Annotated in this window: 61 protein-coding genes and 1 pseudogene (1 of these 62 running past the window's edge); 8 read left to right on the forward strand and 54 right to left on the reverse strand. The window is 45.0% G+C overall.

What is annotated here, in order from left to right; genetic code table 11:
* The 6 genes from ACFQV5_RS09660 to ACFQV5_RS09685 form a co-directional block, all read right to left on the reverse strand.
* Window positions 1-979, reverse strand: partial view of a PdaC/SigV domain-containing protein gene (locus ACFQV5_RS09660; RefSeq protein ID WP_379246078.1) — the 5' portion only. 104 nt of this gene lie to the left of the window's left edge; only the first 979 of its 1083 coding nucleotides appear in the window; it begins with the start codon at window positions 977-979; its stop codon lies beyond the left edge, outside the window.
* Between the two features lie 306 nt (window positions 980-1285).
* Window positions 1286-2341, reverse strand: a complete 1056-nt coding sequence (locus ACFQV5_RS09665) for a polyamine ABC transporter substrate-binding protein (protein ID WP_379246080.1) — start codon at window positions 2339-2341, stop codon at window positions 1286-1288.
* A 65-nt stretch (window positions 2342-2406) separates the two neighbouring features.
* Window positions 2407-3213 (reverse strand): ABC transporter permease, encoded by an 807-nt coding sequence (locus ACFQV5_RS09670; protein WP_379246083.1) that lies wholly within the window; start codon window positions 3211-3213, stop codon window positions 2407-2409.
* A complete protein-coding gene (locus ACFQV5_RS09675; protein ID WP_379246085.1) occupies window positions 3213-4064 on the reverse strand; it encodes an ABC transporter permease in 852 nt (283 codons plus the stop codon). The genes ACFQV5_RS09670 and ACFQV5_RS09675 overlap by 1 nt, the downstream gene beginning before the upstream one ends.
* Complete coding sequence (locus tag ACFQV5_RS09680) at window positions 4061-5032, reverse strand: ABC transporter ATP-binding protein (protein ID WP_379246207.1); 972 nt, start codon at window positions 5030-5032, stop codon at window positions 4061-4063. Before ACFQV5_RS09680 ends, ACFQV5_RS09675 begins: the two co-directional genes overlap by 4 nt.
* A gap of 501 nt (window positions 5033-5533) precedes the next feature.
* Window positions 5534-6298, reverse strand: a complete 765-nt coding sequence (locus ACFQV5_RS09685; protein WP_379246087.1) for an SIMPL domain-containing protein — start codon at window positions 6296-6298, stop codon at window positions 5534-5536.
* Between the two features lie 373 nt (window positions 6299-6671).
* Between ACFQV5_RS09685 and ACFQV5_RS09690 the strand changes: the two are divergent.
* Both ACFQV5_RS09690 and ACFQV5_RS09695 read left to right on the forward strand, forming a co-directional pair.
* A pseudogene (locus tag ACFQV5_RS09690) lies at window positions 6672-8024 on the forward strand (amino acid ABC transporter substrate-binding protein/permease); the annotation flags it as partial.
* Window positions 8017-8745, forward strand: a complete 729-nt coding sequence (locus ACFQV5_RS09695; RefSeq protein ID WP_379246089.1) for an amino acid ABC transporter ATP-binding protein — start codon at window positions 8017-8019, stop codon at window positions 8743-8745. The pseudogene ACFQV5_RS09690 and the gene ACFQV5_RS09695, both read left to right, overlap by 8 nt.
* Window positions 8746-8883: 138 nt before the next feature.
* Here ACFQV5_RS09695 and ACFQV5_RS09700 read toward each other — a convergent pair whose 3' ends face one another.
* The 10 genes from ACFQV5_RS09700 to ACFQV5_RS09745 all read right to left on the reverse strand — a co-directional run bounded on the left by ACFQV5_RS09700 (window position 8884) and on the right by ACFQV5_RS09745 (window position 19781).
* Window positions 8884-9954 (reverse strand): sensor histidine kinase, encoded by a 1071-nt coding sequence (locus ACFQV5_RS09700; RefSeq protein ID WP_379246091.1) that lies wholly within the window; start codon window positions 9952-9954, stop codon window positions 8884-8886.
* A 4-nt stretch (window positions 9955-9958) separates the two neighbouring features.
* Complete coding sequence (locus tag ACFQV5_RS09705; protein ID WP_379246093.1) at window positions 9959-10633, reverse strand: response regulator transcription factor; 675 nt, start codon at window positions 10631-10633, stop codon at window positions 9959-9961.
* 37 nt (window positions 10634-10670) lie between these two features.
* The gene (locus ACFQV5_RS09710) at window positions 10671-12377 is read right to left on the reverse strand and encodes an ABC transporter ATP-binding protein (RefSeq protein ID WP_379246209.1); all 1707 of its coding nucleotides are present in this window, start codon (window positions 12375-12377) and stop codon (window positions 10671-10673) included.
* A 267-nt stretch (window positions 12378-12644) separates the two neighbouring features.
* The gene (locus ACFQV5_RS09715) at window positions 12645-12914 is read right to left on the reverse strand and encodes an HPr family phosphocarrier protein (RefSeq protein WP_006207570.1); all 270 of its coding nucleotides are present in this window, start codon (window positions 12912-12914) and stop codon (window positions 12645-12647) included.
* A 101-nt stretch (window positions 12915-13015) separates the two neighbouring features.
* Window positions 13016-13945 (reverse strand): DNA-binding protein WhiA, encoded by a 930-nt coding sequence (gene whiA, locus ACFQV5_RS09720; protein WP_379246096.1) that lies wholly within the window; start codon window positions 13943-13945, stop codon window positions 13016-13018.
* Window positions 13946-13950: 5 nt separating this feature from the next.
* A complete protein-coding gene (locus tag ACFQV5_RS09725) occupies window positions 13951-14892 on the reverse strand; it encodes a gluconeogenesis factor YvcK family protein (RefSeq protein ID WP_379246211.1) in 942 nt (313 codons plus the stop codon).
* 57 nt (window positions 14893-14949) lie between these two features.
* Complete coding sequence (gene rapZ, locus ACFQV5_RS09730; RefSeq protein ID WP_379246098.1) at window positions 14950-15855, reverse strand: RNase adapter RapZ; 906 nt, start codon at window positions 15853-15855, stop codon at window positions 14950-14952.
* A 46-nt stretch (window positions 15856-15901) separates the two neighbouring features.
* Entirely contained in the window at window positions 15902-16852 is a 951-nt protein-coding gene (locus ACFQV5_RS09735; protein ID WP_379246100.1) for an ROK family glucokinase, read from the reverse strand.
* A gap of 397 nt (window positions 16853-17249) precedes the next feature.
* Window positions 17250-18953, reverse strand: coding sequence for a glycoside hydrolase family 13 protein (locus ACFQV5_RS09740; RefSeq protein WP_379246102.1), 1704 nt, complete (start codon window positions 18951-18953; stop codon window positions 17250-17252).
* 42 nt (window positions 18954-18995) lie between these two features.
* Entirely contained in the window at window positions 18996-19781 is a 786-nt protein-coding gene (locus ACFQV5_RS09745) for a glucose-1-dehydrogenase (RefSeq protein ID WP_379246104.1), read from the reverse strand.
* Window positions 19782-20059: 278 nt separating this feature from the next.
* Between ACFQV5_RS09745 and ACFQV5_RS09750 the strand changes: the two genes are divergently transcribed.
* The 4 genes from ACFQV5_RS09750 to ACFQV5_RS09765 are packed head-to-tail and all read left to right on the forward strand — an operon-like array spanning window position 20060 to window position 23489.
* Window positions 20060-20983, forward strand: coding sequence for an ABC transporter ATP-binding protein (locus ACFQV5_RS09750; protein WP_379246106.1), 924 nt, complete (start codon window positions 20060-20062; stop codon window positions 20981-20983).
* A 2-nt stretch (window positions 20984-20985) separates the two neighbouring features.
* Window positions 20986-21729: an ABC transporter permease gene (locus ACFQV5_RS09755; protein WP_379246108.1), complete on the forward strand. Its 744-nt coding sequence runs from the start codon at window positions 20986-20988 to the stop codon at window positions 21727-21729.
* Between the two features lie 12 nt (window positions 21730-21741).
* Window positions 21742-22887, forward strand: a complete 1146-nt coding sequence (locus ACFQV5_RS09760) for a sensor histidine kinase (protein WP_379246110.1) — start codon at window positions 21742-21744, stop codon at window positions 22885-22887.
* Window positions 22888-22919: 32 nt separating this feature from the next.
* The gene (locus ACFQV5_RS09765) at window positions 22920-23489 is read left to right on the forward strand and encodes a response regulator (RefSeq protein ID WP_379246213.1); all 570 of its coding nucleotides are present in this window, start codon (window positions 22920-22922) and stop codon (window positions 23487-23489) included.
* A gap of 74 nt (window positions 23490-23563) precedes the next feature.
* Here the strand turns inward: ACFQV5_RS09765 and ACFQV5_RS09770 are convergent, their stop codons facing one another.
* The 14 genes from ACFQV5_RS09770 to ACFQV5_RS09835 all read right to left on the reverse strand — a co-directional run bounded on the left by ACFQV5_RS09770 (window position 23564) and on the right by ACFQV5_RS09835 (window position 34299).
* Entirely contained in the window at window positions 23564-24796 is a 1233-nt protein-coding gene (locus tag ACFQV5_RS09770) for a 3'-5' exonuclease (protein WP_379246112.1), read from the reverse strand.
* A 112-nt stretch (window positions 24797-24908) separates the two neighbouring features.
* Window positions 24909-25679: a class I SAM-dependent DNA methyltransferase gene (locus ACFQV5_RS09775; protein ID WP_379246114.1), complete on the reverse strand. Its 771-nt coding sequence runs from the start codon at window positions 25677-25679 to the stop codon at window positions 24909-24911.
* Between the two features lie 40 nt (window positions 25680-25719).
* On the reverse strand, window positions 25720-26481 hold the full coding sequence (locus tag ACFQV5_RS09780; RefSeq protein WP_379246116.1) for a DUF3891 family protein: 762 nt from the start codon (window positions 26479-26481) through the stop codon (window positions 25720-25722).
* 27 nt (window positions 26482-26508) lie between these two features.
* Window positions 26509-26715 carry a DUF4177 domain-containing protein gene (locus ACFQV5_RS09785; RefSeq protein ID WP_379246118.1) on the reverse strand — a complete coding sequence of 69 codons (207 nt, stop codon included), beginning with the start codon at window positions 26713-26715 and terminating at the stop codon, window positions 26509-26511.
* Between the two features lie 105 nt (window positions 26716-26820).
* A complete protein-coding gene (locus ACFQV5_RS09790) occupies window positions 26821-27285 on the reverse strand; it encodes a hypothetical protein (RefSeq protein WP_379246120.1) in 465 nt (154 codons plus the stop codon).
* Window positions 27286-27344: 59 nt separating this feature from the next.
* Entirely contained in the window at window positions 27345-27800 is a 456-nt protein-coding gene (locus tag ACFQV5_RS09795; protein WP_379246122.1) for a hypothetical protein, read from the reverse strand.
* A 5-nt stretch (window positions 27801-27805) separates the two neighbouring features.
* Window positions 27806-28234 (reverse strand): hypothetical protein, encoded by a 429-nt coding sequence (locus tag ACFQV5_RS09800; protein ID WP_379246124.1) that lies wholly within the window; start codon window positions 28232-28234, stop codon window positions 27806-27808.
* A gap of 10 nt (window positions 28235-28244) precedes the next feature.
* On the reverse strand, window positions 28245-28892 hold the full coding sequence (locus ACFQV5_RS09805; protein WP_379246126.1) for a hypothetical protein: 648 nt from the start codon (window positions 28890-28892) through the stop codon (window positions 28245-28247).
* Window positions 28893-29074: 182 nt separating this feature from the next.
* Window positions 29075-30046, reverse strand: coding sequence for an NAD-dependent epimerase/dehydratase family protein (locus tag ACFQV5_RS09810; protein ID WP_379246129.1), 972 nt, complete (start codon window positions 30044-30046; stop codon window positions 29075-29077).
* A 219-nt stretch (window positions 30047-30265) separates the two neighbouring features.
* Window positions 30266-31237: an NAD-dependent epimerase/dehydratase family protein gene (locus tag ACFQV5_RS09815; protein ID WP_379246132.1), complete on the reverse strand. Its 972-nt coding sequence runs from the start codon at window positions 31235-31237 to the stop codon at window positions 30266-30268.
* 133 nt (window positions 31238-31370) lie between these two features.
* Window positions 31371-32795 carry an erythromycin esterase family protein gene (locus tag ACFQV5_RS09820; protein ID WP_379246215.1) on the reverse strand — a complete coding sequence of 475 codons (1425 nt, stop codon included), beginning with the start codon at window positions 32793-32795 and terminating at the stop codon, window positions 31371-31373.
* 52 nt (window positions 32796-32847) lie between these two features.
* The gene (locus tag ACFQV5_RS09825; protein WP_379246134.1) at window positions 32848-33045 is read right to left on the reverse strand and encodes a helix-turn-helix transcriptional regulator; all 198 of its coding nucleotides are present in this window, start codon (window positions 33043-33045) and stop codon (window positions 32848-32850) included.
* A 21-nt stretch (window positions 33046-33066) separates the two neighbouring features.
* On the reverse strand, window positions 33067-33576 hold the full coding sequence (locus ACFQV5_RS09830) for a DUF6773 family protein (RefSeq protein WP_379246136.1): 510 nt from the start codon (window positions 33574-33576) through the stop codon (window positions 33067-33069).
* Window positions 33577-33795: 219 nt separating this feature from the next.
* A complete protein-coding gene (locus ACFQV5_RS09835) occupies window positions 33796-34299 on the reverse strand; it encodes a YcxB family protein (RefSeq protein ID WP_379246138.1) in 504 nt (167 codons plus the stop codon).
* 193 nt (window positions 34300-34492) lie between these two features.
* Between ACFQV5_RS09835 and ACFQV5_RS09840 the strand changes: the two genes are divergently transcribed.
* Complete coding sequence (locus tag ACFQV5_RS09840) at window positions 34493-35728, forward strand: RNA polymerase sigma factor (protein ID WP_379246140.1); 1236 nt, start codon at window positions 34493-34495, stop codon at window positions 35726-35728.
* 39 nt (window positions 35729-35767) lie between these two features.
* Here the strand turns inward: ACFQV5_RS09840 and ACFQV5_RS09845 are convergent, their stop codons facing one another.
* The 4 genes from ACFQV5_RS09845 to ACFQV5_RS09860 form a co-directional block, all read right to left on the reverse strand.
* Window positions 35768-36601 (reverse strand): creatininase family protein, encoded by an 834-nt coding sequence (locus tag ACFQV5_RS09845; protein WP_379246142.1) that lies wholly within the window; start codon window positions 36599-36601, stop codon window positions 35768-35770.
* 112 nt (window positions 36602-36713) lie between these two features.
* On the reverse strand, window positions 36714-37259 hold the full coding sequence (locus tag ACFQV5_RS09850) for a hypothetical protein (protein ID WP_379246144.1): 546 nt from the start codon (window positions 37257-37259) through the stop codon (window positions 36714-36716).
* A 75-nt stretch (window positions 37260-37334) separates the two neighbouring features.
* Window positions 37335-38384 carry a CotH kinase family protein gene (locus ACFQV5_RS09855; RefSeq protein ID WP_379246146.1) on the reverse strand — a complete coding sequence of 350 codons (1050 nt, stop codon included), beginning with the start codon at window positions 38382-38384 and terminating at the stop codon, window positions 37335-37337.
* Between the two features lie 249 nt (window positions 38385-38633).
* A complete protein-coding gene (locus ACFQV5_RS09860; protein WP_379246148.1) occupies window positions 38634-38783 on the reverse strand; it encodes a hypothetical protein in 150 nt (49 codons plus the stop codon).
* A 311-nt stretch (window positions 38784-39094) separates the two neighbouring features.
* Between ACFQV5_RS09860 and ACFQV5_RS09865 the strand changes: the two genes are divergently transcribed.
* Window positions 39095-39547 carry a GNAT family N-acetyltransferase gene (locus ACFQV5_RS09865; RefSeq protein ID WP_379246217.1) on the forward strand — a complete coding sequence of 151 codons (453 nt, stop codon included), beginning with the start codon at window positions 39095-39097 and terminating at the stop codon, window positions 39545-39547.
* An 84-nt stretch (window positions 39548-39631) separates the two neighbouring features.
* Here ACFQV5_RS09865 and ACFQV5_RS09870 read toward each other — a convergent pair whose 3' ends face one another.
* The 20 genes from ACFQV5_RS09870 to hprK form a co-directional block, all read right to left on the reverse strand.
* Window positions 39632-40090, reverse strand: coding sequence for a hypothetical protein (locus ACFQV5_RS09870; RefSeq protein ID WP_379246150.1), 459 nt, complete (start codon window positions 40088-40090; stop codon window positions 39632-39634).
* Window positions 40091-40192: 102 nt separating this feature from the next.
* Window positions 40193-40636 (reverse strand): GNAT family N-acetyltransferase, encoded by a 444-nt coding sequence (locus ACFQV5_RS09875; protein ID WP_379246152.1) that lies wholly within the window; start codon window positions 40634-40636, stop codon window positions 40193-40195.
* Window positions 40633-40851, reverse strand: coding sequence for a hypothetical protein (locus tag ACFQV5_RS09880; RefSeq protein ID WP_379246154.1), 219 nt, complete (start codon window positions 40849-40851; stop codon window positions 40633-40635). Before ACFQV5_RS09880 ends, ACFQV5_RS09875 begins: the two co-directional genes overlap by 4 nt.
* Before the next feature lie 150 nt (window positions 40852-41001).
* Window positions 41002-41955 (reverse strand): thioredoxin-disulfide reductase, encoded by a 954-nt coding sequence (gene trxB, locus ACFQV5_RS09885; RefSeq protein WP_379246156.1) that lies wholly within the window; start codon window positions 41953-41955, stop codon window positions 41002-41004.
* Between the two features lie 55 nt (window positions 41956-42010).
* Window positions 42011-43675, reverse strand: coding sequence for a tetratricopeptide repeat protein (locus ACFQV5_RS09890; RefSeq protein ID WP_379246219.1), 1665 nt, complete (start codon window positions 43673-43675; stop codon window positions 42011-42013).
* 140 nt (window positions 43676-43815) lie between these two features.
* Window positions 43816-44763, reverse strand: coding sequence for a ribose-phosphate diphosphokinase (locus tag ACFQV5_RS09895; RefSeq protein WP_379246221.1), 948 nt, complete (start codon window positions 44761-44763; stop codon window positions 43816-43818).
* 195 nt (window positions 44764-44958) lie between these two features.
* A complete protein-coding gene (gene hisJ, locus ACFQV5_RS09900; protein ID WP_379246158.1) occupies window positions 44959-45783 on the reverse strand; it encodes a histidinol-phosphatase HisJ in 825 nt (274 codons plus the stop codon).
* Window positions 45784-45797: 14 nt separating this feature from the next.
* A complete protein-coding gene (hisIE, locus tag ACFQV5_RS09905) occupies window positions 45798-46499 on the reverse strand; it encodes a bifunctional phosphoribosyl-AMP cyclohydrolase/phosphoribosyl-ATP diphosphatase HisIE (RefSeq protein WP_379246160.1) in 702 nt (233 codons plus the stop codon).
* Window positions 46496-47254, reverse strand: coding sequence for an imidazole glycerol phosphate synthase subunit HisF (hisF, locus tag ACFQV5_RS09910; RefSeq protein ID WP_379246162.1), 759 nt, complete (start codon window positions 47252-47254; stop codon window positions 46496-46498). The genes hisIE and hisF overlap by 4 nt, the downstream gene beginning before the upstream one ends.
* A gap of 30 nt (window positions 47255-47284) precedes the next feature.
* Window positions 47285-48016 carry a 1-(5-phosphoribosyl)-5-[(5-phosphoribosylamino)methylideneamino]imidazole-4-carboxamide isomerase gene (hisA, locus tag ACFQV5_RS09915; protein WP_379246164.1) on the reverse strand — a complete coding sequence of 244 codons (732 nt, stop codon included), beginning with the start codon at window positions 48014-48016 and terminating at the stop codon, window positions 47285-47287.
* Window positions 48017-48037: 21 nt separating this feature from the next.
* Entirely contained in the window at window positions 48038-48664 is a 627-nt protein-coding gene (gene hisH / locus ACFQV5_RS09920) for an imidazole glycerol phosphate synthase subunit HisH (protein ID WP_379246166.1), read from the reverse strand.
* Window positions 48665-48667: 3 nt separating this feature from the next.
* The gene (hisB, locus tag ACFQV5_RS09925; RefSeq protein WP_379246223.1) at window positions 48668-49276 is read right to left on the reverse strand and encodes an imidazoleglycerol-phosphate dehydratase HisB; all 609 of its coding nucleotides are present in this window, start codon (window positions 49274-49276) and stop codon (window positions 48668-48670) included.
* Window positions 49270-50574: a histidinol dehydrogenase gene (hisD, locus tag ACFQV5_RS09930; protein ID WP_379246168.1), complete on the reverse strand. Its 1305-nt coding sequence runs from the start codon at window positions 50572-50574 to the stop codon at window positions 49270-49272. Before hisD ends, hisB begins: the two co-directional genes overlap by 7 nt.
* A gap of 65 nt (window positions 50575-50639) precedes the next feature.
* Window positions 50640-51281: an ATP phosphoribosyltransferase gene (gene hisG / locus ACFQV5_RS09935; protein ID WP_379246170.1), complete on the reverse strand. Its 642-nt coding sequence runs from the start codon at window positions 51279-51281 to the stop codon at window positions 50640-50642.
* Between the two features lie 32 nt (window positions 51282-51313).
* Complete coding sequence (locus ACFQV5_RS09940; protein ID WP_379246172.1) at window positions 51314-52510, reverse strand: ATP phosphoribosyltransferase regulatory subunit; 1197 nt, start codon at window positions 52508-52510, stop codon at window positions 51314-51316.
* A gap of 262 nt (window positions 52511-52772) precedes the next feature.
* Window positions 52773-53987, reverse strand: coding sequence for an acyltransferase (locus ACFQV5_RS09945; RefSeq protein WP_379246174.1), 1215 nt, complete (start codon window positions 53985-53987; stop codon window positions 52773-52775).
* Window positions 53988-54268: 281 nt separating this feature from the next.
* Window positions 54269-54775 carry an acyltransferase gene (locus ACFQV5_RS09950; protein ID WP_379246176.1) on the reverse strand — a complete coding sequence of 169 codons (507 nt, stop codon included), beginning with the start codon at window positions 54773-54775 and terminating at the stop codon, window positions 54269-54271.
* 12 nt (window positions 54776-54787) lie between these two features.
* Window positions 54788-55441 (reverse strand): pyrophosphatase PpaX, encoded by a 654-nt coding sequence (gene ppaX, locus ACFQV5_RS09955; protein ID WP_379246178.1) that lies wholly within the window; start codon window positions 55439-55441, stop codon window positions 54788-54790.
* Between the two features lie 5 nt (window positions 55442-55446).
* Entirely contained in the window at window positions 55447-56562 is a 1116-nt protein-coding gene (gene lgt, locus ACFQV5_RS09960) for a prolipoprotein diacylglyceryl transferase (protein WP_379246180.1), read from the reverse strand.
* Window positions 56563-56574: 12 nt separating this feature from the next.
* Window positions 56575-57513: an HPr(Ser) kinase/phosphatase gene (hprK, locus tag ACFQV5_RS09965; protein ID WP_379246182.1), complete on the reverse strand. Its 939-nt coding sequence runs from the start codon at window positions 57511-57513 to the stop codon at window positions 56575-56577.
* Between the last annotated feature and the right edge of the window lie 158 nt (window positions 57514-57671).

Consider the following 57671-nt stretch of genomic DNA (forward strand, 5'->3'; position numbering starts at 1 on the left):
AAAAGTCTGCGTCTGCCGGTACTCCTTTAAAGCCGCCCAGGTATCCACCATCCTTCTTCATCTTGTTGAGAACAAGATTGTTAAGCTTCTGCTTATTCGTACCCTGCATGTTGACGAAATCACCAAGCTTCATCTGTTTACCATCTTCCAATGAGAATGTGAAGCTCTTCCGGAATGTCATGCCGTGCGCCCCACCCGTAAAGGAATAACTATATGTTGTGATGCTTAACAAACCTTGGGCATTGTAATTAACAACAAATTCGCCTTGGAATTCGTACGGATAATCCTTTCCAGAAGGAGAAAGTCCGCCGGTATTTTGTTCGAACCCTGCAATAGTCTCTTCAGCGTTCATTTTCAGCACCTTGTTTATATTCGTCTGAACCTCTTCGTTCTCCAAGCCACTAATTACTGGATAATTTACAACAGCCGTTGTATTTGATATTTTTTTCTTCACCGTTTCCGTCTTAATCGTTATCGGATTCTGTTTCTTTGGCTTCATACTCAACCACTTTGCAGAGGGACTCCATTGTCCTTGAATGCCCATATACTGGTTCAGCACTTTATAAGGAATATACAGACGACCGTTTACGATCTTCCCACCGGGTTCTCCCGCATAAAATCTATTTACCGAAAGGTAAATTTCATTCGCATCATATACCTTTGCAATTAATTTATTGTAGCCGTTTCCGAGTGTGTATTCCTTGTTCTTCGCATCATATTTTAACGGAATACCGAGTGCATCCCGTATCGCAGTTGCAGGGACATAAACCGTGCCATGATCAAGCATACCTTTTTGAGATAATGACTTACCATTCCACTCTAGTGCCGCTTCAGTCTTAGATGTCTGTTGAGTTGATATTGCTGCTTTTACTCCCGACTTGAATGCACTAGCATCTATAACTTGTCCATTCAAACCCAATCCACCTAGTAATACACCCGCTGCAATAACCGCCGCACTATATTTCATTTTATAATTCATCTTGTTACTCTCCACCTTCCATATTCAAGTAAGGTCATTTACTATATTACCCATTTCATTATAGGGAACACGTTAGTTAGAGAGGTAACAATTGTGGTGACAATTTTGATTCCAGCCAATCTATGCATAATAAAGACTGCTATACCGCGCTCCGTTATTATCTCAGTATTGGCCACTGTGGCTTCAATAAAAGATGTAAATAGTTAAAAAAGACCCGCAAGAAGGATCACTTTGTCTAAGCATCCACCCTACGGGTCTTTCATATATACTTAACTATTTCAGATCTAGCCCCACTGAGCCAGCTTCTTATCTTCCGCTCTTCAATTCTGTCCAGAAGCGGTCGTAAATCTGCAGTGACTCGCCGACATCGCCAAGCCATTCTGTGCGAGCCAGTTCATCTTCAGTCAGATTGATCATCTTGTCAGCACGATACTCCTCGCTATGGAACTCCATCGCTTTGGTATTCGGGTTGCTGTAGCCGATGTATTCATAGTTTTTCGCGCTCACTTTTGGATCCAGCATGTAGTTAATAAACTTCTCTGCTAGCTCCTTATTCTTCGCACCCTTCGGAATTGCATAGTTGTCAGAGAAGATCGTAGCTCCTTCTTCTGGTACAACAAAGGCTACATCCGGATTTGATTTTGCGATGAAAGATGCGTCTCCGGACCATACGGTTGCAATCCAGCCTTCCTCTTGAATCATCTTCTGCTTGATATTGTCGGTATCAAAAGCAAGTACGTTAGGCAGCAGAGTTTTCAGCTCATCTACAGCACCTTTAATCTCTGCTTCATCGTTTGTGCTGTTGGATTTCCCTTGCTTCTTAAGCGCCATACCGATCATTTCACGGTTGTCATCCAGCAAGAGGACTTTTCCTTTATAAGCCGGATTCCAAAGATCATTCCAGCTCTTAATCTCTTCTTTAACGTATTTCTTGTTATATGCGATTCCCGTCACACCGGATGTATAAACTACAGAGTACTTATTACCAGGGTCGAACTCTGGATCTTTAAATGTATCTGCAATATTCTCCATGTTCGGGATATTGTTCTTATCAAGCGGTTCCAGCAGATCCATATTAATCATGGTCTTTACCATATAATCAGAAGGCTGAATTAGGTCATAACCGCCACCGCCTGCTTTAATCTTCGCCAGCAGGTCCTCATTATTCGCGTAATTGTCGTAAGTTACCTTGACGTTAAACTGTTCCTCAAAATCCTTCAACACCTCTGGGTCAAAGTTGTCAGCCCAGCTGTAAATGTGCAGGGTTTCCTTATCAGAGCCTCCACAAGCTGTCAAAGCTGTTATCGACAATGCAGCGAGCATGCCTGCCAACAGCAGACGGGTCCATCTCGATCTTTTCAATTCACTATCTCCTCTCTTTCCGTCATACATCATTTTTTAATTTATCCGAAAAACGGTACATCCGCTTAAATCGGCAGAGTCTTATGTTTCTTCTGACCTTTCCCACGATTAAGGAAGTATTGAGCAAGCAAAATTAGAGTCACGCTCACTAGAATCAGAATCGTACAAAGAGCATTGATTTCCGGGGAAATACCTCTCTTCACTTGAGCGTAAATATAAATCGGTAGCGTAGTCGAGCTTGGACCGGCCACAAAGAAGCTAACCATAAAATCATCCAGGGACAGGGTGAACGCAATCAGTGCCCCGGCGATGATACCAGGAGAGATTTGCGGCAGCGTAACATGACGAAATGTTTGCCACCGGGAGGCTCCCAGATCCATTGCGGCTTCTTCAAGCTGTTTACCCATATTGGCCAATCGAGCCGTCACGACAACATATACGTAGGATAAGCTAAACGTGATATGCGCGATAATGATTGTCGCCTTACCTGTATCCATGCCCAGTTGACTGAACAGCACTAAGAGCGATATACCCATAATGATATCCGGAATAATGACCGGCAGGTACAGCAGTCCGTTCATTCCACTGCGTCCCTTTCGCCCAAGATTGCGTAGTGATAATGCCGCCAGCGTCCCGAGAATCGTAGATACAATGGTCGAGATGATCGCAACGGTCAAGCTGTTCATAAGAGCTTCCATGACGTTCCTGTTGTTAAACAAGGAAACATACCAATCAAATGTGAAACCCTCCCAATTGCCGCTCAAGCGCGTATCATTAAAAGAGTAAATAATGATGATTATGATTGGTACATAGATAAACAACATCATTAAGAACGAGTGAAACCCAAGCAAGGGGTGATTTCGTTTCTTCATCACACTCTCCCCTCCTTCACACGTTGGTGGCGAGCTTGCATAGCCCTATTAAACAACAAGATTAACACCAGTGAGGTAATCACAAAAATAACCGACAGTGCAGCACCAAACGGCCAGTTTCGCGCCCCAAGAAACTGTTGCTGAATAATGTTGCTGAGCATCGAAGATTTCGCACCGCCGAGTATGTCTGTTACGACAAACATACCTGTTGTCGATACATACACCAGAATAGAACCGGTCATAATACCGGATTTACTCTGAGGCAGCGTAATATGGCGAAAGGCATTCCATTTTGAAGCCCCCAGATCGCTAGCTGCATCAAGGAGACGCTTATCCATCTGTTCCAGTGCTACATAAATAGGCAACACCATGAACGGAATAAAGTTATATACCATCCCAAGCAGTACCGCACCTTTCGTATACAGCATCTGCATTGGTTCATCAATCCATCCCAGATTTATCAGAAAAGTATTTACGACCCCTTGTGTACGAAGAAGGAGGACCCAAGCATACGTACGGATCAAAAAGTTAATCCAAAACGGTACCGTAATCAAGACCAAGCTCCACGTCTGGATACGCGGGGAGGCGTTGGCTATATAATAGGCCAGCGGATAGCTGACGAGCAGACAGATCACGGTGGTCAGCACCGAAAGAACAATCGTGTCCCAATAGATCCCGAGGTAGAGTGGATCAAAAAACGTCTTATATCCTTCCAAACTGAATGAAAACACAATATTCCCCAGCGCATCGCGCTGCAGAAACGAAATTCCTACCACGATGAGCATAGGTATGATGAGAAACAGGGAGAGCCACAACAGAACAGGAGTCAGGAGGAACTTTGATTTTCTCATGACCCGATGGCCACCTCATCTCTCGCATCCCAGTTCAGGCCGATTCTTTCACCGACTTCCCAAGGCTCGTCATCCGTGAAATCAAGCGCGATAGTAACTCTCATCGGCTCATCCTCAAGCTGTACCATGAGCTTGTGCACGTTTCCTAAATACTGAACATCTTCGATGACCCCTGTCTTTTTGCCACCTGGTCCACGTTGCGGAACGATTTTTTCAGGACGCACAGCAAAAAGCCCTTCGCGAGAAGAGAATATGTTGTTCTCTCCAACAAAAGTTGCAGCGAACAAGGTCTGCGGTCTAGCGTAAATCTCACGCGGCGTTCCGATCTGCTCTACCTTCCCGTTATTCATAATAACAATCCGGTCTGATAACATCATCGCTTCTTCCTGATCGTGTGTGACATATACAAACGTAATACCTAGTGTGCGTTGCAGATGCTTTAGCTCTGATTGCAGGTTCTTACGAAGCTGCAGATCAAGTGCGCCAAGCGGTTCATCCAGCAATAGCACCTTCGGTTTATTGGCAATCGCACGAGCAATGGCCACACGCTGTTGTTGTCCGCCGGAGAGCTGATGCGGATAACGGCTCTGTAACTGTGTAAGCTGAGTCATCGTCGCAGCTTCTGTTACGCGTTCTTTAATCTGGGAACGCGACAATTTTTTCATCTTCAATCCGAAGGCTATATTGTCTTCTACGGTCATGTGCGGGAATAAGGCATAATGTTGAAACACGAGATTCAAATCTCGCTTGTTCGCCGGCGCATTCGTCACGTTCTGGCCAGCGAGCCACACTTCCCCTTCCGTTGGCTGTTCGAATCCTGCAATCATTCGGAGGATTGTCGTCTTGCCGCAACCGCTGGGGCCCAGCAAAGTCAGGAATTCTCCTTCCTTAATGGAGAGCGACAGCGGATGCACGACCGATTGCCCCTGAAATTGTTTTTCTACCTGGACAAGTTCAATCATATGCATCATCATCCCCTTACGGTTAATATTAGTAGTATTTCCTATAAAGTAAGAAAAACGTCTTCCGACGTATTTCTAAGAAGACGAACCGCGTTAAGCGGTTGTTTATTCTTGTAATATCAGCATGTAGAGCTCTAAAGCTTAATCTGACATCTTAAGAGAAAAAAGCCATATCCATTGGTATGGCTTAGCGTCATGTCTTGTACAGTTTTTTGCATATTCACTATACCTTGTTTTGACCCCGTACACAACACTTTTCTGTGTAATTCGACAGGTAGAATCCTTATCCCGCCCCGGTTTTTGGTATTCCTGACCATGCAGGGTTAAAAGTGTAAAAAACAGGTGGATCATTCTCACATGAAGAAAGACGTCCTTAGCAGAAGTTATATTCCATGATTAAGGAAACTGACTCCAAGATTAATATAATTTCCTATATTAAAAAAATAAAACCGTCTATACCCCACAAAAAATGTGGATTAGACGGTTTTATTCATTATTTCTGATGTGTTATTTCATTTCATACTGAACATACAGCTGTGTAACAAGCTTGATTTCACCTGGTTTAACCGATGTACCAGCGTCAGCCATCGAAGCAGATTCTACCTTAGCCATCTCCATATTTCCAAAGCTGAACACATCACGGTTAGCTGCTTCATCCTGAACGACATTCACAACCACACCTAGTTGTCGCTTGGAAGCCTTGGCAATAGCTTGAGCCTTGAGATCTGCATTCGCCATCGCTTTCTCAATGACTTGTGTTTCAAATACATCCCGGTTCTCCACCGAGAAGCGGGCGTTGCCAATGTTGTTCGCACCCGCATCCGCCGCCGCATCGAGGATCTCCCCCACTTTACTCAGATCACGGAGCGTAATTTCAAGCGAATGGTTTGCGCTATAATTCTGTACTTTGCGTCCTTCTTTATCGCTGTAGGAGTAGTTTGGCTGAACATAAAAATGTTCTGTCTTGATATCCTTGTCTTCGATTTTCCATTTTTCTTTCAGCATTTTTGTCACTTTATCCATCTTTATGGCATTGCTCTTCTGTGCAGATTTAGCCGTTTCTGCAAACGATTCAGCCCCGATGGACAAGTAGACGATATCCGGCTTCACAGTGATTTCACCCTTACCGAGCACCGTAATTCGGTTCTGCTGTTGCGTTGTTTCCGCTGCGTATGCCTCATTTACACCTAGCGCCCCCGACCATGCCGAACCACCTGTAAGCAATGCACCTGCGATCATAACTGACCCCAAACGTTTAGCCCAAATGTTCATTCATTTCGACCTCCTTTAAATTGGCAGTGCTGTAAGCTTGCCTTAACTTCATAACGCATACATTTGGTAAATGTTGCACATTTTTAGCCTGTATCGGGAAATTATTTCGCATGTTTATATTTGTCGACTCCATACCAATCACTCACTTTAAGCATGATTGGTTTGTTCACAGAATAAGATACCATTTAGACTAGGAAATAATTGTTAACAAGGCTGGGATAATGGGTAACTAACTTTCGACAGACTTTTTAGAAAAGAGGGGGGACAACGCATGAAATCATTGAGGGTACTATTAATCTCCATGTCACTACTGCTCCTCACTGCAGTCGGCATGCCGGGATGGACAGCAAATGCTGCATCCGAGACAAACTCGGGTAAAACCTATCAGATCGGAACCGACATTACGTTTGCCCCATTTGAATTTCAGGATGCAAATGGGAATTTCGTCGGCATTGACATGGATTTGATCGAGGCCATCGCCAAAGATCAAAATTTTAATTATGAGATCAAACCACTCGGATTCAACGCAGCTGTTCAAGCCTTGGAATCCAATCAGGTGGATGGCGTCATCGCCGGCATGAGTATCACAGACGAAAGAAAGCAGAAATTTGATTTCTCAGATTCCTATTATGATTCTGGTGTTGTGATGGCCGTTCGTAAAGATCAGGATGCAGTTAGCAGCTACGAAGATTTGCGGGGTAAGAAGGTCGCTGTAAAGACTGGCACAGAAGGCTATAGCTTTGCCGAATCCATATCGACTCAATATGGCTTTACCATCGTTCCCTTCGATGATTCTGCTCAAATGTATGAAGATGTGAATACAGGGAATTCCATTGCCTGTTTTGACGATCATCCGGTACTTGCCTATGGGGTTAATCAGAATAATGGTCTAAAGATCGTAAACGAAGATCAGAAGGAGATGGGTGGCTCTTACGGTTTCGCGGTTAGCAAGGGAAAGAATACCGAACTGCTTGAGAAGTTTAATAAGGGCCTCTCCAATCTGAAAGCTAGCGGCGAGTACGAACAAATACTTGATAACTACATTGGTAACAACGCCGCTGAACCAGTTAACCAAAGCCGTCTTGAACTCATTATGGAATCATTTCCGCACCTATTACAGGGTCTAGGAAAAACGTTGCTGTACACGTTCATATCGTTATTCTTTGCGTTTATTCTGGGACTCTTCTTCGGCTTCATGAAGGTAGGACGGAATAAATGGCTGCGAGGTATCGCGACTGTATTCGTTGATGTATTCCGTGGTATTCCCTTAATTGTTCTCGCTTTCTTCATCTATTTCGGTATCCCTCAAGCATTCGGTTTCACGATGCCGTTGTTCCTTGGAGCGATCCTGACGCTGAGCCTTAACGCCGGAGCCTATGTGACAGAAATTATCCGGGGAGGTATCCAATCTATTGACCACGGCCAGATGGAAGCTGCTCGCTCGTTAGGTGTGCCTTACCACAAGGCCATGATCAAGATCATTATTCCGCAAGCCATCCGCGTGATGATTCCGTCATTTATTAACCAATTTGTTATCACCCTTAAAGACACGTCAATACTCTCGGTTATCGGTCTCGTCGAGTTGACGCAATCCGGGAAAATTATCATCGCAAGAACGTTTGCTTCGTTTGATATTTGGCTCATGGTCGCCATTATGTATTTGATCGTCATCACGATCTTAACGAAAATTGCGAACCGTCTAGAAAGGAAGGTCAGCCATGGGTAAAATTCGGGTAGAAGGACTCAAGAAGAGCTTTGGCACAAATCATGTGCTTAAAGGCATTGATATGCAGGTGATGGAAGGCGAGGTCGTCTGTGTCATCGGACCTTCCGGCTCAGGTAAGAGCACATTCCTGCGGTGCGTAAACCGACTCGAAGATATTACAGCAGGTAAAGTCATCGTGCGCGACCGAGATATTAACGACCCTAAAACCGATATAAACAAGGTTCGCGAAAACATCGGCATGGTATTTCAGCATTTCAACCTCTTTCCCCACTTCAACGTGTTAAAAAACATTATGTTTGCCCCGATCGAGTTAGGCAAACAAACCCCGGAAGAGGCGCGCGCCACGGCACTGCGGTTGCTCGAACAAGTTGACCTGTCTGATAAAGCTGAAGCCTTCCCAAGTCAGCTGTCAGGCGGACAAAAGCAGCGTGTAGCTATTGCCCGCGCGCTCGCGATGAATCCTGACATCATGCTGTTTGACGAGCCGACATCCGCTCTGGATCCGGAGATGGTCGGCGAGGTACTCGGAGTCATTAAGAAACTGGCACAAGAAGGTATGACGATGATGATCGTCACGCATGAAATGGGCTTTGCTCGTGAAGTAGCGGATCGAGTCATTTTCATGGACGGAGGTTATATCGTAGAGGAAGCTCCTCCTGAGGAGTTGTTCGGAGATCCGAAACATGAGCGTACCATAAGCTTTCTAGAGAAAGTTTTATAAGCGGCAGATTGAACAAGTAAACATGTATATGAAGTAGTTATCATTATAAAAAGGCTCACGGGGCATTCATTGCCTCTTGAGCCTTTTATAGTTAGCATAGTTAGCTTAACTTAACTTTAAGTCTTACATCGCGCTGATTCATTGACGGCTATGAGTGCATGGCATCTTCACAGTAAATGTCGAGCCTTTACCATACTCAGACTGGACCGTAATATCTCCCTGATGAATATCCACGATTCGCTTCACGATGGATAATCCGAGGCCACTTCCCCCAGCCATCCGGTTCCGCGATTTATCTGCTTTGTAGAAGCGTTCAAATATACGTAGCTGATCGGACTCCGATATCCCCACGCCTGTATCGGTGATTGTAACTTCAGCTATTTGATCTTTCACCTTTAACTTAATTGTAATCATACCTTCTGCAGGCGTGAATTTAATACTGTTATGCAGCAAATTGATCCACACTTGATTCATCAAGTCTTCCGATGCCTCGATCTCCACTTCCGCCAGATCTAGATCGATCTGGATCTGCTTCGTAAGCCACTGCGGTTCATTCGCCAAGACGATCGCTCGAATCTGATCATCAAGCCGATAGCGCGTCATTTCAATTTCCTGTTGAACCCCTTCCAAGGAAGACAGCTTAAGTAGATTATCGCTGAGCTGCGATAATCTACGACTTTCTCCTTCGATAATCTCCAGATAATGATTCCTCCGCTTCTCCGTCAACTGAGGGTTACGAAGTGCTTGTGCAAATCCGCGAATAGATGTCAGTGGGGATTGAATTTCATGGGACACGTTCGAGATAAAGTCCTGACGCATCGTCTCCATCCGTCCAAGCTCACCGGCCATATCGTTAATGCTGTGCACTATCTCTTTAAATTCTCTGTGCCATTTATGATCCTCCACCTTCACGGTGAAGTCGCCTTTAGATATCCGGCGCATCGCATCTGTAATCGTATTTAGCATGGCTATTTGTTTATGCCGAAACAGCAGAGCTACTAGATACAAACCAATAAAGAAAATTGTAACACCCAGAAAAAGATCTATGAGATCTGCAATATAGTCCGATGAGGGAGCTCCGGTCTTGGTATAAATAGCTTTCGTAATATAAGTTGCCCCTGTCCATGCTGCTGCTAGCAGGGCGAATATGGCTAAAGTCTGTAACGTTTCACGTACGATCTTCCAAGTGATCCTAAGTGCTTTTCGCATGAACTCACCTTACCTCCAAGCGGTAACCAAGCCCACGTACCGTACAAATCTTGAAACGATACTTCTCCTCTGGAAACCTCTCTCGCAGTCTGTTCACATGAACATCCAGAGTTCTCTCGTTTCCTTCGAAATCATAACCCCAAATATCTTCAATCAAACGATCACGTGTCAGTGTACTTCCCGGATAACTCGCCAACTTAAAGAGCAACTCAAATTCTTTCAAAGGCAAAGTGAACATTTCATCCGCTGACTTCACTTCGTAAGTTTTGCGATTCATCTGCAGCTTTCCGATTGTCACCGTTTGGGAAGACGCCACCTGATATCTTTTCAACAATGCTTTAACACGTACAACGAGCTCTGCTGGCTCAAACGGCTTCACAAGATAATCATCTGTTCCCAGCTCAAAGCCCTTCACGATTTGCTTCGTCTCCCCAATGGCGGTCAGCATCAGAACCGGTATTCCTTGACTCTTACGGATTTCCCGGCATAACTCCCACCCATCCATATTGGGCATCATGATATCCATGACAACCAAATCAACGACGGTCTGCTCCATAACCGATAAGGCCTCAAGACCATCCGAGGCTTCGAGCACTTCTTCCATACCAGCCTCCTCCAAAAACACCCTCACAAGCTCCCGAATGTTCGGATCATCATCCACTACCAGTATTTTTGCCATGAATCTCCCTTCTTTCTTGATCAACAAAATTGTACGCCTATACCTCTATCGCATCATTGATCTGCAGCTGCTGTGTTGCAAATTCTCTGTACATATCATGCTGCTTAATCAATTCCTCGTGTGTTCCACGACCCGTTAATGTTCCCTTTTCAATAAATATAATTTGGTCTGCTCCCACCACAGTAGATAATCGATGTGCAATCACAATCGTTGTTCTTCCTGCCATCAGATTCTTCAGCGCTTTCTGCACCTCAATCTCCGAATGGCTATCGAGACTCGAGGTTGCTTCATCTAACATCAAAATTTTAGGATCTCGCAAAAGAGCTCTTGCAATCGCAATCCGCTGACGTTGTCCACCAGAAAGCTTCACACCTCGCTCGCCCACATCCGTATCAAAGCCGTTCGGCAATTCATCAATAAATCCGTCAGCATAAGCCATTTCCGCTGCTCTTCGAACTTCTGCTTCACTTATATCACGATCTGTTCCATAACATAAGTTCTCTCGAATCGTGCCTGCAATCATCGGACTTTCCTGAGATACATAACCGATTAATCCGCGCCAGGAACGTAAGGAAAACGTATCGATTGCGGCCTGACCAAGCCTAATATGTCCTTTCTGTGGTAGATAGAATCGTTCCAGCATCGAGAACAGCGTTGTTTTTCCGCCTCCACTTGGACCCACGACTGCAGTTACGGTTCCAGGCTTCATCTGAAAGCTGATATCTTTTAATACCGGTTCATCCGGCTTGTAACCAAAAGTCAGATTCTCAATCGAAACTTGCTGATTCGTGTTCACAACATCCATACCACTTGTAAGGGATTCCTCTTCTGCATCCAATGTTTGAAGGATTCGCTCTGTGGCTCCTTTAGCCTTCTGAAGTTGAGTGAAAAAGGTGGTCAACTGCGTCATTGGCATCACAATTTGAATCAAATACAAAATAAATGCAACGAGTTCACCTGCGGTTAATGCACCCGTCGATACCTGCAAACCACCATAACCGATGACAACAACCAATAACATCATCAGCACAAAAGACATCAGGGGTGCAATCCATGCCGAAACCACACCTTCCTTAATGCCGAAATTCAGCAGGTTTGTAATGCCCTTATGACCATTTTCATATTCCTTTTCCTCCGCATTAGAGGCTTTAACCAAGCGGATCTCTGACAGCACTTGACTGATATTTGCTGTAAAAGCGGCAGTCTCATCTTGCATGCCAAGCGAGATTTTGTACATCTTTTTCCCCAGAGGGACAAGAATGAGCGCTGCGATCGGAATGACAATAAACATAGTCAGGGTCATCTGCCAGTTCAGATACAACAGTACTCCAATAGATCCGATAATCGATATAATTCCACTGAAAAACCCAGCTAAATGGTCTGAGATCAGACTTTTAATCACACCTGTATCATTCGTCATCCGGCTGACTGATTCTCCTGAACGGTTCTGGTCGAAATACCGAATCGGCAGTACAAGCAGCTTTTTCCACAACCGCTCTCGCAGAGATGCGACCATCTTCTGTCCCGTATAACTCAGCAGAAATATCGAAAATCCGGAGGCAACTGTCTGTAAAATAAACGCAATACCAAGCCCAATGATATGCGAGCGGTTCATATCTGTTAAAGAGAACCCATCCACTAAGCTTTTCGTAAACATCGGAATCACAAGTCCGACCAATGTTGAAATCACACTGAGCAGTATGGCTACGATGAGTAGTAGCTTCGGCGGTTTTGTCTCCTTCATCAGACGAAAGAACGCTTTTGAGCTGGGCTTGTTACTGCCCTCTGTGTGCTGTTGAGCGTTTATTTCACTCAGAGTTTGATCATTTATATTCATTGTCTTTCTCCCCTTCTCCTCTTATGATCTACAGAAAGAGTACAGCAAGAACTTAAACTGAAGTTAAACAACAGCTTTTTATGCAGAAACAAAAAAGAGGCGGACTATATCCCCCTCTGGTCTGTATATTTATGTATTAAAAAAAGCCTTGATTAACAAGACTTTTTCTAATTATTATTGGTTTTCCAATTCCTCTTTGCTAACCAAGTTCACTAAAGAGGTAACCGCTTGCTCAGCGTCAGCGCCTTCAGCACTAATGTAAACTTCAGTACCTGAGCTAATAGCAAGGCTCATAATTCCCATGATACTTTTTGCGTTTACTTTTTTATCATCTTTTTCCACGAAAATTTCAGACGAGTATTTATTCGCTTCTTGAACGAAAAGCGCTGCCGGTCTCGCATGTAACCCCGTTTTTAAGCGAACGACTACTGGGTGCTTTGTCATGTAAAGTTTACCCCCTTTTATCAAATCTCAAAACATTCATATGCTGTGTTATTTTTAATATTATACCATTTTAACATAAAGGACACTAGGGTCAAAAAAACTTACCTATTTCTGATCTTTTCAGCAAGCTCATCAATTTTGCGTAGACGATGATTAACCCCCGATTTACTAACTGTACCCTTTAATAATTCGCCGACTTCTTTCAGGTTCATGTCTGGATGAGCAAGACGAATTTCCGCCACTTCCCGGAGTTTATCCGGTAAGCTTTCCAGACCCACTTCCCGCTGAAGCAGCTTAATATTCTCAATCTGCCTTACTGCAGCTCCGATTGTCTTGTTGAGGTTCGCGGTCTCACAGTTCACAATCCGGTTAACGGAGTTACGCATATCACGCATGATACGAACATCCTCAAACTTGAATAAAGCTTGATGCGCACCGATCAGGTTGAGGAATTCAATAATCTTCTCGCCTTCCTTGATGTAGAAAATAAATCCCTTCTTCCGCTCAATACAGCGAGCATTCAGATGAAATTCATTCGCGAGCTCGACCAGTGCTTGGCAATGCTCTTCATACATCGAGGCAATTTCCAGATGGTATGACGATCCTTCAGGATTGTTAACTGAACCCCCTGCCATAAAGGCTCCTCGAAGATAAGCCCGTTTACAGCAGTTCTTTCGTACGATCTCATCATCAATCCGCGGTAGAAATAAAAACCCTTCGGATACAATCCGGAGCTCTTTCAGTATTTCTTGGACGCGGGCTGGGATGCGGACGATATAAACGTTATTTTTCTTCAAACGCATTTTTTTACGCACTAAAAGCTCAGTATGTGCCTGGAAATGCTTCTTAATTAAGGAATAAATGCGCCTTGCGATCGCGGCATTTTCCGTCGATATGTCCAGTACTACTTTTTTGCTCGAAACCTGAACGGATCCGTTCATTCGGATCAAAGCGGATAGCTCGGCTTTTTCGCAACAGCTCTGGCCTTCGACCATGGTTAGTTCTTTTTTGGTTTGTGCCGCAAAGGACAAGGGTCTCACCTCTTTCTTGAAATCCAATCTTGCACCAATTGGAAAATATGATTGCTGAGCTTGTCGGCATCATGCCGCAAGTACGTACGGAACAACACTAGCTTATCTGCAATTAGCTTATATCCCTGGCTCTCTACCTCATCCCGGTCAAGCTGCACAGGCTTCGCCCCTTTTTCGGCGTATTTATCCTGTACTTGTGGCGGGATTTCGCCGTCATTCACAATCACATAATCAAACAAGTGAAGACCAATATGATCATATACAGCCTGCAAATGGTCACTTACGGTGTAATTATCGGTTTCACCAGGCTGGGTCATAACATTACATACAAACATTTTGATCGCTTCAGAAGAAACAATCGCCTCTGCAAGCTTAGGAACAAGCAAATTGGGCAGAATACTCGTATACAAACTGCCCGGACCGATCAATATTGCATCGGCTTGCTGGATAGCCTCCAGTGCTTCCGGAAGCGGCTCCACATTCTCAGGTTCAAGGTATATTCGCTTAATCCGGCGTCCTGCCTCTGGAATTTTGGATTCGCCGGTCACAATCGTGCCATCCTCCATTTCAGCATGCAGAATAACAGCTTCACCTGCAGCAGGCAGCACCTGTCCGCGAACAACAAAAACCCGACTCATCTCCTTAACCGCCGTGACAAAATCACCGTGCATATCCGTCATGGCAGCCAGGATTAAATTGCCGAGGCTATGCCCCGCCAGTCCTGAGCCGGTGCTGAAGCGGTACTTCAATATATCTGATAACAGCGGCTCGACATCAGCGAGCGCTGTTAGTACATTTCGAATATCTCCCGGAGGAGGCATTTGCAGTTCACTTCTTAAAATCCCTGAACTGCCCCCGTCGTCCGCGACGGTTACAATTGCCGTAATGTCCAGAGGCTTCTCCTTCAAGCCGCGCAGCATGACGGATAGCCCTGTTCCTCCACCCATCACGACAATGCGAGGGCGCTTCCTAGCTTGTTCAGCCACGTTTATCACTTCCCTCTATTAGTGCCGATCCCGTTCAGAATCGCGGTGGCTGACCGATACAGATTCTGTTTCACTTACGCCAAGCATCTTGCCAAGATATTCTGCAATGGCCACGGAACGGTGCTTACCGCCAGTACAACCAATACCAATAATAACTTGGCTTTTCCCTTCTTTCCGATACTGCGGAATAAGAAAATGAAGCATATCAAGTAACTTGGTCAAAAATGACTGGGTTTCTGGCCATTTCATTACATATTCATATACATCGCTGTTTTGTCCTGTATTTGGCCGCAGATGCTCCACATAGTGGGGATTAGGTAAAAAGCGAACATCAAATACCAGGTCAGCGTCAATCGGAATTCCATATTTGAATCCAAAAGATGTAATGTTCACCGACAATGTATTGGTTTCCAAATGGGTAAACCGAGAAATAATTTTCTCTTTAAGCCTAGCTGGCTTCATACTGCTCGTATCGATAACCTGTGTCGCCGAATTTTTCAACTCATCCAGCATCTTACGCTCCAAGCGAATTCCATCAAGTGGCATTCCCTCAGGAGCCAGCGGATGACGCCGCCGGCTTTCTTTATAGCGCTGAACGAGTACCGAATCCGTAGCATCCAAGAACAAAATTTCACTATGGATGGTGAAATGATCCTTAATATAATTGAGTGATTCTGATAATGCAGTGAAGAATTCACGACCACGCAGGTCGATGACCAGCGCAACCTTACCAATCTTACCCTTGGACTGTTCAATCAGCTCCGCAAATTTAGGAATGAGAACAGGTGGCAGGTTATCGACACAGAAGAATCCGAGATCCTCCAGGCTTTGTACGGCCAAAGTCTTGCCGGCTCCCGACATACCGGTAATGATGATTAGGGTGGCCATTGATGTTGTGGTGCCGCGATCCGCTGCTTCCAGCATCAGCTTCCCCTCCCTTATAAGTTTAAGTCACAGCCATTTAGGTGAATTAAGAACGGAGATGCAGACCCGCTGCACCCACGACTCCAGCGTCATTGCCAAGCTCTGCAGCAACGATACGCACACCACGCTGCAGTGGTTCTGGTGTCAATTTGGTAAACACGGCGCGAACTTCATCAAACAGAATATCGCCAGCTTTAGAAACACCGCCGCCAATAATAAACACTTCCGGGTTTAATACAGCCGCAACAGACGCCATGGATTTTCCGAGGTAATAGGCAGCACGTTTTACAATACGCAGTGCCACTTCGTCTCCTGCTTTTGCCGCATCAAACACTTCTTTAGCAGCAATATTGCCTACAAGAGCTAAGGAAGTGCGATCTCCACGCTCAACAGCGTCCTTTGCCATACGAATAATGCCTGTTGCCGAAGAAACGGTCTCAAGACATCCCATTTTGCCACATCCGCATTGGATTGCTTCCAAGTCAGGAACAACCGTAATATGTCCCAGCTCTCCAGCCATGCCGGCAGATCCTTGATAAATCTTTCCGTTCACAATAATACCGCCGCCAACTCCTGTACCGAGTGTGTAGCAGACACAATTGTCAACACCGCGCCCTGCACCGCTCCAAGCTTCACCCAAAGCAGCGACGTTTGCATCGTTATCTATTTTAACTGGCTTACCAAGTCGTTCCTCAAGCAGTGCACGAATTGGCACATCTTTAAAACCTACGTTAGGTGCCAAAATAATGATTCCTTCGCGGATATTCGTAAAGCCCGCAACACCTGCTCCCACACCCGCAAGCTGATCCCAGCTATATGGGGATTGCTCCACAATGTGACGTACATACTTCTCAATGTTGCCGATTACCGTATCAACGCCCTTGGACGTTTCCGTCGGTCCCTCATATGTTTGTAGTAGCTGACCCTCTTGATTGCAGATTCCGACTTTGATCGCGGTTCCGCCTAAATCGACACCAACGTAGATGTTCTCAGACATGTTAAAAGCCACCTTTTTCCTTCTATAATAGAATGCTCCTACTGTACCAACTATAATTGAAGGCACCCCATCGGTCAAGAGAAGGCGAGGGTAGGAAGTGCCCTCTTGCAACACCATAAAAGCCTTATAAACACAGCTTCCAGCGCTTCCAACCATCCAAACTTTGTAATCAGACTAGCACAGAAAATGATAGCGTGTTCACTTACTGACATTCGTATAATCCATTCTTTCTATATTACATAAAATTGTAAATCATAGAATATCCATTACTCTTAAAGATCAGATAAAAAGCCCCGCTCCCCGAAGTCGGAAGCAGAGCTGAAAGCTATTCGGTACAGGGACTACTCCATAGTATGGAAATTGTTTCACATGACATTTGCATTCCTCTTTCGGCCGATCAAGGCTTCACGCAATCCCCTTCAAGCAAATATACCCTCGCCTCGTACGGTCTTAAGGTTAAGTGATATACATCTTCCCCCTCAGCAGGTTCGTAATTCGAGATCATCAGCTTCTTCTCATCTGTTCTTAAATCCTCCGGCCAATCGAACACAGGCGTCTTATCAAAAAAGTTCAATATCACCAGTAGCTTCTCATGCTCAACACTCCGCACAAACGCGTAAATCTCCGTATCCAGCGGGAGCAGCAGCGTATAGTCCCCATAGACGATTGCCTCGCATTGCTTCCGGATCGAGATCAGCTTCCGATAATAGTGAAAAATAGAATTCGGATCGGCCAGCGCCTGCTTCACATTAACGTCCTTGTAGTTCTTGTTCACCTTGATCCAAGGTTCACCTTCTGTAAAGCCGGCATTTGGACCATCGTCCCACTGCATAGGTGTACGCGCATTATCACGGCTTTTCTTGTGAATAGCGTTCATTGTGACTTCCTCCGGCTGCCCTCTGAGTCTCGATTGCTCATAGTAGTTCAAGGTCTCAACATCCCGGTAGTCGTCAATAGAGTCAAATACCACGTTAGTCATGCCGATCTCTTCACCTTGATAAATATAAGGAGTTCCTTGCAGCATATGCATAAATGTCGCCAACATTTTGGCAGACTCTTCTCGGTACTCTCCATCATTACCGAACCGCGATACCGGCCTTGGCTGGTCATGATTGCTCAAATAGTTCGCGTTCCATCCTCTGCCGTGCAGTACGGTCTGCCAGCTGCTCATGATTTTCTTCAATTCGAGCAGTGTCCAAGAGCGGATGTCCCATTTTCCTGTACCACTGGAGCCGGCATCCAGGTACATATGCTCGAATTGGAACACCATATCCAGCTCATTGCGATCCTCACCTACATAATCAAGTGCCTGCTCTGGCCCAAGACCTGATGTCTCGCCAACCGTCATTATGTCAAACTCGAACAGAACCTGCTCATTCAACTTTTTGAGCATATCATGCACTTTATCCAGGTTAGAAAAGAACTGATATGCCTGTACTACTGGCAGGTTATCCGGGTTATCGGCATCCGGCAGCCCTACAGCTTTCACAATATGTGCTATGGCGTCAAAACGGAATCCATCCACGCCTTTAGCGAGCCACCAGCGGATCATTTTGTACAATTCCTCGACCATCGCCTCGTTCTCCCAGTTCAGATCCGGCTGCTGCTTGGCATAAAGATGCATGTAGAATTCATCTGTCTTCGCGTCATACTCCCATACAGAACCGCTGAAATAAGACTCCCAGTTGTTTGGATATAGGCCATTTTTGCCCTTACGCCATATATAATAGTCACGTTTCGGATTATCTTTGGATGACCTCGATTCCAGAAACCACGGATGCTCGTCTGATGTATGATTCAGCACGAGATCCATCATAATTTTCATATCCCGTTTATGTGCTTCTGCAAGAAGCTCATCAAAATCCTCCATTGTTCCGAATTGTTCCTTGATGGCGCAGTAATCACTGATGTCATAACCGTTATCATGGCCCGGTGATTTATAGATCGGACACAGCCATATAACATTGACGCCTAAGTACTGTAAATAATCCAGTTTAGATATAACGCCGCGCAGATCTCCTATGCCGTCGCCATCCGAATCTTTAAAGCTAATCGGGTAAATCTGATACACTACGCTTTCTTTCCACCAAGCCTTTTTCACCTGTATGCTCCTTTCCTGTCTAGTTGTAGCAAATCCTACGATCTATCCCCGGCCTCCCTGGAACGACGGGTACTTCGTCATGCCGCCATCAGCGAAGAGGGTGATGCCCGTGACGTAGCTGGCTTCCGACGAGGCAAGCCAGGCTGCAACGGACGCGATTTCTTCCGGCTTACCGATGTACCCCATCGGAATCATGGACTCCACACTCGCCCGGGCTTCAGGATCTTGAAATTTCTCTTCATTAATCGGCGTATAAATCGCACCTGGTCCGATATTGTTCACCCGTATCCCCTTAGGTGCGAATTCAAGCGCCAAGGTCTCTGTCATAAGCTTCACCCCGCCCTTGCTTGCGGCATAGTGCACGAAATGAGGCCATGGAATGACTTCGTGCACGCTCGACATATTAATAACCGTCCCTTTGATATCATTCTCCAACATATAATTAATCGCTTCTCGCGAGCCAAGAAAGGCTCCTGTTAAGTTCACGTCGATAACTTTTTTCCAATCCTCAAGAGACAACTTTTCCGAAGGAACTTCATTTTCAATACCAGCGTTGTTGACCATGACATCAAGTGAACCGAAGTTGTCATGCGCTGCCTGAATAAGAGCCTGCACACTTTCTTCCTCAGACACATCCCCCTGAACGCCGACCGCTTTGCCTCCATAAGACTCAATCTCTTCAACCATGGCCTGAATAGGCTTGTTGTTACTGTTGTAATTCAGAACAACATGAGCCTGCTCACGGCCAAACCTTAAAGCAATGGCTTTGCCGATCCCTGACGATGCCCCTGTGACAATTACAGATTTCCCCCTCAAATCCTCATACATCTGCTTTCGCCTCCTGTTCTTATAAAAATGCCCGGTGATATATCGGGATATATACCGGACATCTATAAACGTATATAAGGTAATTACACTATTTGGCAGGGTATAAACGGAAATATCCGAATTGTGCCGTCAGCGGCGCTTTTATTTTGCTCAGACTGGAATCGATTCATGCTCATTCATGACAATTGTCATCTCGAACTCATGACAACATTTACTAACTACCAAGTCCTGCTAACGATAAGATAAAACCAAAGAAATCAAGTGGAGGTGCGGGGATCATGGCCAACCAAGTTAGCAGCCCCATCGTGGAGCTTATGCAAGTCACAAAAACATACGGAGCCAAAAAAGCAGTAAATCATATTTCATTCAGCATTGAGAAAGGTTCTATCACGGCGATTCTAGGCCCTAATGGAGCAGGCAAAACAACGGCAATATCGATGATGCTTGGACTAAGCGACCCTACCGCGGGAGATGTCCGGCTGTTCGGCCGAAATCCTAAGGATCGTCAAGTTAAGGAAAGGATTGGAGCGATGCTGCAAGAGGTCAGTGTTATGGATGGGCTAAAAGCTCGAGAGATCATCACGCTTATTCGCGGCTATTATCCCAATCCTATGGAGATGACAGAGCTGATTCAGCTGACGGGGCTGACAGAGGAAGAGCTGAATAAGCGAGCAACCAAGATGTCTGGCGGACAGAAAAGGAAACTGAGTTTCGCACTGGCACTTGCCGGTAATCCGGAACTGTTATTTTTCGATGAACCTACAGTCGGCTTGGACACGACTGCCCGCCGTCTGTTCTGGCGAACCGTCAGACAAATGGCTAATCAGGGCAAGACCATCCTCTTCACCACCCACTATCTGCAGGAAGCAGACGATATGGCGGACCGAATCATTCTGTTTCACAACGGCACCGTGGCCGCAGACGGTAAGCCCGGGGACATTAAAGCCAAGCTGACGCGGCGTTTGGTCTCTTTTGTAGTGGAAGCTGATCAGAGCATCATTAAGGAGCGCCTGTATCAACTCACTGGTGTAACGGAAATATTTGAGCTCGAGGGCAGGCTGCATGTGGTGACAGTGAATACGGATCAGGTGCTTGGAGTCATCTTCCGCGAAGAGCTCGCGGTCCGTGATGTAAAAGTAGAACAGGGCAGTCTGGATGAGGCTTTTGATCAGCTGACCCAAAGACAAGAGGAGGCCGTATAATCATGACAGGACGACTGATTACTCTACAATGCAAAATGGAGCTGCTGCGTATTGTGCGCAATCCGTATTTCATATTCTGGTCCCTAGCTATGCCGATCTTGTTCTATTTCATCTTCACTCGGGTTGTCGATACCGGAATGCCGGATGCATCTATATGGCAGGCGCATTACTTGATTTCAATGACAACTTTCAGTGTCATGGGTTCGGCTATTATGTCCATGGGCATTAGGCTCGTACAGGAACGGACCTTAGGCTGGTCTGTCTATATGAGAGTAACGCCGCTTCCGGGAAGCGTATATTTTATGGGGAAGATGTTCGGACAGTCTGTCATGCATCTGCTCTCCATTATCGTAATTTTTGCTGCGGGCTATCTAATTAATGGTGTTCATATGCCTGCCTGGCAATGGATTACAAGCGGGCTGTGGATCATGCTTGCCTCTGCCCCATTCCTTGCTGTTGGTACACTGGTAGGAGCGATGAAGCGCGTGGAAACAGCGAGTGGTGTTAGCAACGGCATCTATTTAGCGCTTGCGATCATGGGCGGCATGTGGATGCCGATGGAAATCCTGCCTTCATTCCTTCGAGTGATTGGGGAGTGGCTGCCTTCATATCATTTTGCAAGCGGAGGTTGGGAGATCATCCGTGGTAACATGCCAGAATTAAAATCGATTCTATTATTAGCAGGATATTTAGTGTTGTTTATGGTAATATCCACCTATATTCGAAAAAAACAACAAGCAGCGTAAGGATGATGGTGGATGAAGAGGTTTCAGTTTCAAATGTTTCCGCGTCATTTAGGGTTCTTCCCATATTTGTGGCTCGTTTATCTAAGCTTGCCAATCTATAATTTAATTTCTTATGAAACAGGCTGGAAGCTTTATATTGGGTATGCGATGGTAGGATTGTTTTTTGTGACCTATAGACAGCTATACTTCGCTGAGGGGAAACGCTCTTTCTTCCCTTGGCTCCTGCTCCAAATGCTCATTATTCTTATATTCTGCTTGGGCTATAGCAGCTCTTACTTGTTAATGGGCTTTTTCACAGCTAATTTTATCGGCTGGTATACAGACAAAAAGAAATTCATGACAGCCTATTTATTGTTCGTTGTGGTTGAGATATCCCCGCTTGTATACCATTTAAAAGAAATCTGGAATTCTGATCTCTTATATACGTTTCCCTTCCTGGTCATCATGCTGTTGTCTCCTTTCGGCATACGGTCCATGATCAGCCGGCAGGAGCTGGAGAAGAAGCTCGCGCAAGCGAATGAACAAATTCATAATCTCATTAAAGGCGAAGAACGGATGCGAATTGCAAGGGATTTACACGATACCCTCGGCCACACCCTCTCACTTATCACACTTAAGAGCCAGCTCGTGGAGAAACTCGTTGACGTTAATGTCGAGCAGGCGCGACTTGAAGCTCGTGAGATACAGAATACCTCTCGTGCTGCCTTGCGCCAAGTTCGCGAACTCGTATCCGACATGCGGACGGCGACTCTTATTGAAGAATTAAAGGAAGCCCAGGTCATTCTGCGAAGCGCGGATATTGAGCTGACGCATGAAGGTAATCCGCGGTTTGAAGGCATTCCTGATACTGCACATAACATTCTCAGCCTCTGCCTTCGAGAAGCAGTAACGAACGTTGTGAAGCACAGCGGCGCTTCACAATGTCACATTAGCTTCGAGCAAACCGAAGGTGAGTGGCAGCTGTCGGTAAAGGATAATGGAGCTTTGGCTTCGTTCGATATGGGAAATCAACCAAGAGAGAAAAATGGACTAAAAGGTATGGCTGAGCGACTGGCCTTAGTTGATGGGACGATGAGAATCTCGGCGGCAAAAGGAACCCTCCTCACCGTACGAGTGCCAATTGTCATTACGAACCGGAAGGAGGATGAAGTCAGTTGAGCATCCGCGTGTTGATCGCCGAGGACCAGCGCATGCTGCGTGGTGCGCTGGCTCTGTTGCTGGATTTTGAGGAGGACATTGAGGTTGTGGGTCAAGCGGGAGATGGTAAAGAAGCGCTCGCCCTCATTGCCCAGCTGAAGCCTGACGTTTGCCTGCTTGATATTGAAATGCCGCTAATGAGCGGTCTTGAAGTTGCGGAGGAAGTGCAGCAGATGCAAAGTCCATGCCGAATCATAATTCTCACCACCTTTGCCCGTCCCGGTTACTTCGAGCGTGCTGTCCAGGCTGGCGCTCAGGGCTACCTGCTCAAGGATGAGCCAAGTGAACGCTTAGCGGAAGCCATCAGGCGCGTCATGGAAGGAAGACGCGAGGTGTCGCCAGAGCTAGTCTTTGGCACAGTACGCGACATCAATCCACTGACGGAGCGAGAACGTGAGATTCTAAAGCTAGCAGCTGCAGGAAAAAGTTCAAGTGAAATCGCCTCTACGCTGCATCTGTCCTACGGAACTGTTCGCAACTATATGTCTGAAGTGCTAGGGAAGCTCGGAGCCAAGAATCGGATTGAAGCCATTGCCCTCGCTGAGGAGAAGGGTTGGATTTAAGATAAACCGAGGCAATCCTTAGAAGTACATACCAAATCCCCTGTATCCTTGAACATGGACACGGGGGATTTGTTTTACGAATTCTTTTTTATGGATTGTTCAAAACGGACTTTCCTCCGCGTTACCAATGCTGCTGCATAACCTGCGATCATGGAAAATACCAGCCCCAGACTGTATGTCAGAATGTTGATGTAAGCTGTATTAGTGTACTGATTCCAATGTCCAAAACGAAAAATGGCCGAATCCGTATTATCAGGTCCTCCGCCCAGCTTGTTAAAGATTTGAATATAGTATCCATATGCAAACAATGCTAGTACCCCGGCCATTATGATCAAAAAGACTAGGCTTCCACTAGAATACCAGCCGTCTCTCATCTTCTCATGGAAGAAACTCCACGAGGCTATGCCTACCAGACAAAGAAGAACCATATATAAGGGAACCAACATAAACACTACTAACAAGGCTGGGTTTCCATTGCCCGATATATGTCCACTCCAATTTAGACGAAAGGTCATCATATCCACCAGGCCGGTGAGCGCAGTCGTAATCAGAAATAGAACAATGATGCTCCAAAATAAAGTTCGCTGCTGGCTGGTAAGCGCAGGGAAACGCTTGGAATACTGGCTGGATTGAAGCTTTGTGGTTAATGGGGGAAGCTGAAATCTTTTGACCACGAGGGGTTGGTTAAATTCAAGGTGCTCTATATTCCGAGTCTCAAGCTCCCTAAGCATCTCTAGGAATATTTGTCCGATCAGTAGGCTGTCTCCCAGTGCATCATGTCTTTGAATTCCTTTGCCGTCCAGACCATAGTAATGCAGCAGAAAGTCCGTGGAGATAATGTCCTGCACTTCAGGATGAAGATACGTAAACAATGCCTTGGTATCGATGCACGGATTGGCTGGAACCGTAAGTCCAAGGCGGGTACACTCCCGCTGAAGAAGCGGTAGATCGAACTCATAGCCTGCATGGGTAACAAGAATACATCCATCCGCAAAATCTAAAAAAGATCCGTATACCTCCTTCAGTCTCGGTGCATGTTCGACATCACCGTTGTATATGCCGGTTAATGTCTCAATCTCTTGTGGTATCGGCTTAGCTGGCTTAACGTAAGTATTGAAGGTTTCTTCCGGAAACAGCCCTTCTTTATTCATACAGACCGCTCCGATCTGAATAATCCGCTCGGTCTCTACCTGAATGCCGGTCGCTTCCAGATCAAATACACAGAATTTCTGATTTTGTATATGCTGAATGTTTAATCCGTTCACCTTGTAAGCTTGTTCCGATAGCATTCTTACCATCATGGACATCTCACACACTCCTCCTATTCTTGACGGCTTCAAGCTTCCGAGTGTCAATCTACTGCTCCTTATGATCTAAGAAATTCTATGTACTAAAAAAAGCCGGTACTCCTCTCCTATGTTACGGAGTACCAGCTTTATCTTCACAACCCCTCCTTTTATAGCCTTTCATCATCAAAAACAATGGAATTCTCTGTCTTCGTTCATACGTTTCCCGATTGTTGAAGAATCGTTCATCCGGTCGCGATTCTCGGACCTCTTCCACCAGAAATCCTGCCCTCTTCAACGCTCCAAAATAGTCCTCGATCGTCCGGTGAAACTTCTTCACCGTACTTCCCAGCCACTCCTGTTCACGGTCGCCCGTAATGAAGTAATTATCTACCGTCCAGTCCTGCTTCTGCCCCGCCGGCTTAGTCAGACCGTAAGAGGATGTCATAACCGGATGCTCTACCGAGAACACAAAATAACCGCCTGGCTTTAAAGAAAGATATACACGGCCGAACAGTCTGTCGATGTCCTCAATATAGTGCAGCACAAGCCTTGAGACGATCTTGTCATATTCAGTCTCCTGCGCGTTCCATTCCTCTAACAACATATGTATCACACGGCTATTGGTCCGATTATTTAGCGTCTGCCTCGCAAGTTTGGTCATCTGAGCAGAACCTTCTAACCCGGTATATTGCAAAGCACCCAAATCCAGCAGCTCATTACCATAAATAGCTGTACCGCAGCCCAAATCCAGTATCGATTGCCGTTGCACATCCCCCATCATTTCATAAATGATCGGCTTTTCGAGTGTGTCATTAGCATTCTCATTCCAATTTCTCCGCTGCAAATAATTATCCAAAAAAGCTTTCTCATCGTATTGATCCGAACCTCGGTATGACGTCATGAAGTCCTCCTTAGCAGCGTAGATATTTACTACAGCAAGTTCACACAAAGGTTACCTTCAGCTCTGTCCAATCACATTCCTGATAAGCTTTATTGATTCCAATCTCATGCGCCCGCTTTTTGGGGACATTTTTATATCGTAAAGTAGCCGTCCACTCTTGTGCGAACAGAATTGAAGGAGTTAATTGAACTTCATGTTCGCTGCTCCATTCGGCATTAAATTTATGATCTTCTATCAAGCTATTAAAACCTTGCTTAAACCATGGATGCTCTTGCTCTTTCGAGACACCCTTCTGATTCATACAGACATATAAAGAAATATCGTCACATAATTGCAATAGCTGGAAGTGTCTTTTAATCATCACTTCATCCGGGTGGTTCAGCTTCTCCTTCAGACGTGCCTGACGAGCAAGCTCTCGGTGATAAAATGCTAGCTCTGCTTCATACTTAGCATCCTGCGGAATAGACTTGAAGAATGACGCATAGTGCATGCTGCAGAGCAGTGCAGCATATGCGCTCATCTCCTCTGTTTCATCTACCCCGAGTTCATACATAACCAACTTTGGCAGCACCGGGTGATCGATGAATGAAAAAGGAAACGTTGCGGTGTCATTCCATACTGGCGTGGCATCCAGCCGGATCCAGCTCCGGTCATGCTCCCGAATAGCGAGCAAGCAGTCATCCTTATAATTCTCGTCCAAAAACCATTCGTCTCGGAAGCCCCGAGCTATTTCTCCTGAAAAATGCGCGTGGTCATCTTGCGTAGTCATAACAAAATACGGTTCAGTGTCCCGAATAATCATCCAAATCTCCTCCTTAGCTTTTAAACTTTAAGCTCCAACGTAGGCCTGCCGCTTGAATATCATAATGACATCCCTCGACTGTCCCTGCGTTTGACTCGTATCAAAACATGACACCAGTTCCCAGCCTTCATATCCATATTTGTTCAATAATTCGTCCAGCTCGTCTTCTTTCACTTTCCCACCTAAAAAACCACCGGTTTGATATTTAACCGTTCGATATTCCCACTGGGTCATAAAATATGTCCTCCTTCATATATAACGCCATTCATTCATCTCAGACGCTAAAGAGAAATGTACTCCTTCGCTTTAACTGGAAATTTGATAGAATTTACTGCAAATCTATACTCTTCGATTTTTAATAACTGCAGCCGAGATCGTAATAATCATCGCAACAAACGATGCCAAAAGTAAGGACAAAAGAACAATACTGTAGTCCTTTCTGCCATTATCAGCCGCTATTTGACTATACTGTTTAGGCTGAATTGAATCATCACTTCCACCATATTCACCATCATAGATGGCTTTCAAGTAATCACCTGTATCCGATTTTACAGCGATTGCTTCATTAGGCAATAATCCTTGGATAGCGTAATACTTCGTTCCTACTGGATAAGAATTTGAGAAGTTACCGTTATAAGATCCCTCTTGCATGGAATGGTATGTAACTTCTCCCACCACATCCCCTACAAGTGTCTTTTTTACGACTTCTTCCGAGACGATAAATGACCTGCCATCGTTGACAACAAACTCATAGGCCCAGCTTGCGCTTACGGAAGAGATGTTTAGTAAGGACATCCACAGCATGAGCAGCGGTATATTGATAAGCCGATGAATAGGACTTCCACCCCTCTTATGTAAAATGACTAGGATTTACGCCTCTTTACTAGACGTGTAACCATGACAGGAATGCCAATCACCGCTATAGCAATCAACAACCATCTCAAAATAACAAGATAAAACTCATCTCCGCCATTGTATTCACCCTCATATATGGCTTTAATGTATGTACCCTCTTTAGTCCGAATTGCAATGGCTTCCTCACTCGGAGTCCCTTGAATCGCGTAATATTTCGTACCTTTCGGAAACTGATTAGAGAAGTTACCGCCATGGTAAGCAGCCTCATCACTTGAATGATTGGTAACTTTACCGACCACTTCTCCAAGAAGGGCTTCGTCTACAACCTCTTCTGTAATAACAAATAAACTGCCTTCGTTCACGACAAAAGGGTATGCCCATTTTGCAGACACCGGGGAGAAGAACACGAAGAACAACGAAAGCGCCAGCAGTAGTATTCTTACATAACGAACTGCAGCCCCCATCCCTCTTACCGTGCCTCAAGCAGGTTTTCATGCTCACGAGGCGGCGGCTCAACAATGTGGATTGAATGGGGAATTTGAGCAAGCTTGCTCAGTGACATCGTTACGAATTGTCCTTTTTCAAGCCTCTGGAGCACTTCAGGCACCGTAACCTTATACTTTTTCAGCTTCCCATCGGTTCTACTAATATGAATGGTTCGACCTTCCTTATGGACAATTTGCCCTTGAACCTGTCTAGTGGCCGATGTAATTAGATCTGTAATGAGAACAACAACGAAGCCTGCGTAACACAATATAGCGAGAAAATATAAAAATCCGAAACTAGACGGTGTGAAACGAGCATGATGCAGCGCAAATATAACAATGGAAAGAAATAATAACACAGCATTCAAACCTAGTTGCCAGATCAACCATCTGTTACCGTTCAGATTCATCATCTAAATCCCCCTATTTGTACGTTTTCCTATCACCATTTACCTCGATTTCTGCTCCGATTTCTTTCACCCAGCCTTGAGAGCTACTCTCATCCAACGGATCTCCATAAAACACTACATTCACAATTCTCTGGGATCGAGGAGTTAGCGAAACCTCCTTAGGCTTGAACTCAACCTGAGAATACATCGGATTGATAATCGGCCGGATTGTGACTGACTTCTGCTTACCGTAGTTGTATATATTAAGCGTACAAACTGCTTTTACCTGCTCATTTTCAGGAGAATAGTTACACTCACTGTCTTTTTTAGAAAAAGCCACCGAAGAAATACCTGATGAATTAAACTTCGTAAGAAAGAAGATCTGTTCCGTCAAGAAGGGGAAAATATAAATAAAAACGATATAGCCGATTAAAAGCCGGCTCGAGATTTTTGGATAACGAGGTTTGTAGATGTTTGCCACGCCGATTGATCCAAATATCAATAATATAAAACCGATTACTACCGGTAAGTGCAGCCCGTTATTATTCTCTTTTGTCCATGGAGATACCCCAATCCATCGAAATAGATCATCACCGAGTGAGTTCCCCAAATGATTAATAGGCAGGAGCATCAGCCCAAGTATAGCGGCCGAAATAAATATAATTTTACTCTTCAGTTTCAATCACCCTCTCTCATACTTCCATATTGTAGCAAATAATCCAATAGAAATGTCCACAATATTGAATTTTCCAAAAAAGGACGAAGTAACTTTTCACTCATCAAACGATGACATGATGCGTTCCTCTTTCCCCTGTGCTCTGAGTTTCACAGCAAAGAACCCGTACCTAAGCACGGGTCCTTTCTTCAGCCTTCTATACACTTTTGAAGCGTCTCCTTGATCGAGGCACGAATATCATCTTCATTGTATTTTAGGATTCGCATGGTGTCTGCGGGGTTGAGATAGGCATCACGGTTTTGGATCTCTGCCATCATGCTCATATGAACCCCCTGCTCTTTGCCCGCTTCGGCGTTTTTTGAATCGATCCGCTCCATATCTGGCTTCATCTGCTCTAGAGGAACAACTTTGACGGTGCTCTCTTCTTGTTCCAGTGCATCCACTACCATTTGATAAAATTCGCTATATTTCATATTCATCCCACAAATAGAATATTTGCCGCAATGTTCACCATACTCCAGCGCCCCGATGGCCGCTTCCGCCACCTGCCGCGCTGTAACCATCGCTGTACCTCCACCCAGAACGGGAACAACTTTTTGACCTCTTACCCGTTCTACAAACATGGTCCACAGCGGCATTCGACCTGGCATCACGCCGAAAATATAAGGTAAGCGGATCGTCATAACATCCATTCCCCCCTCGCCTTCCATACATGCTATTTCCTCTTGCAGCATTCGAGAACGAGGGTAGGCATTATGCTTCAAGGGAATATCGGGCCACTCCTCAGCAAAATGTGCAAAGTACGAGCTCAGTAATACAAACTTTTTCACACCTGCTCGTTTCGCTAACCTGGCTATACGCTGTGTAGGCAGTACATTTTCTTCATAGAAAAATTTCACCGCTGGAGCCTCAGGAAGCGTCCGTTCATCCGCTCCAGCTGCATATACAAATCCATCCATGCCTCTTAGCATATCTATGATATCTTCATCTGTCATATCCTTGATATTCCCTACTCTATGCTCAACTTCAGGAGGTAACAGACCCTCTGTTGGCATGGGATGCCGTGATATCGTTAATACTTTATATCCTCTCTTCAATAATTCTTGAACCGTGAAATAACCTAGGAACCCAGTCCCACCTAATACGAATACATTCTTCATGAAGTCCATCTCCTATGCAGATTAGTTAGGGTATGATCCATTTCCAACTTATTTCCCCTCCCAGTCCTTTACCCATTATTAGTGTTCATGAGCATTCGTTCAGATGGCATTGGTATTACAACCACTCTTCTCCTTGGGTGCTTCTAATACATGATTGCAACAACAAAGAACCCGTGCCAGCACACGGGTTCTTCTTCATCACATATATGTTAGTTGAAATTATCCTTGCACACACTTACGTAGTGTTTCCACAATCGATGCACGAATATCGTCTTCGTTATATTTCAGAATTGGCATTGTGTCAGCTGGATCAAGATAGGCATCACGGTCCTGAGCAGCTACAGCCACACTCATATGAATACCATGCTCCTTACCAGCTGCAGCAGTTGCAGCATCCAGTTTCTCCATAGCAGGCTTCATCTGTTCTAGCGGCATCACCGTTACGGTGCTGTCCGTCTGGCCCAGCGCGTCCGCCACCATTTGGTGAAATTCGCTATGCTTCATATTCATGCCGCAGATAGCGTATTTCCCACCATGCACACCATACTCCATCGCTCCGATGGTTGCTTCCGCCACCTGCTGCGCAGTTACCATCGCTGTCCCTCCACCAAGAACCGGAATAACCTTTTGGTCCTTAACGCGATCCACGAACATCGTCCACAGTGGCATTCGACCTGGCATCACGCCGAAAATATAAGGCAAACGGAGCGTTGTAACGTCCATTGCACCTTCACCTTCCATGCATGCTACCTCTTCTTGGAGCAAACGAGTGCGCGGATAAGCATTATCCTTCAGCGGTAGATCCGTCCACACTTCGGCAAAGTGAGCAAAATACGAGCCGTACAATACGAATTTTTTTACACCCGCTTGCTTCGCTAACCGGGCAAGGCGCTGTGTAGGCAGCACATTCGCTTCATAGAAAAATTTCACCGCCGGAGCATCCGGTACAACACGTTCATCCGCTCCTGCGGCATATACGAATCCATCCACGCCTTTCAGCAAGTCTAGAACTTCTTCATCTGTCATCTCATTGATGTTTCCTAACCTGCACTCCACTTCATTAGGTAAAAGATCTTCTGTCGGCATGGGAGGTAACGATAGAGTGGATACTTTATATCCGCGTTTCAATAATTCTTTTATCGTAAAATAACCTAAAAATCCAGTTCCACCTAATACGAATACTTTTTTCACAGAGTCCATCCCCTATACAGATTAGTCGAGGAAACATCATTTTCTCCTAATATTTTCCTCAACTTCATCATATCTTATTTTTTAACTAAAATGAGAGTTATATTGAGGCTTATTTGTGAAATATTTTACAAAGTTATTCTGCAGGTTTGGAAGAGGAGGAACTAAGGTATTGAGGTGGGTTCACCTCATCGATGAGCAGAATTCCATCATATTGATCACGGGCAATCAGACTTTCCGGAATCATGCCCCAGCTATAGGTGTATCGCGGCTCAAACATCCACGAGTTTCCACGCGTGTTGTTACGATAGCGTAAATCAATGAATGTATAAGGTGCACCTGCAGCTGACAGAATCGATTCGACAGAACCAGGCTCCAACGGGAGTACATCGTGCACTTTTCTTGTGTTATCCGCAGTTTTTCCGCTTGCAGGGTACAGTCCGAGCACGTAGCTGTATGTTTTCCATTCATCAGGAAGCATTTCACCCATCATTTGAATAGGATATGGTGAACCCATCACATCACTTTGCGCTTTACGGATATGGTCATTATGCGCCCAAACAATAAACTTTTCAGTTGGATATACATCAGTTGCTAGCCACATCAGATTATCCAGCATGGCCTTATCACGCCATTCCATCGACTTAAGAAACCAGGTATAGTCTCCCCCTGGCATGCCCGTATTTGATTTAATGGATATTTCCACATATTCCTTCGCAACAGAAATCCGGTCATTTAAACTTCTCTCCAGAAGGACAGGCAGCTGGGGATTGTGAGGATACAGCTTTTTCAGTAATGCCTGGCTGGATTCTGATCTTGTCGATTTCAGAACATCCTTATACACCTGGATCAATTGACTCTTCTCTTTCCGGTAAGCTTTTAAATCCGTTCCCGCAGAGAATTCCGATAGCTTCTCTTCTGCTTCTTGCAGCCTTAGGGCCAGCTTATCGTCTTCCAACCAAGCCCCATCCAGAAGGGGAGACTGCAGCTGCATGTCAAATCCGGTAAAAGCCAACGGCTGTTCGGACTTCTGGGTTGTTTTTAAATATTCGAATAATGGCAGCGTCTCATTCGTCCACCAGACACCGAATATGGAATCTTTCATCGTCTGCTCCGCGCTCTGGGTACCTGATTTGCCGTAAGCCAGTGAGGTATTACCCAAACTGCTCTCAAACGCCAGCACATTGTACCCCATCTCCTGATGGAGGAATTGGATTAGCCGAGTTTTTGCCAAGTTAAACTCACTGACGCCATGGGAACTCTCCCCCAGAAACACAATTCGCTTATCATAAAGCAAAGGCTTCAGCATATCTAAGTCCTTGAACTGTCCTGCCCCTGCCTTGCTGTCCGCAGGCTGAATGGTGTCCAGCTTGTAAGCATGATCTTTGGCCCAAGCCTCCCATTCGGCTATCGCTTCACTTGATGTACGGACTTCGGCCACACTTCCTTGAATTACTTCTGCTGCGGCGTACGCGCTGCTGCCTGTAAGCAAGGTACCTCCTATAATAGAAACAGTCAGCGTAAATGCAGTAAACATTCGTCCTCTTTTGTTTTTCAACATAGGTTCGAACTCATCTCCTTTAATATAAAGTTGCATGATCAAGCCAACCTCCTTAATCCTCCTCCCAAAATAAATCATTTAGTGTTCTAGACAACGCTTTGCATATGGCAACACATAAACTAAGCGACGGATTGTATTTGCCAAGTTCAATTAATCCGATCGTTTGCCTTGAGACGCCTACAATTTTGGCCAAATCCTCTTGAGAAAGGTCTTTCTCTACCCGGGCCATCTTCAGTTTGATATTCTTCATGCACAATCACCTGTTCCCTTACTACTCATCCAGCGGATCTTTCCCGGACATTTTCTGACTCGCTTTATTAGCGAGTTTGTGAATAATCAAATTTCCTACGACAAAAATTGGAGCACTCATCAACAGCGTTACGGAACTGATTAGAAAGAAGTTCAATAGCCCCTTTGACCAACTGCCATCTGAATACAGAATAGCATTCCGAATCCCAATGAACAGTGCAACAAAAGCTACAATCCCTATACTCCAGAGCAAATTCCGAGTTTTCAGTGAGATCTTGCTTCTGCTGTCATGCACCTCTACTTCATCCGAATAAATACCGAGGAAAATACTTCGGACACTAAAATATAATCCACCTGACACAACGATGACAAGCTCCAGCAAAGAAGATTTCCAGTCTTCCATCATAAAACTTTTCACAATCGTAGAAACCATACAAATGCTCATAATCAGAACGTAAACCTCTTTATAAATCTTGTTCTTCATGTGGACGATGCGTTCGTCCTCTACTTGATTTTTATTGAACCATTTCATGATCAAGCTCCTCCCCGGCACAATTTGGTTAATATTTCCTTCCTGATAATCCCATTATACCGATAACACGACATAATGCAATATATATATTGCAAAAAGCAAATTATATTACATACCCTTAACATAAAAAAAAGCCCGGCACTTTGCCAGGCTTTCTTTCAAACTGTTCTTATACATTCCATAGAAGTGATATGCTGTCTTTAGTATTTTGCAAAAAGGCTACTTAAATTGCTTCTTGGTGTACTGTTCAACCAGCTTTATAAAAGCTTGCTCTTCAGCTTGGTTTGCAAAAGATCTCTTTGGAATGATCGTAGCCTGCAGGCTGTTTACAAAAATATACATGCTGTGCTTGTCCTGCCTTAAGTCATGAATACCATCCCATGCAGAGTGTGACTTCGCTCGGGTTGTAGCATCATAGAGCCCCTGTTCACTCACTTCAATTAAATGCTCCCCGACCACGCCGTCATTCATCTTTACTACCATTTTCATGGTTCTGCTCTTGATTCGATATATGAACAAGACGTCTGCCAAACCACCAATAATCGCCCCAGTAATAATAGAGAACAACCAGCCGGAACCGAGCAGTTTCGAAATAATGATACAAGAGACCGGGATACTCAGCAGACTAAATATCATAGCGATTCTATACTTAGGCATATTGAACATGACATACTTATTAAAATACCAAAAATCCTCTTTCTTTAAATCCATGACCACTTTCATAAGTGTGGCTTCCCTCCGATTTCATAAATATATCCATCCGGATAAATTATTTCTCAATTGTATCTAGTATAAGCCAACTTATGGTTTTAGAACATTATCGATCTTTACATTTCTATGCTATTTCAAAATTCTTCGTGGCTTTTTCTCCATTCCCGGTGTCTAATACATTGTAAGGTCAAGAGGAGGTTCACACATGTCAGGAGCTCATGACAAACAACACCCTGCATATCCGGATATGCAGGCCAGCACAGAGCGTATGGAAGACATTTTTCAGCAGTATTATGGGAAAATCCATAAGTACTTCTCATTCAAGGTAAACCCTGAGGCTGCAGAAGACTTAACACAACAGGTTTTTATAAAAGTGCTAAGAAATATTCATTCTTTTAACCAGGAATCCAGTATGTTTACATGGATCTTTAAAATTGCTCAAAACACACTGAAAAATGAGTATCGCAGAATATCCCGTTCCCCTGAAAGCAGCTCTGATCTATCGGGCTACGAATCGCATCTCATTTCTCTTGATTTTACAAAGCATGTTGAAATTCAATTTGATATTAGTTCAGCTTTGAAGAAATTAAACGCATTAGATAATCAGATCATTATGCTGCGCTTTTTCGTGGACTGTACCTTTGGAGATATAGCTGAAATTACAGGCATGCGCGAAAGTGCAGTGAAGAACCGACTGTATCGCACGTTGGAGAAATTAAGGGTTGAATTAAAAGAATGGGGTGACATTGCCATTATGTCTATTCAGAATATGATATCCATTGTAAATAAAGATAAATTAGGAGATTCACAAAAAGAAAGTCCAAACAAGGTACACCAAGACTTATTTAACAAACTTCAGGAAAACGTGGAGCAGCTAAATAAGAAATACAAACATGTACCCAGCTCAAAAATCACGATTGAAATATATCCTGATCTCAAGACATTCCATCAAGCTATGGGAGAGCATGACGCACCGAACTGGTTCATGGGAACGATGGAGAACAACATATTAAAAATCGTCTCTCCGCTGAACCCGGGACCTGAGCACACGTATGACTCGATTTTAATGTCAACCGTTCACCTGTATGCAATGTGGTTGATAGGTGATATTAACCCCGCAGCTCCAAAATGGATCCGACAAGGTATTGGAGGATATGAATCGAAGCAAATGTCATCAGAATTCATTAAAAGCTCCATAGCCGATGTCCTTAAGCAGGGTAGAGTCCCATACTTCCATGAGTTGAATAACGATACTTGGGATTTCGGGACAATGAAAGGATTTCAGCTCTCGTACACGATCGTCCAATTCATTATTTCGAAGTATGGAATCGATGATCTAAACAAATTGATACGAAATATAAACGGATTCCATGCGATATTCAATTGTTCAGAGACCGAACTTTATGAGCAGTGGGTCGAGTATTTGAGAAAATCATTGTAAAAAAAGAAAGCCCGGCAGGTTGCCGGGTCTTCTTTATATTCAACGCTTCAAATATTCTTTTAATCGAATGGTTGCAAATTTGCTAATTCCATCTATTAAATTAAGGTTATCTACATCCTCCATTTCAAAGTCTGCAGGTGCGCCAAAATATCCGAGAGGTGTTATATTTCTGGCGGTTTCGCCGCCTTGGTGCCATTTTTTTAAATCTTCATATTTGAGATTGGTAGGTTCTAATTTCAGGGCTACTTCAGATTTCACCAAATCAGGGAAGAACTTAACCATTTGAGCAGTTGAACCTTCACCCGCATGAATATCTAAATATTGTTTAGGCGCGGGGAGATCCTCTGGAGTCATTTCCACATTGTAGATCAGAAAATTTTCATTCTCCAGATGGATCCCGAGGTCCTCAGCAATCCAGTGAGAAATGACTGAACGGACATCCAATCCTAAATTATCCCTGCCTGCTACGATGCTTTCGTATAAAGCGGCTCCATTCATCGGATCGCCATGAATATCTACAATAAATACTTTTTTCACTCCCCACCTGCTCAAGCACTCAAATATATCGAACAGCACATTCTTTACGGTCTCTTTTCTTGAAGTAAAAGATCCTGGAAACGCACCAGTAATATGATTGACCCCCCAATAAAAAGGAGGTGCGATCAAACATTCGATGTCATCTTCTTGAAGTTGATCTTTGATCTTTCGGCATATCAAGTGACTCACATAAATGTCCGAAGCTGTTGGTAAATGAGGACCTTGTTGCTCGATCACGCCGGTAGGCAGTAATACAATAGCCCCTTTATCGATGCTGGCCTGAATGTCCGTGAAGCTCATGTCTGACATCGTATCCTGAAATATCGAATATGCCATATCCAATCCTCCAATCGCTTTGTTAAGTACCAATCGGAACTGAGATTAAAAAACGCACTTCCCTTGCTTAGGAAAGTACGTTCTTTTCACTTGGATTACAATTACGACTTCCTCAACTATCTTGCTTTGAGTTTTTCAATCCCAGATTTCTTATCTTTCTTAGAAATTGAGCTAATCCTTCTGCCTTAAACAATAAAATAATACCTAATAGAAGTCGTATCCCTTGTTCAACTAAAGAATAAATAAATCCTAATCTGTCGAACCCAATATCTTGGTTCATCATATTTACATAATTCATGATTATTCTTGCGAGGCTAGTGAATGAAAGAATCACAAGAATCAGTCCAACGACTGACAAGACAAATCCCTCTATATCTTTAGATCGAAAAGTCCCATCAGCCTCAGTCGAGTTTCTGGGTACGATATACTTTGAAAGTTTTTCTGCGAAAAACCACAAAATAACACCGCATAATAACAAAATAAACGTAGGTATACCAATGATAAGAAAGACTTCTGTGTAAGTAGTATCGTGCTCGATTACTTGTAGATATGTCGGTATTGTAAAATCAAGAAGGTTAACAAGATGATTAAGTCCTAAGATAAATAAATATATCGACAGGACTCTTATAGCCAAGAAAGCTAGTTCTCTTAACTTCATTGAACTCTCCCTCCAGTTTCATCTATAATGTATCTCTATATTATATCATTAAACCCACATTATACCATTACCATATTAGGAATCTAATCTCCACAGCTGCTCCGCAATATTCTGACGCCTGCTTTCGATATAATAGCGAATCGTATTCGGTTCACTGCTGAACAATTGATGGCTCCATTTTTGATTCAGATCCATATATACATCATTTGCAATATTGTTATGCATCCGGTACACAATCGGTAGTTGGCGATGTACCGTAAACTCCGTATTCAAAAAATGGGTAAGCAAAGCTTTATATTGTTGCCGATACGCTCGGTATGATAATACCTTTTCTGTTAATTTGTTGTACCCCTCTATTTTCACGAGATTAGAATCCACTAATTTCCCATAACAGTTCCTGCCCCAAGTTCCCTCGTAATCCCACGGTATGATCGAATAGACCTTACGTGTTCGATGTTCGAACAATGTGTAGTTCTGATTAAATCCATCATAATTGCCCGTTAACACAGCCCCGCATAGCCAGCGTAAATAATTCTCTATGTCGAGATGGCGATGCAGATACTGTTGTAATTGTTCTCCCTCATGGACATGCAAGTTTCGAATAAAGCGAGTTAACCTCGTACGATCCTGCTCACTACCTTGAATCAAGCTATATCCGGAGAACAATGACTTCTTCTTCAACCTCTTATCTGTAAAATCTGCATAATCATTAACCGCATATATGATGCTTCGTACCGGAATTCCCCGTCGACGGAAAAAAGCCGCTTTTACCGCTTCAATCTGCAAATAAACACCAGCATTTTTATTATTAATATTAAGTACACAATGCCGGGTCTCCGGACTCGGTACATGTATAGAATTGAAAAATCGGAACGATAGCGCATTTCTAATCATCGAAGGATCATCATATTCGGCATTAAAATGATAAGTTGTACGTGATGTGCGAATTTCGTAGGATTTCTTAGGGTACTCCCGGGTATGTCCCCCCCGGTAACGTATCCGAATTGGAATTCGCCTCCCCCCTTGCTGCATATACGCTTGAACGAAACGATCAGACCATATGTCTCTTTTCAGAATCTCATATTCATTATCATCAATAAACACCTTGTAAACCGGTAATCCCACAAGACTACCTCCCTATGAATAGTAGACATATGCTGATTTGAGCAACTCTCTTATATTTGACCAGTCCCTTTGTCGTAAACGAGACGTATATATATAACAGATAGACAATGTTTATCTAAAACAATATGTTCAGGAAAGGAGAATGAAGCATGTTTTATTTCAGACCGATGCCTTTCCCTCGTGACGAGAGAGAGAATAATCAGCACAGCAGTTCTCATGACAACAAATCTCACGGTACTCATTCCGACGCTAACCATTCCCATGGTAATCAGTCTCATGGTAAACATCCTCACGACGACAACCAATCTCACTGCAATCACTCCCACGGCCACCACTCTCATGGTCACCGGACGGGTAGCCATCATCCCCATAGAAGCTGTCCAAAAAAGCATAAGTCACGTAAACGTCGCGTTAGAAACGTCAATCGTTGCAGAAACCGCAACCGTTCTAGACACCGTAGATCATGTCGTTGCTAGTAAACTGCCCTTAAGACTGTCTTGTCAGGAGCACTGGATAGGCAGCTCAGCGGTGCTCCTTGACAGGAGCAGACTTGCCAATAATATATGCTGCAACCTATTTATTGTGCTTCCCAGTCGATCATGCTCCGCCACTGCATGCTTTTTCAAGCTTCTACTATGATTCTTCGTGTTACAATAGTCCTGCAATGGCTTGGAATACATATATGTAAGGAGCTGTAACATTAGATGAACATTCACATTCGCTTGCTTAGAATGGGCGAGGATCCTCCGATGAAACTGTTGTTGTTCGCCGATCCTTCTGTAAATCACGTTCAGGAATACATACAACGTGGACAGTGCTATGTCGCAGAACTGGAAGAAGATATAGTTGGGGTGTACGTGCTGTTACCAACCCGTCCGGGCATTGTAGAGCTCGTTAATGTGGCTGTAGATAAAGATTTTCACGGTCAAGGAATTGGCAAACAGCTCGTCAACCATGCAGTGCAGTCTGCTCGGTCTCTCGGGTTTGCAACCATCGAGGTTGGAACGGGTAGCACAGGTATCGTCCAACTCGCCTTGTACCAGAAATGCGGCTTTCGGATGACCAGTATTGATCGGGATTTTTTCATTCGGCATTATGATGAAGAAATTCACGAGAACGGAATGCGTCTGTATGACATGGTGCGACTATCTCAAGATTTATAAATCACCGCTCCATGAAGGGTGAAAATAACAAACGGCGACCGTGCCTAGGTTCATACCTAAGAGACGATCGCCGTGAACGGGATGCTATGAAGATTTTTTTCCTCTAACCGCTTGATAGATAAACCCTAGCGTGAACACCACCAGCATTACAATGTATGAAATAATAACAACATCGGTGGTATTAATTTGTGTAGAATAGCTCAAGTGAATCTGTGTCCCTATGATGAGCGTAAACAGTACATAATATTGGGACAAACCTGCTAGTGCAATGTTGCGAAAGGCTTCATCCACAAAGATGAACTGCCAGATGAAGAGCAGAAAAGATACTAACCACACAACATTCCCCAGCAGATAACTGTACACCTTCTTTATAGAAAGCTTGGCAAACTGTCTACCTCCCCAGAACCAGAACAGTACAAAGGCTAAGTTTAGTATCCACATCGATATTGACCCAAAGAACGGCAAATAGATAATGAGCGTGTTTAACAACCAACCTGAAAGTAACGGTGCAAGTACAATTAGTAAATGCTTATTTTTATTCATATAATTATTCAAAACAACTCTCCTCACTCAGCACTATACTCCATAATCCAGCAATCACGATATTCACCCTCGTGCCATTCATGACTCTGAAGATATTTCTTTTTATACCCTGAGCGCCCGTTCATTCCAGGCCTGAGGGTCCATCACAATTTGCTTTGCCCCTTCATGATCTATCAAATAACGAACCATGGACGAGATCAGCTTACTCCCAATTCCTCGATTCCACAGCGATGTTTCCCCAATAAATTGATCCATACCGAAAATTGCCCCTGGCGCATCACGATATCCGTATTCATCCCGCTCCTCATCGGTTATTCGATAAAACTGGATATATCCGATATCCCGCCTTTCATATTGAATGATACAACGGTTATTCGATTCATCCTCGTCAAAAAAACGTTCTTTCACCATCTCTAGATCATGTGGACGATCTCGACCCTCATAATAAGCCAACACTTGGGGATCACTTAGCCACTTCACAAGTAGAGTCGCATCAGCCTCTTCCAGACGACGAATGGTTAGTTGATTATGCTCATATAATATCATTGCTCTACCCTTTGCTTTCTTCGAATCATTGTAAATAGGGCTGCCATATGTCCCACTGTAAAGAACAGTGATAACAGTGTCAGAAACATAAGTCCATTAATGCTGCTATGGTTCTTATCCTCTCTGAATATGTACACCGTAAGGATAACTAGTGCCATCCCTATAGACCCGAACAACACGGTAATAGCTGCCCTAAACCTGATCGCTTTATCCATCTAACAAAGCCCCCGCTTCTTCTAATATCCGTTTCAGAAGTCTGTTTAGATTGTACCATAAAGCTCTTCATGAACGATAAATAGGAACCATAAGCAAGCACAAAAAGAGAAGCCGGTAAGCCGGCTTCTCTTTTGAATGCAATATTACTATTACTTACTGAGCGTTTCGCTCCAGTCATGTACCATATTTCCTTCAATGAACTTCTCGCAATCCATCGCAGCCATACAACCGGAACCTGCAGCTGTAATCGCTTGGCGATAGCGGGTATCCTGTACGTCACCACATGCGAATACACCTGGAATATTCGTCTCCGTTGTACCTGGTTTAACGAGAATGTATCCGGTAGGGTCGGTTGTAATCTGACCACCAAGGAAAGCCGTATTTGGCGTATGTCCAATGGCTACGAATACACCTTCCGCTTCGATGAGTTCTTCCTCACCCGTTTCGTTGTTGCGGACTTTCAGTCCTTTAACGCCGGTTTCGCTTGTGACCACTTCCAGCGGAGTACGGTTAAGTGCCCATTCCACCTTCTCGTTCTCACGAGCACGGTCCTGCATGATCTTCGATGCGCGAAGTTCCTCACGACGGTGAACCAGCGTTACGCTGGAAGCAAAGCGAGTCAAGAAACTAGCCTCTTCCATTGCAGAGTCACCGCCACCGATAACGATAATCTTTTTATTACGGAAAAAGAAGCCGTCACAAGTTGCGCATGTGCTCACTCCACGTCCGACATTTTCCTGTTCTCCAGGAATGCCAAGATACTTAGCTGATGCCCCTGTAGAAATGATAACAGATTCAGCGAGCAGTTCTCCCATACCTTCTACTTTCACTTTGAATGGGCGCTCTGAGAAATCCACGGACTCAACCCAAGCACTTTTGAATTCAGCTCCGAAACGCTCAGCTTGCTGACGCATGTTGTCCATCAGTTCTGGCCCCATAATACCTTGCGGAAACCCAGGGAAGTTCTCTACCTCGGTTGTTGTAGTTAGCTGGCCCCCAGGTTGCATTCCCTCGATAACGAGTGGTTTCATGTTCGCACGCGCCAAATAAATAGCTGCTGTCAGACCAGCTGGTCCTGTTCCGATTACGATTGATTTGTACATATTGAAGGCCTCCTTTAGCATCGTCAGTTATACGTATTCTTATCTTACCCTATTATTAAATATTTTCTGTAAAAGGGCGGAATTCACCATTCTCTTCCTCTTGATTACCACATACTTGGTCAATCTGACGCGCATAACGTCGTACAGTAGACGAAGAAATACCATATCGAAGCGCTACTTCTTCATACGTATATGCTCGCCCACGAATTTTGGCTGTCATATATTCCAGGGCTGCTGCCCATCCTGAAATATTACGAATATTCGGAATATCAGGATACAGTTTACTCAGGAATTCTGACCATAGTGACTCCAGTTCCCGTTTACGGAAATGATCGGGACGTTTGTCCACCATTTGAGAAGCCTTATCTAAAACTTCTTGCCAAGTCGGATGCCAGTCGGGCAATACTTCTACATTCTTCACGTTCTCACGGTCCTGGTTCCGGATCGGTTTGCTCTCAAGCTGCTGCAGTACAAGACGTGCTGCATCCTTCAAGGCTGCATCTTCACCTGGCTCTTGCAAAAAAGTTTGAAGCGCATGCTGTACTTCATCGTCTGCAATGAGCTCGAGGGTACGGATGACCTGCAGCTTAATGTGAGGATCTCCATATCGCAGAGCCCAGAAGAAAGATGAACGAATTAGAGGATTATGCTTCGCTTCCTCTGTCATTACTTCTCCATCATGCTCCCACCGCTTAAACTGCTCTTCAAACGGAAGATGATAATGATAGCTAACCTTCATTACCGCCGTACCCGTTTCTTTGCGTTGCTGCAGCTGAGCGAGATAAAAATCCGGAATAACCGACTCCGGATCCAGCTTCTTGGCATGACGCCAATATCTTCCCGCTACCTCGTAAAGACCACTGTTGCAAGCTGCAACTGCCGTGTAATGGTAGAGACTCGGGTCACTGCTGAACTCTTCATCCTTCAGTAACCGTCGAAAATGGCCAAAAGCCTCTTCGTGTTTTCCCAAGATCCCCATGGTCGTAGCAAGTTTAAACACATGCTCCTGATGAAACGGTATCGTAGCGGCAAGCATTTCTACAAGCCGGTTACGCTGCTCCGAATTGCCCTCATGTTGGAAGAAAATAGCCAAGTTGCACAAGCCGTGCAAATTTCCTGGCTCCTGATCCAGCACTTCTTCAATGGTTTTCTTCGCCTTGGCGAATCTGCCCATGTAATAGTAGGCTAGCGCCAAGTTATTCCGTGCTGCAAGGAAATCGGGGCAATCTTCCACAATCTCCTCAAGCATTTTTACAGCCTGTGCAAACTTTCCTTCTTCAAGCAGCTCCCGAGCACGCTCATGCTCGACCATACCTTCTCGGCTCTTGATGCGGTTCACCTTGGCGGGACGGTTCAGTTCATATTGAAGTAGTTCCATCAACTCTTCTGACTCGTCCATAAATTGTCCACTGGAGTCCTCCTCCAGATACGTAACCAGTGCCTCTTCCGCCTGCTCGAAAAGCTCCATATTTGCGTAGTTGTTTGCCATGTAGAAATAACATTCTGTCATGGAAGAATCAACTTTATCTAAAATATGCTGCAGCACCTTGTTCGAACCTTCGTAATCGCCCGTCTCTGATAATATACCCGCCATATTGCAATGATTCACCGGATTCTCCGGTTCATATTCAACAGCTTTGCGAAAATACTTCAGTGCTTTGTCATATTGGTAACGATCGAGTGATTTAACCGCACGATCAAAGAAAAAGTTAGCATTCATTTCGATAGGTATAATATTGTGAAGGTCATCTGACCCTGATTGATATCTATTCACGGAAGCAAGACACCTCCTTTAACTTGCTCCTATCCACAACAGTATAACACGTTACAACGGCATTTGCAGAAAAAAGACACCGGTTGTCAAACCCCGGCATCTTTAAATAATGTAGCTATAGATCCACCTTCAGTAATGATATTTGTAGCCTGTGCCAGCATAGGCGCAACAGACAATACTTTTACAAATTCCTTATGATTATCAGGTAATGCAATAGAGTCCGTAATGACCAATTCTTCGATATGTGCATGGTCTAGACGTTCAAGTGCTTGACCAGAGAATACACCATGAGTTGCGCACACAATAGCATCTCTAGCACCGCGCTCCTTTAAACCTTCAACCACATGGACGATCGTCGAGCCTGTATCAATCAAATCTTCGATAATAATCGGTGTTCGATCCTTTACATCCCCAATAACATGCGTAATAACAGATTCATTATGTGCCGGACGCTGTTTGATCATAATCGCAAACGGCGATCCCAAACGATTAGCTAGCTTCTCAGCAGTTGTAGCACGACCAGCATCTGGTGAGACAATGACCGGGTTCTCGATCTGCTTGCTCTTCAAATAATCTGTTATTAGATCTAATGCCGTTAGGTGATCAACTGGAATATTAAAAAATCCTTGAATCGCAGGCGCATGAAGATCAATCGTAATAACGCGGTTCGCGCCGGCTGTCGTTAGAACATCCGCCACCATTTTAGCCGAGATCGGCTCTCTTGGTGCCGACTTACGCTCTTGCCGGGCATATCCATAGTAAGGAACGATAATGTTCACGGTCCGAGCAGATGCGCGTTTTGCTGCATCAATCATAACTAGCAACTCTACGAACATTTCATTAATGGGATGAGAGAATGACTGGACGAGAAATACATCGCAGTTCCGAATACTTTCCTCGTAATGAACATAGATTTCACCGCTCTGAAAGCGAGAAATTTTCATTTTTCCGAGTCCAACGCCTAGCTTCTCACCAATGCTCTCAGCGAGCTTCGGATTAGATGAGCCAGCAAACAATCGAAGTGAATGATACATTTGGTCCTCCTGGATACCGAAAATGATTGAATTAGATTTTTCATAGTACATGATAGCAAAAAAAGGGCTATCGCCAAAGCAGGCCGCCTCCGCCTTTGTAACCTCCGCTCTATTAAAGAGGATGTCACAGTAACGAAAACAGCCATATCTTCTCTAACTACTTATGTGCTTATTTCTATTATACATCGGTTCGTCCTATTCTTTCAAAAGAACCATTTTCCTGATCCGATTTTGGAAGGTAGCTACCTGCTCTACTCCCAGCTCGGATAACAGGCTTCGCGCCGTATCCAAATGTTCACCTAGCTTCTGCGGCTGATGCGCATCCGATCCTAGCGTAAGCGGAATGCCCAGTTTAATTGCTTCCTCCAGCATTCTTCGACTCGGGAACATCTCTTCGCACGGTTTGGATAGACCAGATGCATTAAGCTCCATTGCTTTCCCGCTTCGGCTAACTGCAGCAAGGGCCGCTTTTTCTATAGCGATCACTTCTTCAGCATGTTCTACACCTGGGCCGAACCCAAATCGCTTAATCACATCTAGATGACCCATGATATCATACAGACCGCTTTCAGCTGCTTTTTGAACAGCATCATAATACTGACGATATACCTGAAGGGGGTCTTTCCCTTCCCAGCCATGTGTTTGGCGATAATCGGTAATGTCCCATTCTCCAAGAAAATGAACAGAACCGATGACATAATCCCACGGATAAGCTTGTATGATCTTTTCGATCTGTTGTTCATATCCTTCGATATAATCGCCCTCAAGGCCAACACGAACATCAATTTGATCTTTGTAGCGCTCTTTAAGCGCTAAACATTCCTCTACATAACGAGGCAGCTCCTCCATTGGCATTGCTACCTCTGAATAATACTCTTCAGGATTAACATGGATGAGAGGCATATGGTCGGACAACCCAATCTGATCCAAGCCCATCTCTATGCCCCGCTTTACATACTCCTCGAGTTCCCCAATAGCGTGACCGCAACGAGCATGGTGGGTATGATAGTCAATGTACATCTAACGTACGCCTCCTAATCGCGACGAGGCCGTTCATGGCGACGGCTAAGCTCGTCTAATACATCATCAAGGGGCAGTTTCCGCTCTTGCAGGAGAACCAGCAAGTGGTAAATCAAGTCACTGACCTCCAGACGAAGCTCATCATTGTCACAGTTTTTAGCCGCAATGATCGTCTCCGACGCTTCTTCACCAACTTTTTTAAGGATTTTATCAACTCCCTTATCAAATAAGTAAGTTGTATAAGCTCCTTCTGGACGCTCTACCTCACGTTTAGCGATGATCTCTTCCAGCTCTGCAATCACAGCGAATCGGTCGCTTAAGGCCATCGTATCCTCTATACCTGATAAGCTAGGTTGCCCATCTACTGTAATTTCATTATAGAAACAGCTCGTTTCTCCAGTGTGACATGCCGGGCCCTTAGGTTTTACTTGCACCAATAGAGTATCACCATCACAGTCATAAGCTAGAGAAACAACGGATTGAATATTGCCGGATGTGGCTCCTTTATGCCATAACTCTTGGCGCGAACGACTCCAGAACCAAGTCTCTCCGCTTTCCAGCGTAAGACGCATTGATTCACGATTCATATATGCCATCATAAGTACCTGTTTAGTTACTCCGTCCTGAATGATCGCAGGCACCAATCCCGCTTCATCCCAGCGAATATGTTCAATCATCTGCTCCAGCGATAGATCAAGCTTCATGTCCTCACTCATCTGATGTCCACTCCCTTTTGTCTTAAGTGCTGTTTGAGATCCGGTATGGCAATTTCCTTATAGTGAAAAATTGTCGCGGCAAGTCCCGCATCCGCTTTGCCTGAGGTAAATACATCGTAGAAATGATCCTCTTTCCCTGCACCACCCGAAGCAATAACCGGGATGCCAACTGTACTGGATACAGCAGACGTAAGTGCAATGTCAAAACCATCCTTCGTGCCATCTGCGTCCATACTCGTCAGCAATATTTCTCCTGCACCAAGCGACTCCGCCTGTTTCACCCATTCCAGCGCCTTCATCCCCGACGGAGTCCGTCCACCATGGGTATATACTTCCCACTCGCCCCATACGTCATTGAATTTAGCGTCTACCGCGACAACGATACATTGGGAGCCAAAGCGCCGTGCACCGGCAGAGATGAGCTCAGGTTGCTTTACCGCTGCAGTATTAATACCGATTTTGTCCGCACCCGCACGCAAAATCCGTTTCATATCTTCTACTGACGATATTCCGCCGCCAACAGTGAACGGAATCGCAATTTCACCTGCGGTTCTCCGTACAACCTCTTCCATCGTGGCACGACCCTCAACCGATGCCGAGATGTCCAGAAAGACCAATTCATCTGCTCCTTCCCGGTCATACAGCGCAGCAAGCTCCACAGGATCTCCTGCATCACGGAGATTGACAAAATTAACTCCTTTTACAACCCGTCCGTCCTTCACGTCCAAACATGGAATAATTCGTTTGGCCAGCATGCTCTCGCCCTCTTCCCTTTATTCTTCGCTCTAACCAATGACACTTACCGCTTCGCTCAAATCGATACTACCCGTATACAGAGCTTTACCGACAATAGCACCTCCGACACCGTCCGAATAATGCTTGCTAAGCGCCTTAAGATCATCAAGCTTGGTCACGCCGCCAGAAGCAATAACTGTACGCCCACTCGCCTTAGCCAGTGACACAATCGCTTCCACATTCGGGCCCTGCATCATACCGTCACGTGAAATATCTGTAAATATAAACGTCTCTGCCCCTTTTGAAGCGAGCTCCTTCGCCAGCACTTCAGCCTGCACCTCGGATGTTTCCAGCCATCCACGTGTTGCAACGAAGCCATTCCGTGCGTCAATACCAATCGCGACCTTGTCGCCGTATTTGCCAAGCACTTCCTCTGTAAAAGCGCGATCTTCAATCGCAGCGGTTCCGATAATAACCCGGCTTACACCGATTGATAACAGGCGCTCTACATCAGCAATCGTACGGAGTCCACCGCCCACTTGTACCGGTACATTCATTTTTGCTGCAATCTCGCCGATGATCGCATCGTTTACGGGATGACCAGCTTTAGCGCCATCAAGATCAACCAAGTGAATGAATTTTCCACCTTGTTCTTCCCAAGAACGTGCCACTTTCAGCGGACTATCATTGTAAACCGTCTCCTGATTGTAATCACCTTGCACGAGCCTGACACACTTGCCTCCTAAAATATCAATTGCCGGATATATGATAAATGATGACATATTCATCCCCACTTCTTATTTTTATTCAGTCTTCGATCTCGTCAGTCCCAAAAAGTTACGCAGCAGACTCATGCCAAGCTCCCCGCTCTTCTCGGGGTGAAATTGCATACCATATACGTTGCCATGCCCAACAATCGCTGTCACTTCCGTGCCGTAATCCGTTACTGCGAGCAGATGGGATTTCGCCTCAGGAAGGACATGATATGAATGCACAAAATACACATGCCCTTCCTCAAGCCCCGCAAACAGCGGATGTTCCGGATTCTTGAACTGCAAGCTGTTCCAACCCATATGAGGCACCTTAAAATCACTGCCAGAGAAACGTATAACCGACCCCGGCAAAATATTCAGTCCCTTATGGCGCCCGTGCTCTTCACTTTCACTAAACAACAACTGCATCCCAAGACAAATACCCAGTAGCGGCGTTGTACCCGATGCTGCAGCCTTCTTCATTACTTCATCCAGTCCTGTTTCATGCAAATGCTCCATCGCATCACCAAACGCCCCAACACCAGGTAAAATAATACCGTCTGCCGCCAAAATTTGTTCGTCTACTCCGGTGACAAGCGGCTCATAACCGAGCCGCTCTACCGCTTTACTTACACTGTGCAGGTTGCCCATGCCGTAATCCACAATCGCAATGGCCATGACTTACAGCACTCCTTTTGTCGACGGAACGCCCGTCACCCTCGGATCAATACTTGTCGCCTCGTCTAGCGCACGGCCCAGTGCCTTGAACACCGCTTCAATCATATGGTGCGTGTTCTGTCCGTAATGCACAATGACGTGCAGCGTTATCCGTGCCTCAAGTGCCAACTTCCACAGAAACTCTTGCACCAGTTCTGTATCGAACGAACCGACTTGCTGCGATGGATACGCCGCACGATATTCAAAATGCGGGCGGTTGCTAATATCAACCACCACCTGTGCTAAAGCTTCATCCATCGGCACAAACACGCTTGCGTAGCGCTTAATCCCTTTTTTGTCACCAAGCGCTTCACGCAGAGCTTGACCTAGGCAAATACCGATGTCCTCTACCGTATGATGGTCGTCAATCTCGATATCCCCATTCGCTTTCACGTTAAGATCAAATTGTCCGTGCTTAGTGAACAGATCCAGCATGTGATTAAGAAAAGGAACATCCGTCTCCAGCTCGGTCACGCCAGTCCCATCTACGTTAAACTTCAGCTTAATGTCGGTTTCGTTTGTTGTGCGGCTGACACTTGATGTCCGCCCTTTTGCTTCAAAATTGCTCACGATGATTGCCCCCCTGTATTTGACTCTTGCTCCAGCCGAACAGCGATTGCCTGCGCATGGCCTTCAAACCCTTCACGCCGTGCCAGCTCCATAATCGTCTCACCGTCACGGAGCAGCGCTTCCTTGCTGTAATAAATCATGCTTGACTTCTTAATAAAATCATCCAGATCAACCGGCGACGCAAATCTTGCCGTTCCATTCGTCGGAATGATATGGTTCGGTCCTGCAAAATAATCACCTACAGGCTCCGAGCTGTATGCCCCTAGGAAAATTGCACCCGCATTCTCAATCTGCCCCATAAGTGCCATCGGCTCTTCGGTCATAATTTCGAGATGTTCCGGTGCAAGACGGTTCACCAGATCGATACCCTCTTTCATCGTACCCGTCACAATAATGGCTCCGTAGCTATCTAGAGAAGCACGGGCGATATCACGCCGCGGCAACAATTCAAGCTGGCGCTCCACCTCTGTGGACACCGCCTTGGCAAGTGACTCAGACGGTGTTATAAGCACAGCCGATGCCATCTCATCATGCTCGGCCTGGGATAATAAATCTGCCGCAATGTATGACGGCTCTGCTGTATCGTCAGCCAGAACGACAATTTCACTTGGTCCTGCCATGCTGTCGATATTGACCACCCCGTACACTTCCCGTTTAGCTAGCGCGACATAAATATTGCCGGGACCGCAAATTTTGTCCACGGGTACAATCGAATCTGTTCCGTAAGCCAGTGCAGCAATCGCTTGGGCTCCTCCTACACGGTAAATCTCCGTCACGCCCGCTTCAGCGGCGGCAACCAGGATATAAGGATCGATCCCTTCTTTCCCGCGGGTTGCTGGTGGCGTAACCATAACGATTTCAGGTACTCCGGCTACCTGTGCCGGAATGACGTTCATAAGCACAGAGGATGGATAAGCGGCCTTTCCACCGGGAACGTAAACGCCAACTCGTCTCAGGGGCCTTATGATCTGTCCTAGAATACTGCCATCTGGCTGAAGATCCATCCAAGAGTTTCGCTTTTGCTTCATATGAAATGAGCGTATATTCTCAGCCGCAGCCCGAATAGCCGTGACAAAGGATGGTTCAACATGATCGTAAGCTGCCTTCAGTTCGGCTTCCGGCACACGAAGCTCATGCGCTTCGAGCTTCATCTTGTCAAATTCTTCTGTGTAACGCAGCAGTGCGGCATCTCCTTCAGCTCGTACCGCTTGAACCACAGCTTTCACCGCTTCGTTCTGCTCCGGTGTTCCATAATCGCTCTCCCGCTGCAGCTTAAAATCCCGTACCGACACAACCTTCACCGTAGATTCCCCCTTACCTCTCCTCTTATGAATGCTTGTACCTCCGCTTATTTCGCACAGTCTTCTTATCTATTCGCTTCTCCGGCCATAATCACCTTTTGTAGACGATCACACAGCTCCTGAATCTCACCATTCTTCATCCGGTAGCTCACACGGTTCGCAATCAATCGGCTTGTAATTTCAAAAAGACTCGTCATTTCCACAAGTCCATTCTCTTTCAGCGTCTGCCCGGTCTCTACCATATCGACAATTCGATCAGCAAGTCCGATGAGCGGAGCTAGCTCGATCGATCCGTTCAGCTTCACAACCTCGACCTGTTGCCCCTGTTCCCGAAAATACTGTGATGCCACATTTGGATATTTTGTAGCCACACGCTGCTGAATACCTGGTGTCCAATCCGGTAGCCCGATAACCGACATTCGGCATCTGGCAATCCCGAGATCAAGCAGCTCATACACATCCTTGTTCTCTTCCATTAAGACATCCTTGCCCACAATACCGATATCTGCTACGCCATACTCCACATAAGTTGGTACATCGACCGGTTTTGCCAGAATAAATTCCATTCCAGCCTCCGGCAAAGAGATAACCAGCTTGCGCGTATCATCGACGTCCATAGGAATAGGAAGTCCTGCCGAGCGAAACAACTCGGATGCCTTTTTATAGATTCTCCCTTTAGGCATGGCGACTTTTAATAATTCTGCCATTTGATCGCACCTCCTTACTGTTCAGTCTATATTCACGAGAACGTAAAAATCTCCTCATAGCCTTTATGCAGCAGCCCGCTTTCCGAAGCTTCAGCTTGATTATCGGATTGCCATTCAGCATCACCGTTTATTAACGAGGTAACAACAACTCTTCCTTCGCTACGCAGTAGAGCGGCCTTCGCCAGACCTTCTTTACGCTGCTCTACTGTATACTGTATTAGTACTGGAAGCCGTGCTGGTGTCTCTTCCACCCGAACACCATCCAGAATACGATTCGTTTTTAAGGCAAAACCTGTCGCCGGGATGTTCCGTCCGAATTGCTGTAGCAACTTGTCATAACGACCCCCATTTGCGACAGGTGAGCCAATTTCTGCAGCATAGCCTTCAAACGTCATTCCTGTATAATAGGAGAAGTCTCCGATCATCGTCAGATCAATCAATACATGCTCCGAGACATCATACGCTTCAAGCACTTCCCATACCTTACATAGATGATCGATAGAAGATCGAGCCAGTGGATTCCCGCTCAGCTCAAGCGCTTGCTCACAAATTTCTCTGCCACCACGGAGTCGAAGGATACCTTCCAGCTTAATGGTTTGGCTTTCATTCAGCTGCAGCGCAGAAATCGTGTTCCGATATCCAACATAATCTCGGTTCAATAAATCATGTTTCAGATTCTCTTGATCCTCTACTCGTTCAGGCAGTACCTCTTCCAGCAATCCATTTAGAAAGCCTACATGACCCAGTGCTATTCTGAACTGCTCTACGCCAGCCGCCTGCAGCGATTCAATCGCCAGCGCTACAACTTCAGCATCCGCCTCCGGGGAATCATCACCAACGAGTTCTACTCCTGTCTGGAAAAACTCAGCCTCCCGGCCCGCCTCTTCTTCAATCGCGCGGAACACATTCGCATGGTAAGACAAGCGGATTGGCAATGGTTCTTCCTTCAGTAACGATGCTACTACCCTGGCAATCGGGGCCGTAATATCCGAGCGAAGCACCATGGTTGTGCCCCTATTGTTAAGCAGCTTGAACAATTTCTGATCAGATGTCGAGCTAGCAACACCTACCGTATCGTAATATTCCATCGTTGGCGTCATAATCTGCCGGTATCCCCAGCGGTCCATACACGCAAGGACCTGTTGCTCAATCCGGCGTAATCTGGTTACCGCGTGGGGGAGGTAATCCCGGACGCCAGCCGGTTTTTCAAAGCCTTTAGGTTTAGACATGACGTTACACCCCGATCTCTATATGTTCTTTATTACATTAAAGTGCTAATATGCTACCAAATTAAAGAATATTGGCTATGGTACCATAACTTCTGCCATATCGTCAATCCATTCCTTTTTCTCCCTGTCATTATAACCTACCTCCGCTAACAAGTAGATATAAATAATAGAAGCCGTCCGGTACCCGGACGGCTTCTTGATAACTTACATTATAAATTTATTAAAGATAGTTATTATTAATCTTGCTTACACACTGTACAATCTAAAGACCAACTGATTTCTTTCCAGAATCCTGCTTCTTCTGGCGTTCTTTCTTCGCTGGATCTTTTGGCTTCAAGGAACGAGGCACACTGCCGAGCAGCACCCAAGCCCCAGGAATATATTTCAGTATGAACTGTACAAATACTGCAGTCACAATCAAAGCGGTTATCATACCACCATAAACCCAGATCAGATAGTCATCTGTTACCGGATTAAGACCAAATTTATACTCGCGATAGAAGTTTAGCCACAGCGGATGCATCAGGTAAATAGCGAAGGACAATTCACCGATCCGCGTTAATATAGCAATAATTCTCTTCCAGCCACTGTTATACAGCCAGTTTGCAGCCTGCATTAGGACAATTGCTGAGAAAACCGTATGCATGTTCCATAGAAATTCGTACCATAACGAGTCATACTTTGCTCCCAATAGCCGTGAATTATACCATATCTGCACATGCGTCAGTGCCATTAGTAGCCAGCCGCCCCAAAGCGCAATCGTAGCACTCTTTTGACGTTTAGTCTGTTTCTTCCATGCAGAGGTCAACCATACTTTATATTTATCATAATTAATCGCGAGGTAAGCACCCAGCAAGTAGTATGCCATATAAGAAATTGCAAGGCTTCCCTTGGTAGCATAGTGCAGTTCGTACTTATTCCATACGATGAATCCCCATTGGAGCAGGAATCCGATTGGCACCGCCCACCGCACCAGAAACTTGGAAGACTTCAGAAGCATCAGGAATAATGGGAACAAAATATAAAACTGCAAACTTATAAATACAAAGTATAAATGCGTATAGTTCTGTCCTTTAGACAAACGGTCAAAGAATTTAGGTAACTCTACACTCCAATTGATCGAGCTGTTAAGCAGTCCATTTTGATCGAGTCTGACAAAGAAATAAACGATCGAAATAAGCAAATAAGGCAGCAAAATATACAGTAGCCGTCTTTTATAGAAATTAGCGATCAGATTTTTCGTCAGTGGACGATCATAGTAATTGTAGAACAGCACAAAGCTGCTCAGAAAGATAAACGATGGTGTGCCATACTTAAAAAATATATTCAAAAAATTAATAATATAATAGAAGCGAGAATCGATCGCATCTACTGTTGCAAATGAGGTCGCATGCACATGCAATACGCCTAGAATGGCTAATGCTCGATATATATCCAGCTGAGGCAGCCGTTCTTTCCTGATTTGAGTAGCTTCCATATCTTTATTTCCCCTTTTGTAAAAGATAGAGTAGAAACAGACACAGCAAGCGGCAATATAAAAAAACGCTCAGCTTGACGTAAATGACAACAGAGCGTAATTACTGATGGCTGTTCAATATTCCCTTAACACGGATAATGGGTGAAGATTACTCATCATACCAATCAAAAAGTCCCACAAGGCAGCTTACCCAGGGGACCATCATATGTTCTTGACTTTGTTTTGCCCTATTTATTTTACAACAAAAACAGCTATTTTGGAACCTGCAGCCGTACTTTGTCTCAAATTGACTCCTCTTCCGGTGTTGCCCGTTTGAGCACACGAAGTGGGTTACCACCTACAAAATCACCTGGTGCTACATCCTTGTGCACAACCGCCCCTGCTGCCACCACAGCTCCGTCACCGATAGTGACACCTGGCAAAATAGTCGTATTTGCACCAATCAACACATTTTCACCAATGATAACTTCCCCAAGCCGGTATTCCCGAATCAGGTACTCATGAGCAAGGATTGTGGTGTTATAGCCTATGACCGAATTTTCACCAACCGTGATCTTCTCCGGATAGAACACATCGACCATAACCATTAATCCAAACGCCGTGTGTTTGCCAACTTTCATCCCAAGTATGTTCCGGTAGATCCAATTCTTCATCGGAAGTACAGGACAATAACGGGCCAGTTGAACAAAAATAAAGTTTTTAACTCCCTTGATCGGACTCACTGTACGATAAATATGCCATAACGCGTTATGTCCGTTCACAGGGTAGCGGGTTACCTTTCTTGCCATTGCACCCGGCTCCTATTCCTGTTGCTGTTTCTGTCCTACAATCGTATAAATGTCACGCATATCCTTCAAAATATAATCCGCTCCGCAGTCCCGTAGCACTTGCTCGCCTTTCAGCGACCAAGCAACTCCAGCTGCGAGTACCCCGGCAGCCTTTGCTGACTGGATATCGACAGTACTATCCCCAACCATCAAGGTTGTTTGCGGATTACATCCGATGCTCTCTATCGCCTTAAGTACCGGTTCGGGATGTGGTTTAGGATTTTCTACATCATTGACAGTAACAACAGCTGACATATACTTCTCCAAATCAAATTTCTCCAAAGTCATCAGGGTGGTTGGACGAATCTTCGTAGTCACAATCCCCATGGAAATTCCCTGAGCATACAGCCACTCTATCACTTCGTTCACATAAGGAAAAGGACGAACCATTTCATCGTGATACTTGTTGCTGTATGTGCGGTAAAGGGGAACAAGCGTTGACACGTCCTCCTCCCCCGAAAAGGTCTGAAGCTGTTGTTCCAGTGTCGTACCCATATGAGGGATGATATCTTCCCTCTTAAGAGGCCCCTTAGGCCCCTGTTCAAATACACGCATAAATGAGGTAATAATCATTTCATTCGTATCAATGATCGTACCGTCCAGATCAAACAGTATGGTTTCTATCACGCTGTCTACTCCTTTTTGTCCTCCACATTGTTCTTCATTCGTCCATTATCAAGCTTGGAGGGGTCTTCCGTTCCCTTATCCGCCGAGTCCACTTTCGGATCTGATGCAGCCGGCTGATTCGGAGATGATCCCTTAGCTGATTTCGGTTTGCTGACTTGCTGTGGTTTCGTATTTAATGTCGCTTCCGGTGTTGGAGCTGCCCCTGGTTTCGAGCACACGATTGGATCCAAATAACGTTCTTTCGCACTCCCATTTACCCGTCTTATGATGATCCATATGATTCCGCAAATAACGATAAGTATCGGTAATAGCTGAGAAATACGAATGTTTCCGTATGCCGGGTCCAAATATCCCTGTTCGAATCCCATCCATGTCATCGGTGCCCACAAACCATTAATGATCGATTCAAGGAACGAAGGCCCTTGGAATGCCAAGCTGTCTGTACGTACAGCCTCGATGAAGAAACGACCGATTGAATACCAGATGAAATATCCGATAAATAGCTCGCCGACACGCAGGAACTTTTGTCTACGAAGTACAAGTAAAATAATAAGTCCTAGAAGGTTCCACATGGATTCATATAAAAAGGTAGGATGATGGAATACACCCTCTACATTCATCTGATTAACAATAAAGTCAGGCAGGTGAAGGGTATTACGGAGGAATGACTCCTCTACAGGTCCACCGTATGCTTCTTGATTGACGAAGTTACCCCAGCGCCCGATAAGTTGACCTAACAATAGCGAAGGTGCACATAAATCAGCAATGCGCCAAAAACTATATCCTTTATACCTCACATAGATAATTGCACATATAATGGCACCAATAAGTGCACCGTAAATGGCAATACCGCCATTCCATATTTTAAATACATCAAAGAAGTTGTCTTTATAGTCTTCCCATTTAAAGGCCACATAATAAATTCTCGCGCCAATGATAGCTGAAGGTACGCCTAAGAGCAAAAGATCCATAAAGAACTCTTGCGGAATACCAAAGCGTTTTCCTTCACGAATAACAAGCAACAGTCCTGCCAAAGCGCCCAGCCCTAGAATTATTCCGTACCAATGGACGCGCAGCGATCCGATCGAAAAAGCAATCGGATCGATCAGCAATGTAGACATTCATTTCCCCCCCTAGTCCATTTCATCCATGTCATCAGCTATCGTAGCCGTTAATTTGTTCGTGAACTGCAGTGCTGCATTCAGCCCCATTTGTTTCAGTCGGTAGTTCATTGCAGCAACTTCAATAATAACGGCCAAGTTTCGCCCTGGGCGAACTGGAATCGTAACGAGAGGCACATCTGTGTCAATGATACGAGTAGTCTCTTCATCCAAGCCCAAACGGTCATACTGCTTATCTTGCTGCCAAGCTTCAAGACGCACAACCAAGGTTATCCGTTTATTGTTACGAACTGCACCCGCACCAAACAGTGTCATTACGTTAATGATGCCAACCCCGCGGATCTCCAGCAAGTGCCGGATTAACTCAGGCGCTGTACCATGCAATTGGAAGTCCGACGTCTGGCGAATTTCAACCGCATCGTCAGCAATGAGTCGGTGACCGCGTTTCACAAGCTCCAGTGCAGTCTCACTCTTACCAATACCGCTTGATCCCGTAATCAGCATACCTACACCATATACATCGCACAGAACCCCGTGGATCGTTGTAGTCGGCGCAAGCTTACGCTCTAAAAAGCCGGTAATGCGGCTTGTTAGAATCGTTGTTGCCAAGCTGCTTCGGAGTACAGGCATGCCTTTTTCATTACTGACCTCAACCAGTTCCTCCGGAACATCCAGAGAGCGTGTAACCACAATACATGGTGTTTCATCCGTGCAGAGACTGCGCATACGATCTTTGCGCTCCTCTGGATTCAACATTGCAAAAAAAGCTAATTCTGTCCGTCCCAACAGCTGAACTCTTTCGCGTGGATGATACTCAAAATATCCCGCCATTTCTAACCCTGGACGATTGAGATCATCCGTTGTAATTTGACGTTTCAAGCCTTCTTCCCCTGAGATGACCTCCATTTGGAACTGTTGCACCAGCTCAGACACTTTCACTTTCTTTGCCATGGTTGTACCCCTTTTCATCCTTATGTTAAAAACCAAAGCGCGAACCAAGGCTGCTGGTTCGCTCACAAATGTATCGTTAGTAATGAAGAATACAGACTAGATCCGGCATCCATTTACATCTAGTTAGTTTTTGCCTAAAGTCGTACATCACTCACATC

The sequence above is a fragment of the Paenibacillus sp. GCM10028914 genome (genome assembly GCF_042666275.1).
Lineage (GTDB): Bacteria > Bacillota > Bacilli > Paenibacillales > Paenibacillaceae > Paenibacillus_AQ.

What these genes read in the sequence shown, in the direction of transcription:
- ACFQV5_RS09670 (WP_379246083.1), bottom strand. Translation starts at nt 3,213, where the DNA reads ATGAAGAAACGAAATCACCCCTTGCTTGGGTTTCACTCGTTCTTAATG.
- ACFQV5_RS09675 (WP_379246085.1), bottom strand. Translation starts at nt 4,064, where the DNA reads ATGAGAAAATCAAAGTTCCTCCTGACTCCTGTTCTGTTGTGGCTCTCC.
- ACFQV5_RS09680 (WP_379246207.1), bottom strand. Translation starts at nt 5,032, where the DNA reads ATGCATATGATTGAACTTGTCCAGGTAGAAAAACAATTTCAGGGGCAA.
- ACFQV5_RS09685 (WP_379246087.1), bottom strand. Translation starts at nt 6,298, where the DNA reads ATGAACATTTGGGCTAAACGTTTGGGGTCAGTTATGATCGCAGGTGCA.
- ACFQV5_RS09695 (WP_379246089.1), top strand. Translation starts at nt 8,017, where the DNA reads ATGGGTAAAATTCGGGTAGAAGGACTCAAGAAGAGCTTTGGCACAAAT.
- ACFQV5_RS09700 (WP_379246091.1), bottom strand. Translation starts at nt 9,954, where the DNA reads ATGCGAAAAGCACTTAGGATCACTTGGAAGATCGTACGTGAAACGTTA.
- ACFQV5_RS09705 (WP_379246093.1), bottom strand. Translation starts at nt 10,633, where the DNA reads ATGGCAAAAATACTGGTAGTGGATGATGATCCGAACATTCGGGAGCTT.
- ACFQV5_RS09710 (WP_379246209.1), bottom strand. Translation starts at nt 12,377, where the DNA reads ATGAAGGAGACAAAACCGCCGAAGCTACTACTCATCGTAGCCATACTG.
- ACFQV5_RS09715 (WP_006207570.1), bottom strand. Translation starts at nt 12,914, where the DNA reads ATGACAAAGCACCCAGTAGTCGTTCGCTTAAAAACGGGGTTACATGCG.
- ACFQV5_RS09725 (WP_379246211.1), bottom strand. Translation starts at nt 14,892, where the DNA reads ATGGGTGGAGGAACAGGGCTATCCGTCATGCTGCGCGGCTTGAAGGAG.
- rapZ (WP_379246098.1), bottom strand. Translation starts at nt 15,855, where the DNA reads ATGCTGGAAGCAGCGGATCGCGGCACCACAACATCAATGGCCACCCTA.
- ACFQV5_RS09735 (WP_379246100.1), bottom strand. Translation starts at nt 16,852, where the DNA reads ATGTCTGAGAACATCTACGTTGGTGTCGATTTAGGCGGAACCGCGATC.
- ACFQV5_RS09745 (WP_379246104.1), bottom strand. Translation starts at nt 19,781, where the DNA reads ATGTATGAGGATTTGAGGGGGAAATCTGTAATTGTCACAGGGGCATCG.
- ACFQV5_RS09750 (WP_379246106.1), top strand. Translation starts at nt 20,060, where the DNA reads ATGGCCAACCAAGTTAGCAGCCCCATCGTGGAGCTTATGCAAGTCACA.
- ACFQV5_RS09755 (WP_379246108.1), top strand. Translation starts at nt 20,986, where the DNA reads ATGACAGGACGACTGATTACTCTACAATGCAAAATGGAGCTGCTGCGT.
- ACFQV5_RS09760 (WP_379246110.1), top strand. Translation starts at nt 21,742, where the DNA reads ATGAAGAGGTTTCAGTTTCAAATGTTTCCGCGTCATTTAGGGTTCTTC.
- ACFQV5_RS09765 (WP_379246213.1), top strand. Translation starts at nt 22,920, where the DNA reads ATGCTGCGTGGTGCGCTGGCTCTGTTGCTGGATTTTGAGGAGGACATT.
- ACFQV5_RS09770 (WP_379246112.1), bottom strand. Translation starts at nt 24,796, where the DNA reads ATGTCCATGATGGTAAGAATGCTATCGGAACAAGCTTACAAGGTGAAC.
- ACFQV5_RS09775 (WP_379246114.1), bottom strand. Translation starts at nt 25,679, where the DNA reads ATGACGTCATACCGAGGTTCGGATCAATACGATGAGAAAGCTTTTTTG.
- ACFQV5_RS09780 (WP_379246116.1), bottom strand. Translation starts at nt 26,481, where the DNA reads ATGATTATTCGGGACACTGAACCGTATTTTGTTATGACTACGCAAGAT.
- ACFQV5_RS09785 (WP_379246118.1), bottom strand. Translation starts at nt 26,715, where the DNA reads ATGACCCAGTGGGAATATCGAACGGTTAAATATCAAACCGGTGGTTTT.
- ACFQV5_RS09790 (WP_379246120.1), bottom strand. Translation starts at nt 27,285, where the DNA reads ATGCTGTGGATGTCCTTACTAAACATCTCTTCCGTAAGCGCAAGCTGG.
- ACFQV5_RS09795 (WP_379246122.1), bottom strand. Translation starts at nt 27,800, where the DNA reads ATGGGGGCTGCAGTTCGTTATGTAAGAATACTACTGCTGGCGCTTTCG.
- ACFQV5_RS09800 (WP_379246124.1), bottom strand. Translation starts at nt 28,234, where the DNA reads ATGATGAATCTGAACGGTAACAGATGGTTGATCTGGCAACTAGGTTTG.
- ACFQV5_RS09810 (WP_379246129.1), bottom strand. Translation starts at nt 30,046, where the DNA reads ATGAAGAATGTATTCGTATTAGGTGGGACTGGGTTCCTAGGTTATTTC.
- ACFQV5_RS09820 (WP_379246215.1), bottom strand. Translation starts at nt 32,795, where the DNA reads ATGTTGAAAAACAAAAGAGGACGAATGTTTACTGCATTTACGCTGACT.
- ACFQV5_RS09825 (WP_379246134.1), bottom strand. Translation starts at nt 33,045, where the DNA reads ATGAAGAATATCAAACTGAAGATGGCCCGGGTAGAGAAAGACCTTTCT.
- ACFQV5_RS09830 (WP_379246136.1), bottom strand. Translation starts at nt 33,576, where the DNA reads ATGAAATGGTTCAATAAAAATCAAGTAGAGGACGAACGCATCGTCCAC.
- ACFQV5_RS09835 (WP_379246138.1), bottom strand. Translation starts at nt 34,299, where the DNA reads ATGAAAGTGGTCATGGATTTAAAGAAAGAGGATTTTTGGTATTTTAAT.
- ACFQV5_RS09840 (WP_379246140.1), top strand. Translation starts at nt 34,493, where the DNA reads ATGTCAGGAGCTCATGACAAACAACACCCTGCATATCCGGATATGCAG.
- ACFQV5_RS09845 (WP_379246142.1), bottom strand. Translation starts at nt 36,601, where the DNA reads ATGGCATATTCGATATTTCAGGATACGATGTCAGACATGAGCTTCACG.
- ACFQV5_RS09850 (WP_379246144.1), bottom strand. Translation starts at nt 37,259, where the DNA reads ATGAAGTTAAGAGAACTAGCTTTCTTGGCTATAAGAGTCCTGTCGATA.
- ACFQV5_RS09870 (WP_379246150.1), bottom strand. Translation starts at nt 40,090, where the DNA reads ATGAATAAAAATAAGCATTTACTAATTGTACTTGCACCGTTACTTTCA.
- ACFQV5_RS09875 (WP_379246152.1), bottom strand. Translation starts at nt 40,636, where the DNA reads ATGATATTATATGAGCATAATCAACTAACCATTCGTCGTCTGGAAGAG.
- ACFQV5_RS09880 (WP_379246154.1), bottom strand. Translation starts at nt 40,851, where the DNA reads ATGGATAAAGCGATCAGGTTTAGGGCAGCTATTACCGTGTTGTTCGGG.
- trxB (WP_379246156.1), bottom strand. Translation starts at nt 41,955, where the DNA reads ATGTACAAATCAATCGTAATCGGAACAGGACCAGCTGGTCTGACAGCA.
- ACFQV5_RS09890 (WP_379246219.1), bottom strand. Translation starts at nt 43,675, where the DNA reads ATGAATGCTAACTTTTTCTTTGATCGTGCGGTTAAATCACTCGATCGT.
- ACFQV5_RS09895 (WP_379246221.1), bottom strand. Translation starts at nt 44,763, where the DNA reads ATGTATCATTCACTTCGATTGTTTGCTGGCTCATCTAATCCGAAGCTC.
- hisJ (WP_379246158.1), bottom strand. Translation starts at nt 45,783, where the DNA reads ATGTACATTGACTATCATACCCACCATGCTCGTTGCGGTCACGCTATT.
- hisIE (WP_379246160.1), bottom strand. Translation starts at nt 46,499, where the DNA reads ATGAGTGAGGACATGAAGCTTGATCTATCGCTGGAGCAGATGATTGAA.
- hisF (WP_379246162.1), bottom strand. Translation starts at nt 47,254, where the DNA reads ATGCTGGCCAAACGAATTATTCCATGTTTGGACGTGAAGGACGGACGG.
- hisA (WP_379246164.1), bottom strand. Translation starts at nt 48,016, where the DNA reads ATGTCATCATTTATCATATATCCGGCAATTGATATTTTAGGAGGCAAG.
- hisH (WP_379246166.1), bottom strand. Translation starts at nt 48,664, where the DNA reads ATGGCCATTGCGATTGTGGATTACGGCATGGGCAACCTGCACAGTGTA.
- hisG (WP_379246170.1), bottom strand. Translation starts at nt 51,281, where the DNA reads ATGGCAGAATTATTAAAAGTCGCCATGCCTAAAGGGAGAATCTATAAA.
- ACFQV5_RS09940 (WP_379246172.1), bottom strand. Translation starts at nt 52,510, where the DNA reads ATGTCTAAACCTAAAGGCTTTGAAAAACCGGCTGGCGTCCGGGATTAC.
- ACFQV5_RS09945 (WP_379246174.1), bottom strand. Translation starts at nt 53,987, where the DNA reads ATGGAAGCTACTCAAATCAGGAAAGAACGGCTGCCTCAGCTGGATATA.
- ACFQV5_RS09950 (WP_379246176.1), bottom strand. Translation starts at nt 54,775, where the DNA reads ATGGCAAGAAAGGTAACCCGCTACCCTGTGAACGGACATAACGCGTTA.
- lgt (WP_379246180.1), bottom strand. Translation starts at nt 56,562, where the DNA reads ATGTCTACATTGCTGATCGATCCGATTGCTTTTTCGATCGGATCGCTG.
- hprK (WP_379246182.1), bottom strand. Translation starts at nt 57,513, where the DNA reads ATGGCAAAGAAAGTGAAAGTGTCTGAGCTGGTGCAACAGTTCCAAATG.